48 protein-coding genes and 2 pseudogenes (1 of these 50 running past the window's edge) are annotated in these 57,671 nt (G+C 60.6%); 6 read left to right on the top strand and 44 right to left on the bottom strand.

Annotated features, from left to right (window positions below; all coding sequences use genetic code 11):
• From C1719_RS04345 to C1719_RS04205, 26 genes and pseudogenes are all read right to left on the bottom strand, one after another.
• Nucleotides 1–514 carry the 5' portion of a VirB6/TrbL-like conjugal transfer protein, CD1112 family gene (locus C1719_RS04345; protein WP_013978961.1) on the bottom strand. 473 nt of this gene lie to the left of the window's left edge, so 514 of the gene's 987 nt are visible here — the first part of the coding sequence; its start codon is at nt 512–514; its stop codon lies off the left edge, out of view.
• 14 nt (nt 515–528) lie between these two features.
• The gene (locus tag C1719_RS04340) at nt 529–1,236 is read right to left on the bottom strand and encodes a hypothetical protein (protein WP_013978962.1); all 708 of its coding nucleotides are present in this window, start codon (nt 1,234–1,236) and stop codon (nt 529–531) included.
• Between the two features lie 15 nt (nt 1,237–1,251).
• The gene (locus tag C1719_RS15990; RefSeq protein ID WP_245874354.1) at nt 1,252–2,745 is read right to left on the bottom strand and encodes a C40 family peptidase; all 1,494 of its coding nucleotides are present in this window, start codon (nt 2,743–2,745) and stop codon (nt 1,252–1,254) included.
• A gap of 658 nt (nt 2,746–3,403) precedes the next feature.
• Nucleotides 3,404–5,215 (bottom strand): annotated as a pseudogene (locus tag C1719_RS04315) (VirB4-like conjugal transfer ATPase, CD1110 family); the annotation flags it as partial.
• Nucleotides 5,212–5,328, bottom strand: a pseudogene (locus tag C1719_RS04310) (PrgI family protein); the annotation flags it as partial. The pseudogenes C1719_RS04315 and C1719_RS04310, both read right to left, overlap by 4 nt.
• An 18-nt stretch (nt 5,329–5,346) precedes the next feature.
• Nucleotides 5,347–5,562 carry a hypothetical protein gene (locus C1719_RS04305; RefSeq protein WP_013978966.1) on the bottom strand — a complete coding sequence of 72 codons (216 nt, stop codon included), beginning with the start codon at nt 5,560–5,562 and terminating at the stop codon, nt 5,347–5,349.
• 192 nt (nt 5,563–5,754) lie between these two features.
• Nucleotides 5,755–7,284 (bottom strand): VirD4-like conjugal transfer protein, CD1115 family, encoded by a 1,530-nt coding sequence (locus C1719_RS04300; protein ID WP_245874352.1) that lies wholly within the window; start codon nt 7,282–7,284, stop codon nt 5,755–5,757.
• 63 nt (nt 7,285–7,347) lie between these two features.
• A complete protein-coding gene (locus tag C1719_RS04295; RefSeq protein ID WP_013978968.1) occupies nt 7,348–7,896 on the bottom strand; it encodes a hypothetical protein in 549 nt (182 codons plus the stop codon).
• Nucleotides 7,897–7,987: 91 nt separating this feature from the next.
• The gene (locus tag C1719_RS04290) at nt 7,988–8,506 is read right to left on the bottom strand and encodes a hypothetical protein (RefSeq protein WP_013978969.1); all 519 of its coding nucleotides are present in this window, start codon (nt 8,504–8,506) and stop codon (nt 7,988–7,990) included.
• Between the two features lie 133 nt (nt 8,507–8,639).
• Nucleotides 8,640–9,224, bottom strand: coding sequence for an ATP-binding protein (locus tag C1719_RS04285; RefSeq protein WP_239443028.1), 585 nt, complete (start codon nt 9,222–9,224; stop codon nt 8,640–8,642).
• Nucleotides 9,225–9,391: 167 nt separating this feature from the next.
• A complete protein-coding gene (locus C1719_RS04280; RefSeq protein ID WP_013978971.1) occupies nt 9,392–9,853 on the bottom strand; it encodes a transcriptional regulator in 462 nt (153 codons plus the stop codon).
• 20 nt (nt 9,854–9,873) lie between these two features.
• Nucleotides 9,874–10,107 carry a helix-turn-helix domain-containing protein gene (locus tag C1719_RS04275; protein WP_013978972.1) on the bottom strand — a complete coding sequence of 78 codons (234 nt, stop codon included), beginning with the start codon at nt 10,105–10,107 and terminating at the stop codon, nt 9,874–9,876.
• Between the two features lie 63 nt (nt 10,108–10,170).
• Entirely contained in the window at nt 10,171–10,395 is a 225-nt protein-coding gene (locus C1719_RS04270) for a helix-turn-helix domain-containing protein (RefSeq protein WP_013978973.1), read from the bottom strand.
• Between the two features lie 446 nt (nt 10,396–10,841).
• Nucleotides 10,842–11,258 carry a metal-dependent transcriptional regulator gene (locus C1719_RS04265; RefSeq protein WP_013978974.1) on the bottom strand — a complete coding sequence of 139 codons (417 nt, stop codon included), beginning with the start codon at nt 11,256–11,258 and terminating at the stop codon, nt 10,842–10,844.
• A 266-nt stretch (nt 11,259–11,524) separates the two neighbouring features.
• Entirely contained in the window at nt 11,525–12,973 is a 1,449-nt protein-coding gene (locus tag C1719_RS04260; RefSeq protein WP_013978975.1) for an ABC transporter ATP-binding protein, read from the bottom strand.
• Nucleotides 12,964–13,659 carry an energy-coupling factor transporter transmembrane component T family protein gene (locus C1719_RS04255; RefSeq protein WP_013978976.1) on the bottom strand — a complete coding sequence of 232 codons (696 nt, stop codon included), beginning with the start codon at nt 13,657–13,659 and terminating at the stop codon, nt 12,964–12,966. The genes C1719_RS04260 and C1719_RS04255 overlap by 10 nt, the downstream gene beginning before the upstream one ends.
• Entirely contained in the window at nt 13,659–14,240 is a 582-nt protein-coding gene (locus tag C1719_RS04250) for an MptD family putative ECF transporter S component (RefSeq protein WP_013978977.1), read from the bottom strand. The genes C1719_RS04255 and C1719_RS04250 overlap by 1 nt, the downstream gene beginning before the upstream one ends.
• Before the next feature lie 24 nt (nt 14,241–14,264).
• Nucleotides 14,265–15,947 (bottom strand): ABC transporter ATP-binding protein, encoded by a 1,683-nt coding sequence (locus C1719_RS04245; RefSeq protein ID WP_245874350.1) that lies wholly within the window; start codon nt 15,945–15,947, stop codon nt 14,265–14,267.
• 64 nt (nt 15,948–16,011) lie between these two features.
• Entirely contained in the window at nt 16,012–17,805 is a 1,794-nt protein-coding gene (locus C1719_RS04240) for an ABC transporter ATP-binding protein (protein ID WP_041690625.1), read from the bottom strand.
• A gap of 73 nt (nt 17,806–17,878) precedes the next feature.
• A complete protein-coding gene (locus C1719_RS04235) occupies nt 17,879–18,526 on the bottom strand; it encodes a TetR/AcrR family transcriptional regulator (protein ID WP_013978980.1) in 648 nt (215 codons plus the stop codon).
• 211 nt (nt 18,527–18,737) lie between these two features.
• Entirely contained in the window at nt 18,738–18,968 is a 231-nt protein-coding gene (locus tag C1719_RS04230) for a hypothetical protein (RefSeq protein ID WP_013978981.1), read from the bottom strand.
• The gene (locus tag C1719_RS15985; protein WP_245874348.1) at nt 18,890–19,396 is read right to left on the bottom strand and encodes a metal-dependent transcriptional regulator; all 507 of its coding nucleotides are present in this window, start codon (nt 19,394–19,396) and stop codon (nt 18,890–18,892) included. The genes C1719_RS04230 and C1719_RS15985 overlap by 79 nt, the downstream gene beginning before the upstream one ends.
• Nucleotides 19,397–19,400: 4 nt before the next feature.
• Nucleotides 19,401–23,090: an ABC transporter ATP-binding protein gene (locus C1719_RS04220; protein ID WP_102374032.1), complete on the bottom strand. Its 3,690-nt coding sequence runs from the start codon at nt 23,088–23,090 to the stop codon at nt 19,401–19,403.
• Nucleotides 23,091–23,129: 39 nt separating this feature from the next.
• The gene (locus C1719_RS04215; protein WP_087190375.1) at nt 23,130–23,744 is read right to left on the bottom strand and encodes an MptD family putative ECF transporter S component; all 615 of its coding nucleotides are present in this window, start codon (nt 23,742–23,744) and stop codon (nt 23,130–23,132) included.
• 50 nt (nt 23,745–23,794) lie between these two features.
• Entirely contained in the window at nt 23,795–25,210 is a 1,416-nt protein-coding gene (locus tag C1719_RS04210; RefSeq protein ID WP_013978985.1) for an ABC transporter ATP-binding protein, read from the bottom strand.
• Nucleotides 25,207–25,944 carry an energy-coupling factor transporter transmembrane component T gene (locus C1719_RS04205; protein ID WP_013978986.1) on the bottom strand — a complete coding sequence of 246 codons (738 nt, stop codon included), beginning with the start codon at nt 25,942–25,944 and terminating at the stop codon, nt 25,207–25,209. The genes C1719_RS04210 and C1719_RS04205 overlap by 4 nt, the downstream gene beginning before the upstream one ends.
• 136 nt (nt 25,945–26,080) lie before the next feature.
• Between C1719_RS04205 and C1719_RS04200 the strand changes: the two genes are divergently transcribed.
• Nucleotides 26,081–27,118 (top strand): helix-turn-helix domain-containing protein, encoded by a 1,038-nt coding sequence (locus C1719_RS04200; protein ID WP_013978987.1) that lies wholly within the window; start codon nt 26,081–26,083, stop codon nt 27,116–27,118.
• 587 nt (nt 27,119–27,705) lie between these two features.
• Here the strand turns inward: C1719_RS04200 and C1719_RS04195 are convergent.
• The 5 genes from C1719_RS04195 to C1719_RS04170 form a co-directional block, all read right to left on the bottom strand.
• Nucleotides 27,706–28,302 carry a TetR/AcrR family transcriptional regulator gene (locus tag C1719_RS04195; protein ID WP_102374031.1) on the bottom strand — a complete coding sequence of 199 codons (597 nt, stop codon included), beginning with the start codon at nt 28,300–28,302 and terminating at the stop codon, nt 27,706–27,708.
• 9 nt (nt 28,303–28,311) lie between these two features.
• Nucleotides 28,312–28,851 (bottom strand): hypothetical protein, encoded by a 540-nt coding sequence (locus C1719_RS04190; protein WP_102374030.1) that lies wholly within the window; start codon nt 28,849–28,851, stop codon nt 28,312–28,314.
• Nucleotides 28,852–29,090: 239 nt separating this feature from the next.
• A complete protein-coding gene (locus C1719_RS15525; protein ID WP_146007836.1) occupies nt 29,091–29,477 on the bottom strand; it encodes a hypothetical protein in 387 nt (128 codons plus the stop codon).
• A 350-nt stretch (nt 29,478–29,827) separates the two neighbouring features.
• Nucleotides 29,828–30,187, bottom strand: coding sequence for a 3-hydroxyisobutyrate dehydrogenase (locus tag C1719_RS04175; RefSeq protein WP_102374028.1), 360 nt, complete (start codon nt 30,185–30,187; stop codon nt 29,828–29,830).
• 474 nt (nt 30,188–30,661) lie between these two features.
• A complete protein-coding gene (locus tag C1719_RS04170; RefSeq protein WP_102374027.1) occupies nt 30,662–32,458 on the bottom strand; it encodes an ABC transporter ATP-binding protein in 1,797 nt (598 codons plus the stop codon).
• A gap of 284 nt (nt 32,459–32,742) precedes the next feature.
• Here C1719_RS04170 and C1719_RS04165 point away from each other — a divergent pair, with 284 nt between their 5' ends.
• Nucleotides 32,743–34,899 (top strand): Tex family protein, encoded by a 2,157-nt coding sequence (locus tag C1719_RS04165; protein ID WP_102374026.1) that lies wholly within the window; start codon nt 32,743–32,745, stop codon nt 34,897–34,899.
• A gap of 116 nt (nt 34,900–35,015) precedes the next feature.
• Nucleotides 35,016–36,230 (top strand): YcjF family protein, encoded by a 1,215-nt coding sequence (locus tag C1719_RS04160; RefSeq protein WP_219717796.1) that lies wholly within the window; start codon nt 35,016–35,018, stop codon nt 36,228–36,230.
• Between the two features lie 100 nt (nt 36,231–36,330).
• Here the strand turns inward: C1719_RS04160 and C1719_RS04155 are convergent, their stop codons facing one another.
• Nucleotides 36,331–37,599: a RidA family protein gene (locus tag C1719_RS04155; protein ID WP_102374024.1), complete on the bottom strand. Its 1,269-nt coding sequence runs from the start codon at nt 37,597–37,599 to the stop codon at nt 36,331–36,333.
• Between the two features lie 445 nt (nt 37,600–38,044).
• Between C1719_RS04155 and C1719_RS04150 the strand changes: the two genes are divergently transcribed.
• Nucleotides 38,045–40,588: an excinuclease ABC subunit UvrA gene (locus C1719_RS04150; protein WP_102374023.1), complete on the top strand. Its 2,544-nt coding sequence runs from the start codon at nt 38,045–38,047 to the stop codon at nt 40,586–40,588.
• Between the two features lie 34 nt (nt 40,589–40,622).
• Here the strand turns inward: C1719_RS04150 and C1719_RS04145 are convergent, their stop codons facing one another.
• The 6 genes from C1719_RS04145 to C1719_RS04120 form a co-directional block, all read right to left on the bottom strand.
• On the bottom strand, nt 40,623–41,825 hold the full coding sequence (locus C1719_RS04145; RefSeq protein WP_102374022.1) for an NADP-dependent isocitrate dehydrogenase: 1,203 nt from the start codon (nt 41,823–41,825) through the stop codon (nt 40,623–40,625).
• 147 nt (nt 41,826–41,972) lie between these two features.
• Nucleotides 41,973–42,836: an ABC transporter ATP-binding protein gene (locus C1719_RS04140; protein WP_102374021.1), complete on the bottom strand. Its 864-nt coding sequence runs from the start codon at nt 42,834–42,836 to the stop codon at nt 41,973–41,975.
• A gap of 37 nt (nt 42,837–42,873) precedes the next feature.
• Nucleotides 42,874–43,647, bottom strand: a complete 774-nt coding sequence (locus C1719_RS04135) for a hypothetical protein (protein ID WP_102374020.1) — start codon at nt 43,645–43,647, stop codon at nt 42,874–42,876.
• The gene (locus C1719_RS04130) at nt 43,644–44,315 is read right to left on the bottom strand and encodes a hypothetical protein (protein WP_102374019.1); all 672 of its coding nucleotides are present in this window, start codon (nt 44,313–44,315) and stop codon (nt 43,644–43,646) included. Before C1719_RS04130 ends, C1719_RS04135 begins: the two co-directional genes overlap by 4 nt.
• A 71-nt stretch (nt 44,316–44,386) precedes the next feature.
• A complete protein-coding gene (locus tag C1719_RS04125) occupies nt 44,387–45,280 on the bottom strand; it encodes a hypothetical protein (protein ID WP_245874347.1) in 894 nt (297 codons plus the stop codon).
• Nucleotides 45,264–45,872 (bottom strand): RNA polymerase sigma factor, encoded by a 609-nt coding sequence (locus C1719_RS04120; RefSeq protein WP_245874346.1) that lies wholly within the window; start codon nt 45,870–45,872, stop codon nt 45,264–45,266. The genes C1719_RS04125 and C1719_RS04120 overlap by 17 nt, the downstream gene beginning before the upstream one ends.
• Before the next feature lie 232 nt (nt 45,873–46,104).
• On the opposite strand from C1719_RS04120, the gene C1719_RS04115 reads away from it, so the two are divergent.
• Nucleotides 46,105–48,246 (top strand): HelD family protein, encoded by a 2,142-nt coding sequence (locus C1719_RS04115; RefSeq protein WP_245874344.1) that lies wholly within the window; start codon nt 46,105–46,107, stop codon nt 48,244–48,246.
• A 55-nt stretch (nt 48,247–48,301) separates the two neighbouring features.
• On the opposite strand, the gene C1719_RS04110 is transcribed toward C1719_RS04115, so the two are convergent.
• A complete protein-coding gene (locus tag C1719_RS04110) occupies nt 48,302–50,911 on the bottom strand; it encodes a DEAD/DEAH box helicase (protein ID WP_102374018.1) in 2,610 nt (869 codons plus the stop codon).
• 354 nt (nt 50,912–51,265) lie between these two features.
• On the opposite strand from C1719_RS04110, the gene C1719_RS16325 reads away from it, so the two are divergent.
• Nucleotides 51,266–52,144: a MerR family transcriptional regulator gene (locus C1719_RS16325; RefSeq protein ID WP_245874342.1), complete on the top strand. Its 879-nt coding sequence runs from the start codon at nt 51,266–51,268 to the stop codon at nt 52,142–52,144.
• A 99-nt stretch (nt 52,145–52,243) separates the two neighbouring features.
• On the opposite strand, the gene acs is transcribed toward C1719_RS16325, so the two are convergent.
• The 5 genes from acs to rplJ all read right to left on the bottom strand — a co-directional run bounded on the left by acs (nt 52,244) and on the right by rplJ (nt 57,451).
• On the bottom strand, nt 52,244–54,235 hold the full coding sequence (gene acs / locus C1719_RS04100) for an acetate--CoA ligase (protein ID WP_102374017.1): 1,992 nt from the start codon (nt 54,233–54,235) through the stop codon (nt 52,244–52,246).
• A 36-nt stretch (nt 54,236–54,271) separates the two neighbouring features.
• On the bottom strand, nt 54,272–54,943 hold the full coding sequence (locus C1719_RS04095; RefSeq protein WP_180963473.1) for a hypothetical protein: 672 nt from the start codon (nt 54,941–54,943) through the stop codon (nt 54,272–54,274).
• A 224-nt stretch (nt 54,944–55,167) separates the two neighbouring features.
• Nucleotides 55,168–56,295 carry a DUF4013 domain-containing protein gene (locus tag C1719_RS04090; RefSeq protein WP_102374016.1) on the bottom strand — a complete coding sequence of 376 codons (1,128 nt, stop codon included), beginning with the start codon at nt 56,293–56,295 and terminating at the stop codon, nt 55,168–55,170.
• Nucleotides 56,296–56,451: 156 nt separating this feature from the next.
• Nucleotides 56,452–56,832 carry a 50S ribosomal protein L7/L12 gene (rplL, locus tag C1719_RS04085; protein WP_102374015.1) on the bottom strand — a complete coding sequence of 127 codons (381 nt, stop codon included), beginning with the start codon at nt 56,830–56,832 and terminating at the stop codon, nt 56,452–56,454.
• Nucleotides 56,833–56,929: 97 nt separating this feature from the next.
• On the bottom strand, nt 56,930–57,451 hold the full coding sequence (gene rplJ, locus C1719_RS04080) for a 50S ribosomal protein L10 (protein WP_102375916.1): 522 nt from the start codon (nt 57,449–57,451) through the stop codon (nt 56,930–56,932).
• Nucleotides 57,452–57,671 lie beyond the last annotated feature (220 nt).

The raw sequence follows: 57,671 nt of genomic DNA, 5'->3' as shown, positions 1-57,671 counted from the left end.
AGCCGAACAGCGACATCGTGCGGTCGATGGCGAGTCCCACGACCGCGTAGATGGCCTCCATGAGCTCGAAGCTGTTCTGTATGAGGAACAGGAACACGGCGAAGAAGACCAGCAGGAAGACGACCTCCTTCACGCCGGGGAAGGAGGCGTTGCCGTCCATGCGCTGGCTTATCTGGATGAGCTTCACCGTGAACACCAGCCCGAGCACCCCGCATCCGATGGGAAGCACCGCGGCGTCCCAGACCCCTCGCGCGATGTCGTACATGGAGACATCTCCTGCGGTCGTGAGCATCTGCGAGAAGTCCGCGCCGATGATGCCCTCGTAGCCGATGCTCGAGAGCACCGCCACCTGGTTGGTGAACATCCAGTTGCACGCGTCCCTCAGAAGCCCGGCGAGCCATGCGTTCACGTCGTCGGCGATGCTCGCGTAGGCGGGAGACGCCGGGACGAGCATGAGCGTCGCGAAGAGCAAGGTGGAGGCGAACGCGAGGAGAAAGCGCCTGTCTGAGATCATCGACGCCGCCCGCCTCATAGCGCGCTCATCTCCCCGGATCCGCGGTCGAGGGAGAGCTGCACGATAGTCGAGGCCGCGTCGTTCAGGTGGAAGGAGGTCGTGAGGACGTCCTCGTTGCAGTCGATGTAGACCTCGCCGTCCCAGGTGGCGAGCGTTGCCGTCGGGGACGCCGAGGATGCCTTCTGCGCTATGGCGGAGGCGATCTCGGCGTCTTCGGCATCGAGGAGCTCGTTGAGCTCCGGCGAGTGGGCGGAGAGCTCGATCCCGGCCTCGGAGCCCTCGGCGATGAGGTAGCTCTTCGACAGCGCGAACGCGTCGCATGAGATGCTCTTTCGGCCTCCCGTGTCGTTTATGGAGAGCAGCGTCTGGGAGGCGGCCTCGCCGGCAGATCGCGTGAAGGAGATCTGCGCCGAGAGGCCATCATCGTCGGGTTCCTCGGAGAGCACCTCGTAGTACATCACCTGGACTCCCGCCTCTCCAGACTCCACGATCGTCGAATCGGAGAGCGTGAGCGTGCACGTACCGTCCTCGCTCTCCCAGGTGGTGCCCGCATAGCCGGCAAGGGATTCGCCCGCCTGCTCTGCCTGTCGGCTTTGCTCCTCCACGGGAACGACGGGATTGGGATCGCTGGGCGCGATCGCACAGCGCGCGAGCCCTGCCCCTATAAGGATCGCCGCAGCGCCTGCGGCGCATATGGCCATCAGTTTCGTCTTCTTGTCCATCTTCTTGCTCCTTGTCTATCGATACGACAGGGCGCAGGTGAAGCTCGAGATCCCGCTTGCGATCTTCACGACCTCGCCCCGATGGGGCGCGTGGATGTAGCGGTCGCCCCCTATGTAGATGCCGACATGCCCCGTTCGGTAGAGGATGTCGCCCGGCTGGACTTCCGACAGGGAGAGCTTCTTGCCCTGGGCGTACTGGCTTTCAGTGTTTCTCGGAATCGAGATCCCCGCCTGGCGGTAGCAGTACTGGGTGAGGCCGCTGCAGTCCAGGCCGACGCCCGGCGTCGTCCCGCCCCACACGTAGGGGACCCCGAGCTGGCTGTAGGCGGCGGAGACGATCGCGTCTGCCGAGACCGCCCCGGACCTGAAGTCCTCCAGGCTCATGCCGTCGAAGCGGTAGAGGCCGTAGGTCTCCATGGCGGATTTCAGGCTCTCGACGTAGCTCGAGCTCGTCGCCCATCCCGCATCCTTGAGCCCTTCGGCCATCTTGTCCGAGTCGTGGTTCGCAATCGCCTCGCGTATGAGCGCGTTTGACGCGTAGCGATCGGCCTGCAGGAAGACGCGGCTGCGGAAGCGGATGCACTCCGCGTCGCCGACGAAGCTGATGAAATCCGCCGTGACGGTGACCTGCTCGCCGCCGTACTCCTCGCCGGTCCTCCACGAGCTCTTCCCCGCGACCTCCTCGCACAGCGCGTAGGCGCTCGACCACTTCATGCCGAACAGGTTGTGGTCCTGCGTGGCGAGCCCCGAGAGGTGGTCGCCCTGCCCCGACTCGACGATGATCTGCGCGATCGTACATCCTGCGGGGTGCCCGTACTCCTCCTGGCACGCGAGCGCCTCCTCGACCATCTCGTAGGTGATGTAGGGCGGCAGCCCCTNGCGCGCCTCGCAGCGGATGCGGGCGAGCGTCTGCATGCAGTCGCCGCGGGCTCGGGCGAGCCTGGGCGCGGCGGCGTCGAGGTCATCTGCCCCCACGAGGAAGGTGAGATAGCGGTGGCGCACGAGGTTGGAGACCCCCTCGCGCATCTTGTCGTTGAGGATGCGGTTGTACTCCTCGACGTACTCGTCGACGCGCGGGTCGCTCTTCTCGAAGAAGCGCTTGCGCCCGATCTCGCGCTCGGGTATGGGAGTGTTGGTTATGGTGAGCTGCACGGAGGTCTCCGAGCCGAAGTAGTCGTAGAGCTCGCTCATCGCCGCGAACACCGACTGCTGGTTCTCCTCGCGCGCGGACTGGTAGCTGATGTCCCCGAACTCGATGGTCTGGCTGAAGAGGCCCTCCTCGACCTGCGCGGTCCCGTCGGCGTACATGGCGTCGTAGCCGATTGCGGAAAGGACGTCTTTGGCCTCGGCTCGCGCGCGCCTCTTGCGGCGCGCCGCCTGCTCGACTTTCTTCTCCTCTTCCTCGAGCCCCGTCGTGCGGGCATGCGCGCCGCGCACGGGCAGCCTGCCCTTGCGTGCCGCCGCCTCCTTTTCCTTGGGTTTCTTATTGGTCTTATCGAACAGCAGCATTCGCCTCCGCCCCCTTCCTCTTCGCCTTGCGCTTGGCCTTTCGCGAAGGGCGTCCCGGCACGGGAGAGGTCTGCGCGCCCTCGAGCACGGGGGTGGAGCGGTAGAGGATCCTCTGGTCCTCGAGCTTGAAGTCGAGCCAGAGCGGNCAGATGCCTGGCCGACGGCCGCATGCCGGGCCTTCGCGGCAGCGCCTTGACCGAAGGCCCCCGCCTTGGCATGCTTTGCGGTCCCTTTCAGCGGGCCTTTAGGCTTCGAGGCGGCAGTGGCCTTCTTGGAGGCGGAATGCCGTGCGATGACGGAGCGTGCGCCGCGGAAGGTGCTGCTCGCCTGTCCGATGCCGGAGAGCTCCTCGGAGTCGTCTGCCTCGGACGCGGCGGCATCGGCGATCGCGCGCTTGAGGTTCCCCTTGGCCTGGGCGGCGAGGCGGGATTTCACCTTCGGCCTGCCCGCACCGACAGGGGAGGGTTCGGCGAAGTCCGCCCTGCCCCGCCCCGGAGATTTGCCCCTCGATGAGAGCGCCTCGCCCGCGCGCTCAGTCGATCCTTTCACGATCCCTGCCGAGATGGCGTCTGGCCGGTCGTCCATCCCGAGCGCACGCGCCTGCTCGCGGCTTGTCGCCTCGAGGCGTTCGGAGTCGGTCGAGTATTTCGCAACGCTCTCAGGCATCGCCGCCCTCCCGGGCCCGCGCGAACGCCTGGGCGCGCTTTATCTGGGCGATCTCCTCGGGCTTGGTGTTGAACAGGTCGTAGAGCGCGCCCTTCGGGAAGTCGTCCTTGAGGGGCACGCGCACGCCTCCCGCCACCAGAAGCCCCTCGCCTGCCTTGATGGAGTCGTCGATGTATCCCTCCTCCTGCGCCGAGAGGGCCAGCAGGTCCACCCAGCTTTTCCGATCCAGATGGCTTTGCTTGTGGAGCAGCACGAAGTCCGAGTTGAGCACCATGTTGCGGGCGTCCTCGTGCTCGAGCATGTAGGTCGAGTTCTGCGTGATGCCCGTGCAGATGAGGTTGAACTTGCGGCCCTCCGCCCAGAACTTAGAGAAGTAGCTGATGATCGCAGGGTGCCCGAAGAGGCTCTGCACCTCGTCGATGTAGAGCCAGGTGGTCACGCCGCGCTCGAAGTTCGCGTACATGCGGTTACGCACCGCCTCCAGCGCCGTGAGCATGCCGAAGACCCTCATGTTCTGCGAGAGGTCCTTGAAGTCGACGTTGGTGATGCGGTTCTCGAAGCCGACGTTGCTCTGGTGGTTGAAGAACGACAGCGCGCCCTTCACGTAGCGCTCGTAGCGCAGCGCGATGTCGCGCGCCTCGGGCTCTTCCTGGTCGAGCAGCAGCTCGTAGAAATCGCCCAGCACGGGCAGGCGGCCCTTGTCCTCGCAGCGCATGTAGGCAAGCTCCACGCAGCGGCTGATGATCGACTTGTCTGCCTCGGGCAGCCCCTCGCGCCCCTCTGCCATGGTCGCGCTCGAGAGTGCCAGTATCGCGTCGATCTTGAAGGCGAGCTGCGCCTGGTTGGCCTTGTCGGCGACGTCGGAGAGGTCGAAGGGGTTCATGAACGTGTCGGTGTCCGGCGAGAAGCGTATGCAGGTGCCGCCCGCGGGCTCCACGACCGGCGCGTACTCGCCCGCCGGGTCGAAGACGATTACCTCGTCGTCGGGATAGGCCAGGATAGTGTTCATGATCTCGCGCTTGACGCTGAAGCTCTTGCCCGAGCCCGGCTTGCCGCAGACGAACCCCATGGGGCTCGCGAGCTTCTTGCGGTTGCAGATGACGAGGTTGCCCGACTGCTTGGACTGGCCGTAGTAGCCGCCGCCTTCCTGGTTGAGCTCCTGGGAGGCGAAGGGCATCTGTATGGCGATCTGCGCGGTCGTCATGTAGCGCGAAACCTCCACGTGGTTAAGCCCCAAAGGCAGGATCGAGTTCATGCCCTGGCGCTGGCGGTACGAAAGCGGCTCCACCTCGATGGAGCGCTGGCGCGCCGCCGCCATGATCTGGCGGGTCTGGTGGTCGAGGGCCTCTGCCGTGTCCGCGTAGGTGAACACGAGCCCCGTGTAGGTGAACAGTCGCTGGTTCTTGTTCTGGAGCTGGTCGAGGAGCTCTTCGGCCTCCTCCTTGGAGTGCGAGAGCTCGGGAGGCAGGATGGAGAAGTCGTAGCCCTTCTTGACCGCGCTCATCTGCTCGTCGATGACCTCCTTGTCCATCCAGGCGATGCGCTTCTTCACGTAGGCCACCGCGGCGGCCTTGCCCATGGGATGGATGTGGAGCGTGACGTTGAGCGGCATCGGCAGGTCTACGACGTTGGCGATGCAGTCGTCCTCGAGATCGCTGCCAAATCCGCGGAAGACCAGCACGCGGCACCAGGCGCCGTCCGCCCGGTAGCAGTCGGCGCGCCCGTCCGGCTTGAAGTCGAGCACCGAGGGCGCGATGAGGTCCTTGGTGCGAAGCCCGCTTAGCTGGGACAGTTTGTCNCGGCTCCGACGGCGGAGGCGAGTCCGCCTGCGAGGCACGCGAGCGTGCGCGCGGAGAGCTTGCCCACGATCTTCTCGGTGTACTCGCCGATGTCCTTCTGGACCCTTACGGATAGCATTTGCACATCCTCCTTCCCTTAGGCGGGGAGCCAGGACGTGTCGAGCTGGCCGAAGTAGATGGCGGCGGCGATGATGATCGCCCCGCCAGCGATGGTCGAGATCGCGCTGGCGATCTGGGCGCCTCCCTGCTGCTCTCGGATGGCGAGCCCGAGAGAGACCGCGCCCCAGACGACCAGGAAGCCGCCGAGGAACGTGACGCAGCCGGAGACGAGTCCGATGATGTTTGAGAGCATCTTGGCTCCTTTGCATGTCTTGCTTGTGGGCGGCCGCAACGGTTGGGTTTGAGGCGGCCGCCCCGGTTGGTACAATTGGTCGTGGAGCGCATCTCGCGCCCCTTTGCATCCGGGACGGCGCACGGCGGGCTTGTGTGGAAGCTGGCCGCGCCGCGCTTGTCAAGGGAGTGTCGGCTCCCGCCGTCCCATCTCTCATCTCATGGGCGCATCACCGCCTCTCCTTTCCCGGTACTCCTTGAAGTCGAAACGCTCCTCGTGCCTCGCGCCCGCATGCCCGGGGTCCACCTCGGGATAGGAGGGATGCTCCTCGATGCGGTACTTCGCGCCCTTCAGGGGGTAGGTCCCGCTGATGAGCACGATCGACTCGTCGCGCGGGAGCCTTCCCACCTCGTCGGGCGTCATGAGGTCGCGTTCGATCACGTTGTAGTTCTGGGTGGTGGAGCGGTTCGCGCCCCTCGAGTCGCTTTCCGTGAGCACCTTCACGGTCTGCTTGCCGACCATCTTGGAGATCATCTCGTTGGTCTCGGTCGACTTGCCGCCGAGAAACACCACGGTGTCGCAGCAGTCCAGGATGGTCTTCGCGCCCTCCTTCTTGTAGGCGCGCTCGAGCTGGCTGGCCGACTGCAGGATGATGCTGAAGCTCACGTTGCGCGAGCGGGCCGTGGCGATGACGCGCTCGAAGTCGGGCACCGTGCCGATGTTGCCGAACTCGTCGAGCAGGAAGTGCACGGGGCGCTTGAGCGAGCCCCCGAAGCGAGCGAGAGCCGTCTTGTAGAGCACGCTCGTGGCCTGCCACATGAGCAGCGCGAAGAGGAAGTCGAAAGTCGAGTCCGAGTCCGACATGCTCGCGAAGATGGCGTGGCTGCCCTCTCCCGAGCCGAGAGAGTCGAGCGCCATCTCGTCGTATGCGACGAGATCGGAGACCGCATCGACCGAAAGGGGCTTCAAGCGCACGTTGCAGCTAATGATGATCGACTTCAGGGTCTTCCCGGCCGCCACCTTGAAGGCGCGGTAGTTCGACAGCGCGAAGTCCTCCTCCGGGTCGCGGGGCTCGGCGATGCGGACCCAGCCCCAGTCGCCCCCGTCGTCGAAGGGGCGCTCTTCCCGCGCCTCGCGCCCGCGCCCGCGCTCCATGAAGCGCATGCCCGTCTCGAGCTCCTCGAATATGAGGTCGAGCGGGCTCATGTAGGACTCGTCCTCCTCGCGCGCCTCCGCGAGGCTCAGTAGCAGCATGAGGGAGTTGAGGTCCCTCTCCTCGGGTCGCGCGTGGTAGACGAGGTAGGCCACCAGCGCCGTGTAGAGCAGGCGCTCGGAGTTCTCCCAGAAGGGGTCCGACCCCTTGCGGTCGTCGGGCGTGGTGTTCTTGATCAGGCACTCCACGAAGACGAGGATGTCGGCCTGGTCCTTCACGTATGAAAGCGGGTTGTAGTGCATCGAGCGGGAGAAGTCGGTCGTGTCGAAGGTGCGTATGTCGTATCCGGCGTCCTCGAGCATCCAGCCGACATCGCCGAGGAGGGTTCCCTTGGGATCGGTGACGAGGAAGTCGGCGTTTGCCTGCATGAGGTTGGGCTTGACGTAGTAGCGCGTCTTGCCCGATCCGGGGCCGCCGAGCACGCAGACGTTGCGGTTACGGTCGTGCTTGAGGTCGAAGCGCTTCGGCTTGAGCGCGAGCGCGAAGTCCCTCGAGAGCAGGATGTTGTTCGCCTTGTCTTTCCTGTCCATGAACGCTCGTCCCTCCTTGAGGGTTCCCCAGCGGNCCCGCCGCGAGCGCCTGCGCAAGCGGCCTCATTTCGCCCTCGTCTCGACGCCGCGCGACATCTCGCGCGACTTTCCCTTGGCGGCCTCCAGTCGGGATGACGCCTCCCTGGCGCGCGCCGCCTTCTCCGCGATGGGTTCGCCCTTGATACGCTCGCGCATCTGCGAGAGTTCCTTTCCCGCGCGCTGGGCGGATGCGCGCGTGGTCTTCTCGAGGTCCTTGAAAGCCTCGTTCACTGCGGGCGCATCCTCGACCATGAAGACGAGATGCTCGCCCTCCGGCATGGGCGCGAACTCGTGTCGGATGCCCTCGCGCGAGAGTTTCTCGTCGATGACCTGGCGGATGGTCTCGTACTCGGGAAGCGCTGTGAATTCGGACAGGTCGAGCTTTGCCCACTCGGCCACGCTGCGGCCAGGTTCGGCCCCGCCTTCGATTGCGTCTTCGCCGCGGGCGCGCCTGAACGCCGATGCGAGCCGCTCGCCGCTGGCCATCATGGCCGCCTCGCCGGCATCCTGGCCTATGCGGATCATCCAGTCGACGAGTTTCTCTCCGGAGTCGTCGCCGAAGTCGTTTGTCATGCTTCTTGTCCCTTCCTCTTGGTGGGACAGACTGTCCCAGTCGCTTTCCGAAAACAGAGAAGGCGGGGTGAACCCGCCTTCGTAAGTGTGTTCAGCGAAGCTCCGCCCGCGCGCCGCGCGTGGGCGTCATCGCCGTTTTGTTCAGTTGCTGGATGGAATCGCGTGCGCGTCTGGCGGCATCCTCGATGCTCGGAACCGCCTCCATGTACTCGAGGCGCTTGCACTGCTCTGGAGTTGCGCGATGCATGCACTCTATCGCATGTGAGAACCTCTCGGGCTCCTGCACGATGCGGCCGAAGGACCAACTCTCGAAGGCGAGCCAGCCGGAGTCGGTGCGCTTCAGCGTCCACCACTCGTCGCCGCCGTCGACCTGCTGCACGAAGGCGAGATCCTCGTACACGATCCCCTGGCGCAGCGCCCAGTTTCCGTGCGCGAAGAAGCCGCGCAGCTCTTCCACGCTGCCGGCCTTCGCGAACTCGTAGGGGTATTCCTCGAGGTAGGGGTCGTCTTGCCAGGGGTATCCGCCCCGCCTGAGCCAGCCGTTCTCCTGGCATTTGTCGGTGAGCTCCCGCTTGGTTCTCTCGTCGGCTTCCTTCAACCTGCCCGTCATCGTTCCTCCATCGCCTTCCGGAGTCGGCTGCCATCCGCACGCCGACTGCCCTCGATTCTTGTCGCGATTTACTCACAGACTCGCCGATGGCGTCGGCGGGAGAAGGCGCCGTCGTCCCGGCAAGTCCCGTCGGTCACATCCTTGACGCAATCCTCATATCCGGCCCCGTGAGGTGGATGGGGATGGTGGTCTCCGAGAGCCGGCTCGCGATAGCCTCGGCGGTCTCCGTCTCTCCCTTCCTTCCAAGCCTTTTCGATAGCGCCTGGGGCGAGTAGTTCGAGGTGAAGATGGTCGGCCTCATGTTTTCGTATCGGGCGTTTATCACAAGGAACATCATGTTCGAGGACCACTCCTTGGCATCCTCTTTGCCGAGGTCGTCGAGGACGAGGACGTCGCATGCAGCGTATCTGGAAATGACCGAATCAGTCTCCCCGTTCCCCGAGAAGCTCGCCTTGATCCTCTCGAGCATCGCCGATGCCGTTGTGAACACCGTGCGGTAGCCGGCGTCCACGAAGGCGTTCGCCAAGGCTGCGGCTGAATAGCTTTTTCCCCTTCCGACCGAGCCGTATATGTAGAGGCCTCGCCCTGCGCTGCCTTCGAACGACTCGAGGTAGTCGATGAGGTCCTGGTGCTGGACGGTCGCGCCGAGGAACCGCTTCGGGATCCCCGCGCGCTTGCGGCGCTCGGCCAGGCGCGCTTCCCTCTTCGCGGCTTCCATCCTCTCGGCTCGCGCCCTTTGCCCGCGTGCGCCCTCGCAGTCGCATTCGCGGAACCCCGCGACGATCCGCCTGGCGCCGAACTCGACCACGCATGGAGCGAGGGGGCGACCGCAGTATTCGCAGCAAGCCTCCGAATGCGTCGGCTTCGATTCGCCCATGGCACGTCCTATCTGTAATCTTTGTTTTCCGTCTTTGTTATTAGCTGGCAAGGCGTCAGGGGTCGGCATGGCGTCTGGTCATGCAGAAGGCGGCACGGGCGCGGCCCGCGGTCATCCGATGGCATTTCGCCATGCGTCGACTGGCCGGCCCCCTCGATTGCCCCCTTCGCCCTTCGGGCCGCCTCGAAGTCTATGCGGTAGACCTTCGTCTCCCTCCCTTTGGAAAGCTCTTGGCGGCCTACCTCGAACACAAGGCCCGCCTCCTCGAGCTTCCTCACCGCTCGGACAACGCTTCGCGTGTCGACTCCGAGAATCTTGCCCAGATGCGCCTTGCTCTCGAAGTAGGGGGATCCGCTTTCGCAGAAGCCGTAGATCCGGGCGTACACAAGGAGGGGGAGGCCTGTGAGGCCGAGCCCCCTCGTCATGAACTCCCTTACGATGATGAAAGCCTCGTCGCTACGCTCCGCCATGCCGGTCGTTCCCCGCGTCCCTAGACCGCATTGCGCTTGCTCCACTCGAGGAGCTCGTCGCGATAGGCGAAGAACCCGCGCTTCTTGCCGTTCATGCGCCTCAAAGGCAGGGGGTCGTCCTCGCGCTTGTGCCACTCGTAGACGCTGTTTCGGCTTACGCGGAACAGAATTGCAATCTCCTCGACCGAATACGTGTCCTGGACAAGGACGGGCGTCTTGACGAAGACGCCAGATGCTTTTCTATCAGAAATCATGTCGAGTGCTCCTTCCGAAGGCGGCGGAACGCGGCAGCGCGCGCAAGAGCGCCGTCAGCATGCCTACCGCCTTCCAAGGGCCCGGTCGACAGCTTCGATATCGAAGCGAATGGTCTTCGCGCTGAGCCTCACGCAGGGAATCGAGCCCTTGCGGGCCATCGACAGCACCCTTCTGGGCGTTATTCCGAGATGCCGGGACACTTCCTCCGCATCAACGAGGTCGGACAGCGATCGGCTCGATCCTCCGAATCGCCGAAGGCCTCTGATGCCGTCTTCCGATACGTCCATGGGTTTCCTTTCGTCTCCACAAGGCGCTCTTAAAGCGTTTCGAGCACCGATAGCTCCAATAAAGTCCTTTCGGTCATGTTCGAGCCGGAGTCGAGTGGGGTCAAAACGGTAAAAGCGGGCTTGTCCCGCTAAGTCCCTGCATGTCATTCGTTGACGAAATCTGCGCAATCCGCCGCAAGCGCCACCCAGGTAGTAGTTTTGCTTTATGTGCCTTGATTTTCGGGATGCGTCCTGCAACTTGAAGGCCTTGGCCGCAGATAATCGAGATGATGAGGTGGGGACCTGACAAGGAAGAAGAGAACGGCATAGCAAAGCGGCCCCGTCCAATTCGGAGGGCCGCTTTGCTGGTAGGGGAACTCGCCAGACGAATCGTGGCTATTTTGGAATATGAGCCGGCACAGCATTGTCAAAGGCGATGAGGCCGGTCGCTTGGTGATGCTGATCCCTTATCGAAGGGAATCCTGAATCCGCCCTAGGTGGGAGGAGAGCTTCTCGAAAGAATCCGTGGAGATGCAGTGCTCCATGCGGCATGCCTCTTTGGAGGCAACTTCCGCATTCACCCCGGCGTTGGCGAGCAGACGCTCGAAGAAGCGGTGTTTAGATAGCGTCTCCTCGGCAAGGTGCTTTCCAGCTGCGGTCAAGCGAACGTCGTGATCGACCACCTCGACAAGGCCCTTACGAGCCAGGTTGCCGAGCGCCTTGGTGACGCTCGCCTTCGAGAAGCCCAGGCGCTCGGCGATGTCCACGTTGCGGCACGACCCGCGCAGGCGGCGGATCACGAGGATGGCCTCGAGGTAGTCTTCGGACGACTTGGTTGTCGCCCTGCTCCGTGAGCCGCAGCTCGCATCGGCTTCATCCCTCATTCAAATCATCCTCTCGTTCGCCTAGTCCCTGCAGGCGACACGGCTTCGCGAACAGTCCGCCGCACGAGCCGACCCCGCATCGGCAAAGACGATGGGGCCGGCCGATTGGCGATGCCGATCCCTCATCGAAGAGAATCCTCGATCCGCTCCAGGCAGGAGGAGGGGTTCTCGAAAGAATCCGTAGATGCACTGCTCCATGCGGCACGCCTCTTCTGCCATCCGGGAAGGGACGTGGAATCGGCTTCCGCTACGTCGAGTGAAGACAACTAACGAACGCACCCCATGAACCTAAGGACGCTTTTGCTGGATCCGGGCGCCCGCAGGTCGACCTTCTCGCAGCCGTCTCGCCCCACCATCAGAGCCGAAGTACAGACCTTGAACAAGAACTCAAGGTCATGGGTGATAACAGCTACGGGACGGCCTTCGGCAAGCTCCTCGATGAGCCCGGCAATCCTCGCCATGTGCATGAAGTCGAGGCCCGATGTCGGCTCATCCAGAACGACGATCTCCTTGCTGCTCAGAAAGGCGCAAGCCAGCGCCAAACGCTGCTTCTGGCCCCCTGATAGGTTTTGCGGATGCTCGGTCCTCTTGTCCCATAGGTCGATGGCCCTGACGATACGCGCCACCTCATCGAGACGGCCGTTGTCGATGTTCTTCTGGTCGGTCAGGATTTCGTTTTCCACCGTGTCGAAGAACAACTGGTAATCGACGTCTTGCATCATGTAGTACGAGCGGCGAAGCCTCTGCCGAGGCCGAACTCCCCACGAGAAGGCCTGTCGACCGCCGGCAAGGCCGCACATCGCCCGGGCGAGCGTACTCTTTCCGACTCCGTTTGCCCCAAGGACGCCCATAACCTCGCCCTCTCGCAAAGAGAGCGTCAAGGGCCCGATCAGGGCTCGCCCGCCTGCGGAGACCGAAACGCCCTTCATTGAGGCAGTCTCTGCCCCAAGCTGACGGTGGTTTTCCGGATTCAAGCCGTGCAAATCAAGTGCACGAAGCCCATAGCGCGCGCAATCCTCAGCACGAAGCCGACCCGCTGCGAACGAATCGACGATTTGGCCGCCCGCCATGACGTGGAGCCTGTCGTAGAGATCCGCCAGAAAGTAAAGCCTGTGCTCGGCGATGACGACGGTCTTGCCGAGAGCCTTCAAATCGGCGAGGATTCGGCGAAAGTCCTCTATCCCTTCGTGGTCGAGGCTAGCGGACGGCTCGTCGAAGAAAATCACCTGGGTGTCGTAGACGAGCGTCGAGGCTATGGCGACGCGCTGCTTCTCTCCTCCCGAGAGGCCTATGAGGTCCTTGCCCGCCAGATGCGCGATTTTCATGCTCTCGAAAGCCGACTCGACCCTTTCGATCAGCTCCTCGCGTGGCATGCCCAGATTCTCGCCGACGAGGGCCACCTCGTCGGCCGCCTTGCGGGTGAAGAACTGATCGGTCGGATTCTGGAACACGTTGCCGATCGTGCGGGCGAGCTCGCCGGAGGAGAACTCTCCCAGGCTTTTCCCGAGAAGCTCGATTCTCCCATCGAGCTCGCCTTCGTACTGATCGGGAATCAAGCCGTTCATGGCGCGCATGAGAGTGGTCTTCCCGCACCCGGAGTTGCCGGTGAGTACGACGAGCTCGCCGCGCTCCACCGAAAACCGCACGTTCTTCAACGCCGCGAGATCTTCTCCCTTGTACGAGAAAGACCGAATGTCGACGTCAATCACATCCATACCGCGACCCCCAAAAGAACGACTCCGACGCCCAAGGCGGCTCCGTCAAGCAGACCGAAGGAGAGACTTCGGTAGCTCGTCTTTTCGCAGTCCGCTTCGATTCCTTTCGAAATCACGGAGGAGACGAGCGTCTCGCTCACGTGCAGGCACTTGTACACAAGGGGAACGAAGTAGAGCTCGAAGGCGTGCACGGGACGAAGCGGGCTCGGGCGCAGCCCGCGAACCCGCATCCCGCGCTTTATCTCCTTCACGCGGCCGCCCATCTCGTCGAGGAAGCGCAACCCTATGACTGCGCCGACTGCGGCTCTGTTCGGAACGTGCAGCTTGCGCATGCTCGCCAGAAGCTTAGAGGAGCTCGTCATCATGAGGGCGCAACCGATGTTGACGACGGGGAAGACCCTCACCACCAAAACCGCCACGCCCAGGAAGATGCTCGTGACATAGCCGATGTCGACATGCAGGATCAGCTGCACGACCCCGCATGCCACCGCAAAGAGCGCGAGCTGCCTCAAGAAGGACGCCGGCGAGACGTCCAAAAGGACGAGAAACGACAGCGCCAGAACGAGGGCATATACCAGCTGATTGGCGAGAAACGCTTGGATGAGCGCCAGAAGCGTCAGCGCGAAGAGCGTCAGCGGGTGCAGATGCCCCTCGCGCCCGCCGTCGAGCAGACCCGTTCGCCCCATCAACCCAGCCTGCTTTCCTTCGCGCCCTTTTCGAAGAACTTGTCGTTAATGAACATTCCGAAACGCCCGGCCAGAAGCTCGGTCACAATATTGATCAGCACGCAGATGACCATCATATCGACCGTGTACATCGCCACCATCTGCTGCGCCTGTTCAAGCGAGATGCTCTCGACGAAAGTCGCCAGCCCATCGGATCCCAGAACGAGCACGAACACTATCATGTGCATCGAGTAGATGAACATCGATGCCGAAAACGACAGCCACACCCTCTTCTTGTTTCCGTAGTCGCCGGCGATGATCTCTGCGACGATGCCCGCGATCAGGCACAGGGGCGTCGCGACGGCAAAGCCCATGATCGCGTAGAGCACGCCGTAGATCAACCAGAAGCAGAAGGCCGTCCCCCGTTTTTGCACCTTGCGCGCCATGATGGTGTAAACGGGACCGACGAAGAAGGCCGCAAATCCCGCCGAGACGTACATGGAAAGCGCGCCGAACATGCCTGTTATCATGCCGACGCCCATCCCGAGGGCAAATCCGATCACTCCCAGTACCGCTATTGTCGCGATGTCCTTCAGTTTCATGTGAGCCTCCTTTTGCTCTGTTTGCTAGACCAATTGCCACTGGGAGCTTGCGTTGCGCTTGTCCCAGAAGTCTTTGTATTCTCCTTCGAGGGCGATCAGCTCGTTGTGCGTCCCTGTCTCCGCAACCTTGCCCGAGCTATCCATGACCACGATCTTGTCCGCCATGCGCACGGTTTCGAGCTTGTGCGCGACCACGATAAGCGTGGAGCGCCGTTTGAGCGTCTCTATTGAGCGAACGACGTTCTTCTCGTTTTCCGCATCGAGAGCCGACGTCGCCTCGTCCAGGAGCACGATGGGGGCTTGCTTGAGAAGCGCTCGAGCAATGGAAACGCGCTGCCGCTCGCCGCCGGAAAGCGAGCGACCTCCTTCGCCGCACAGCGTCTCCCAGCCCCCAGGAAGGCGCTCGACGACCTCCGTCACCCCGGCAAGGTCAGCGACCGCGCGAAGCTGCTCCTCCGAAGCATCTGGGTTCGCCATAAGGACGTTGTTTCTCAGCGTGTCGTTAAAGAGATAGACGTCTTGGAAAACGAAAGACACCCGAGCGAAAAGATCCTCTGTCGTCATATCGCGGACGTCTACGCCGCCGATCCTGACCGCTCCATCGTCGACGTCGTAAAAACGCGCGATTAGCTTGAGCATAGTTGTCTTGCCGCAACCAGACGGGCCTACAATGGCGACCATACTGCCTTCCGGAACGTCGAGGTCGACTCCACGAAGGATTGGCTTCTCCTTCATGTAAGAAAAGCGAACCTCTCCCATTCGGACGCTTGCATCGGTCGGGCGGGCTCTCGACTCGCCTACAACCGGCAGCTCGGCTGCTTCGACGACCTCGTCCATGCCGTCGAGCATTGCCCGGCGGTCCTCCATACCGAATAGGGCTGAGGCAATCTCGTTGAGGAGCGTGGTGAACCTTAATGCGACGCCGATCATGACCACCGTCTCAAGTGCCCCGATGCTTCCGCTTGCACCCAAGTAGCTCACCGCAATGATCATGCTCACAACGAGCATCTGCACGCTTGTTCCGGAAAGAATTTCGCCGAGGGCACTCCACCACAGGCCGCGGATCGACCGCTTTCTACCTTCTACGAAACTGCTCTCGAGCTCCTCATAGTCGGCGCCCGCACGGCAGGCGCGCAGGGCTCCCTGGCATCGTGCGAACTCGACTATCCTCGCGGCGATGTCCCGCTCGGCGGAATCCTCTAACCCGTTTCCTTTTCCGACGCATGCCTGTGAAACGCGCAGAAGAAGGAAAAGGATTGGGATGGAAAGCGTCAGCATGATTCCAATTTGCCAGCTCCAAAGCCACACGGCAGCACAGAACACGATTGCGGCGGCAGCGTTTTTTATAAGCTGGCCAACATAAAGAGCAGCGGCCTGTCCGGTCGAGATCATTTCCTGCGTAACCATGCGCGAAAGCCTTCCGGCACTATCCGCCTTAAACCAGCCAAGTGGCAAACGCGACACCTTGTTCCCGATGACCACCTGCATATTGCGCATGAAGCCTAACCCCGCTGCATAGCTGAGCTTGGTACCGAAGAACGAGGCTGTTGAGCCGACGACTGTCACCGCCGCAAGCGCGACTGCCCAGCCCCAAAACGTCAAGCCCCATTGGGGGTCGCCGGACTGGAGAGCCATGGTCGCCGGCATCATGATGGCGAGACCGATGCCGCACATCACGCCGGAAAGGGCGTAGAGCAAAGTTCCCAAACGGTGCTGGCGCCTATCACCCTCGTCCATATAACGACGAAGTCTCGGTAAGAAGCGTTTGGAATTACTCATCTGCATCGCCCTCTTCTTCACTGCCGCAGAGGCCTCCTTGCTTGAGAAGCGCCTGATAATGCTCGTTGTCTTGAATCTCCGCATGCGTTCCAAGGGCGACGATCTTACCTTCTTCCAACACGGCTATTTGATCGGCACCTAGAACAGCGTTGAGCCGGTGGGCGATGGCCAGAACGGTTCGGCCCTCGACCAAGGCGCTTAGTGCTTTCTGGATTTCGAGCTCTGAATCCGGGTCAGCAAAAGCGGTGGCCTCATCCATGATGAGGATCGGCGTATCAGCTAAAAGGGCACGCGCTATACTCACGCGCTGGCTCTCACCGCCTGAGAGCGAGCAGTCGGTTCCCAAAACGCTGTCGTATCCCTTGGGCAGCGACATGATGAAATCGTCGATCTGCGCCGTACGGGCAGCCTCCCGAATCTCCTCCAGGGAAGCCTCCGGCTTAGCTAAAGAAATGTTTCTTCCGATGGAGGCGTTGATTAGCATCGGGTCCTGGAGCACGAACGAAACCATGTTGTAGAGATCACGGGAGGAGATGTCTCTCAGATCGACGCCGCCGAGACGGATGGAGCCGCTTTCCGGGTCGTCGAAGCGTGCAATGAGTGTGGCGAGTGTCGATTTACCCGAGCCTGACGGGCCGATGAGCGCCGTCGTGGTGCCGGGATTAAGGACAAGACTGACACCGCGCAAGGCCTGGGTATCGCCGTAGGAGTACGATACGTCGTTCACCTCAACGACGACCCCGTCGGGCTTCTTTGAGGTTTTCGACTCGGGAATCGACGGCGTGTCCAGAATCTCGCACAGCCTGACTGCGGCAGCGCCGGCCATCTGGTACGACCACGTGCTGTTGGCGACAGCGCTGATGGCGGTCGGAAGCACGATGGCTATCAGCGCGCACGCGAGAACCTGGGGGAGAGTGGCCAACCCTGCCCCCATGACAAGCGCGCCGCCGCCGAGATTAATCAGCAGAAGTAAGGGAGAGGAGATGAGCTCGCCGGCAATCGAGCAAAGCCCAATGAGCGGGGCGCACCAGTCCCAGTACGACTGGGAGAATGCCGATGCGGCGTCCGCGTAATTACGATGCGCCTCTCCTGTTTTTCCGAATGCTTTGACCACCTTGATGCCGGACACGAGCTCGACCATCGTCGAAGACACTTGTGCAAGGTGCCCGTTCATCTCGGCGGTTTTCGGTCCCATATCCTTCATAGAGAGCGCCTGCAGCAGGAAATAGAAGGGGATTGTGGCGATACCGATGAGCGCCAAGCGCCAATTGATCCAGAACATGAAAGCCAGAAGAACCATCGGCTGTAAAACGCCGTTAAGACGGTCGACCGGTCCGTGTGCGATGACGGTGTGGACCGTCTTCGTGTCATCCTGCACAGCGCTTCTGACCTTGCCGGATTCCGTAGCGCTAAACCAAGCAAGAGGCGCGCGGCTCAACCGCTCAACGATACCCTTGCGAATAACGTAGCGCAGTTTCATATCGGCAAAATGCGTGATGATGAGCGCAAGAGCGCGAAAGAACAGCTGCGAGAGAAATGCCATAACGAGAAGGAGCGCAATTTCGTGCACTTTGGACGCATCGACCTGCGCGAGCGGGCCTTCCCCTGCAAGGAATAGGTCTCCCAGCCATACCAAGGCCAAATACGGCGCAAAGGACAGAAGCGCCGAGAGCACGGTGAACGCCTGCGCCAGCATGACGCGTCCTTTGACGGGTCTGGACAGGCGCCTGATGGCTTCCCGCCCCGCCTCGTCCCTTTGCCGGTCTTGCTCGCTTGTCTCTGTCATGGCACCACCTCAATCTATTGTCTCGGATAATAATGACTTAGTTATCTTTGACGGCAAAAAAAAGAAAGGGTCGTCAAAGCATGCGATATTTCTCCCAGCCCGCATTGAAGAACGTTGAAATGACCTCGGTCGTCGCGTTGAGCTCCTCGACGCTCTTCGCGTGGATGATATTCTCGGAAAGGGCGCTGTAGAACGCGTGGTTGACGATGTGGAGAGACTCTTTCGAGATGACGGTTCGAGCCTTCTCTGCGCCGTGGATCAGCTCGAGAACGCGGAGGGTGGTCCTGTCCTCCTCGTCGACGAGCCAGTCAAGGAAGTGCTCGTAGGGGGTGCCGTAGGAGCGGAACACAAGGAGCTCGTAGATGTCGCGATGGGAGTACAGCATCGCCGTGGTCGCGAGCGTCCCCGCCGCCTTGGCCTCGAGCGCGGCGCGCACCTGCTCCGGGGTCACGGGCTTCCCTTCGTCGTACCCAGCGAAACCTCGCTCCTCGCCCTGGGCGTAAGCTTTGCGAATCATGCTCGCCAGCGGCTCGACCAGCTCCGAGAAGAGCGCCTCCTTGTCTTTGAAATGCTTGTAGAACGCCCCGGTGGTCACGCCGGCAGCCTTGCAGATCCTGCGCAGGTTCGCCTTCTCGAACCCCTCTTCCAGAAACGCCGCAAGACCGCTCTTCAAGATGCGCTCGTGCGTCTCCTGGTAGTTGCCGTTGCTCACTGCGGTCACCTCCCTCCAAAAATAACTTAGCTATCTTTCGTGTTGGGGATTTTGCCATCAAAGTTAGTCAATGTCAACTCTTACGCTCATGATATCTCGGTAGAAGCGGCCTTGGCTTGATAGGCGGAGGAGCCTCGATGAACCGCCTAGTTAATTTGGACGGGAACTATCTCTACTCGAATCGGAGCGGGGCGTCCTGAAAGGTTCTGTCTGACTACAATCACGTCGCGTGCCGCTTGCTCCACTCGAGGAGCTCGTCCCTGAACGCGAAGCGCCCCCTCTTTCTGCCCATCATCCTCCTCAGTGGCAGGGGGTCGTCCTCGAGGAGGCTCCATTCGTAGACCGCGTTCCTGCTCACACGTAAGAGTATCGCTATCTCCGCCACCGAGTACGTGTCCTGTATCGGCACGGGGATCTTGACGTACGGGCATCCTGCTGATTCGACTGCCATGCGTCTGCTCCTTCCGGAGCGGCAGACGCTGCACCTCGGCGTCGCGGGGCTTGGCGGCGATGGCGCGATGCTCGTTGCCATCGCCGCCGCTCGATATCGTCCCCTCGCTCAGCGAGGAGTTGCCTAGTGGGCGGTATCCGAAACTGAGCCAGTCGCCCAGTCTGGCCTGCAAGCCGCCCTCCGTTTACCCGCCATCGCCCTCGTCTCGTCGGCTCCCGAGATAGGCCGCGAAACGTCTGTAGGAGTCCTCTGACNCGGCCGACCCCCTCGGCGAGGCCCCTGCGCGCCAGGTTGCCGAGCGCCTTGGTGACGCTCGGCTTGGCGACGCCCATGCGCTCGGCGATGTCCACGTTGCGGCACGACCCGCGCAGGCGGCGGATCACGAGGATGGCCTCGAGGTAGTCCTCGGAGGATTCTCGCCCGCCCATCCGCTCATCTGCCCGTCGGGACATCGGCGGCATCGCCCCTGTCGGCGGGAACGGTCCACGACGAGCTTTCCTGCTGGAGCCTCCACAGCCTCGCGTACAGCCCGTCTTCGGCGAGCAGCGTCTTGTGGTTCCCCTCCTCCGCCACGCGCCCGCTGTCTAGGACGACGATCTTGTCCGCATTGGCGACGGTCCTCAGTCGATGGGCGATGACGATTACCGTTTTGCCTGCGCACAGGGTTCCGACCGCTCTCTGGATAAGCGTCTCGTTCTCGGGGTCGAGCGAGGCGGTCGCCTCGTCGAGGAGCACCACGGGCGCGTCTTTCAGGAGAGCCCTCGCAATGGAGAGGCGCTGGCGCTCCCCGCCCGAGAGGGAGGCGCCGTTCTCGCCCAGCACCGTGTCGAACCCCTGGGGAAGCCTCTCGATGAACTCCAGGCAGTGCGCCGCCCTTGCAGCCTCGGCCACCTCTTCGTCGGAGGCGCCTTCGCGGCCGATGCGAATATTGTTCGCAACCGTGTCGTCGAAAAGGATCACGTCCTGGAAGACTATGGAGACGTGCGCGAGCCACGATTCCTCGGAGAACCCGGCGATGTCCTTGCCCGAGCAGAGGATCCTGCCGCTGTCCGGCTCCCAGAATTTCGCCGCCAGCTGGGCGCAGGTCGACTTGCCCGAGCCGCTCGGCCCGACGAGCGCGGTGACTCTTCCTTCCTGCGCGTCGAAGCTGACGCCGTGAAGGACCTCCTCGTCGCCGTACCCGAACCGGACGCCCTGGAAGGACAGGTCGTGGCCGGGCACATCCGCCGAGGCGGACCCCCTCGCTTCGGGCTCGTCCATGACCGCCTTGATCCGGGCCGTCTTGGTCGAGAGGTTGAGAAGGTTGGGCAGCTGCGAGACGAGGGCGAGGATGGGCCCGTAGACGCGGGAGACGATGAGCAAGAACATGAGCAGAACCATGAAGTCGACGCCGCCGGAGGCGAGAAGCACCGCCCCGACGCAGGCGGTCAAACCGACTCCCGAGCGGAGGATGGCGCTTGCAAGGGAGACGGAGACGTCGACGGCGAGCTCGACCCGCATCGTCACCCTCTTGAGCTCGAGCATCGCCTGCTCCATGGCGGCGGAGTCCTTGCCCACCGCCCTGCAGGCCCTTATGTCCTTGATGCCTTCGAGGTAGTCCTGCACGCGCGCCAGCGCATCCAGGCGGACGCGGTTCTGCCTTTCGAAAAGGCGCGACTGATGGCGTCGGCTCAAGGCGATGACCCCCGCCGAAAGCGGAAGCGTGACCATAACGCAGCAGGCGAGCCTCCAGTCGAAGAAGGCGAGCATCACGCAGATGACCACAGTCGACACGATTCCGGCGATGAGCTGCGGGAGCGTCGAGGAGAGCATGGACTCCTGCGCCGTCACGTCCCCCATGATGCGGTCGGCAACGTCGGTCGTGTCCCGGCGGTTGAAGAAGCTCATGGGCAGCTTCCTCAGGTGGTCGGCGAGGCGCAGGCGGATGCCCTCGGACTCGGTGTAGGCGGCCACGTAGGTTTTCTTGTAGTCGTTCCTCGAGGCGAAAAAGACCACGACCGCCCCCGCGATCCCAACGGCAAAGATCGCCCAGAGCGCGCTCGCGTCGAAGGGCTCGCCCGCAAGGGTCCCCACAAGGGCCGCGAACGCGGCGACCGTGCAGACGAAGGGAATCATGAGGGCCAGGTCGCTCAGGGTGCATGCAAGGGCGGAGCGCTTGAGGCCAGAATAACCCTGCTTGGAGAGATTGAACGCCCTCTGAAGCCAAGGGGCTTTGCCGGCCGACGGCTCACTGAACGCCTCCGCGGAGCCGTGCTCCTCAACAGAGCCATCCCGAGCCGCATGAACGGCTGACGTTTCGGGAACTTCGCCTTTGCTGTCAGTCGATGCGGATTCGATCCCCCATTCGACCGCCTCCGTGTACTGGCCCCACATCTTCGCATACGTCCCCGATGCGGCGAGGAGCTCTTCATGGGTGCCCTCCTCGACTTTGCGCCCGCCGTCAAGCACGACTATCTTGTCGGCGCCGACGACGGTGGAGAGCCTGTGGGCGATCATGATCACGGTCTTGCCGGCCATGAGCCTCTCGAACGCCATCTGGATCAAATGCTCGTTCTCGGGGTCGGAGAACGCGGTCGCCTCGTCCAGCACCACGATGGGCGCGTCCGAGATGATCGAGCGCGCGATGGCTATCCGCTGCTGCTCGCCGCCGGACAGGTGCACGCCCTCGGAGCCTATTACCGTGGCGTAGCCGTGGGGAAGGCTGCTGATGAATGCGTCCGCCTGGGCGGCCTTCGCCGCCTCGACCACCTCGTCATCGGTCGCCCCCGGCCTGCCGCGCCTGATGTTGTCCGCGATGCTCTCGCGGAACAGGTGGGAATCCTGGAACACCAGGCTGAGGCTGCCCATCAATTCGTCCTGGCTCATCTCGCGGACGTCGACGCCGCCGACGAGAACCTGGCCCGAATCGACGTCCCAGAAGCGGGCGACGAGGTTCGCCAGCGTCGATTTGCCCGAGCCGCTCGGCCCCACGACCGCGCATACCGTGCCGGCAGGGATTTCCAGCGAGACGTCGCGCAACGCCGGCTCCGCGTCGTCCTCGTAGGAGAAAGTCACGTCCCGAAGGAACACCGAGGCGTCCTTCGGGGTTTTCGGCGCCTCGGGACAAGAGAGCTCCTCGATGCCGAGCACCGAGTCGATGCGGTCGATGTTTGCCTGGGCGAGCATCCCGTCCTCGCTCACGTAGAGGATCTTCGCGAACACGCTCGATATCGAATGCACGAACAGGAGGTAGAAGACGAGCGAGAGCACGAACGTCGGCCAGTCCTGCGCGCCCGGGGCGAGGAGTATGCCGACGGGCAGGACGAACAGGTACGCGTTGTTGATGATCGCCGTGAAGCCTGGCATGGAGTTCCGGAAGAAGAGCGTGACGTCGAGGGAAAGCCCCGTGTAGTCCTTGATCGCGTCGGAGAGGCGCTTGAACGAGCGCGCCGTCTGGCCGAAAGCCTTCACGACGCGCATTCCGCGAACGTACTCAACGGCGGCGTTGCCCATCTGCTCTTTCACTTCCTGGTAGCGCCCCATGCTCGCCATGACGCGCTTATCGGCGTAGCCGGAGAACTGCACGACGCATGCGACGGCGACCGCCGCCAGCGTGGCGACGCCGAAGCGCCAGTCGAAGACGAAGAGCAGCGCCGCCAAGACGACGGGCGCGGCGGCGGTGGCCGCCAGGTCCGGGATGGAGTGGCCGATGAACTGCTCGATCCCGCCGACGCTCTCGTCCATGACCTTCGAGATCCTGCCCGTGCCGAGCCTGGCGACGTGCCCGAGGGGGATTCGCCCGAGGTGGGCGGCGATGTCGAGCTTCGTGCGGTACTGCGCGTCGAATGCCGCGGCGTGGGAGCACAGAAGCGCGGCAAGATAGCACCCCACGTCAACGACTATGCCTGCCACCGCCAAGCCCGCGTAGCCCGCCATCGCCGAAACGTCGACGGCGGCCAGGTTCGGATAGACCCCGACCGCATCCCTGATCATGAGGTAGATCGCCACGTATGGGACGAAGGACGCCGCCGCGGATAGGACCGCCAGCGCCATGGAGGCGAACACGAGGGGCTTTCTTCTCCCCGCGAACCGCAGGCAGCGGGAAAGGGCCCCCGGCTTCCTTCCTTTGCTTTCCTTGCTCATTGAATACCTCTTCTCTCATGTTGCTTTCAAAAAAGGGCGCTAGGCGATTCCCGCGCGCTCGAGGTGCTTCTTGAACACCGCCCGTCCGACCAGCGAGCCGATGATGCCGCCCGCGAAGGTCACGGCTGCGATGATCGCGAACGTCTCGGGAGTCACCGTGGACAGAAGGGCTTCCATGTAGGCCGGGTCGATGCTGTTGGACCCCATCAGCTCGCGGTAGTAGTCCTGGGAGGCGAACATGGGGACGAAAAGGCCCGCCGCCCAGCAGGTCTCGAAAAGCGCGTACCCCACGGCGACGCCTGCGAACCTCCCGTACCCGAGCGCTTTCCGCGCCAGCTCGGAGACGACGCCGCCGACGGCGAGGCCGAGCGCCACGGGCCATCCCGACCCGATGACGAAGACGATCACGGCGAAGACGAGGGCCATGATCAGCGAGGTTCCCGCGCGCGGCACGCGCGCATGCATGTAGACCCAGACGATCCCGGCGGGTATCGCGGCGATGGCGCAGCAGCCGCAGTACGCCACGACGCTCATGGAGGTGATTCCCACGACGAGCATGCTCACCACCATGAACAGAAGGGAGAAGACGCCGAGGGCTATGAGGTCCCTGGAGCTGAGGCTGCCGCTTTCCTTCCGTTTTGCTTTTGCTACCATTTCCAAATCCTTTCTTCCATAGGAATCCTTTTCAGTCTTTGCAGGCCGGCTCACTCGATGAGCACGATCTGGTCGCAGGCCTTAGACAGGAACTCCGTGTCGTGGCTGACGACCGCCACGGTTTTTCCGCGAGAGGTCTCCTCGCGAAGGATGAGCGCGAGGCGTTCCATGTTCCGGAAGTCCAGGCCGCTCGTGGGCTCGTCGAGGAGAAGCGCCTGCGCCCCCGATTCCGACGCGATGGCGCAGACGCACCGCTGCTTCTGCCCTCCCGAGAGCGATGCGGGATGGCGGTCGGCGACATCTCCCAGGCCAAACTCCTCCAGGACCGCTTCGAGACGAAGTTCGTCGACGTCGGAAGGAGACGGGGCCGCGGATGCCAACTCGTCGCGCACGCTCGGGCGAAAGAGCTGGTAGTCGGGGTCTTGCATGACCAGAAACGCATGATTGGGTCTTCTCTTGGGAGGGATCACCGATCCTTGGAACCGAACATGCCCGAGCTCTTCTTTCTTGATCCCCGCCAGGCACTTGAGCAGGGTGGACTTGCCCACTCCGTTACGCCCGACCACGCCGACGACCCTCCCGGGGTCGAACGCGACGGTAATCCCCTCGAGGACCGGCATGCCCCTCTCGTACCCCGCATAGATTCCCCTCGCCTCGACGGCGGGAAAGGCGGAGGCGGGACGGGAAAGGCGCTGCATCAGGTCGGCGAGCTTCGGCGGCTCGGAGGACCTGAGCCCGCAGGACTCTCGCTCCGCGTCGGACAGCCCCAGGAATCGCTGCGCGTCCCATTCGGCGGCGACGGAACCGCCTTCGAAGAGCAAGTACCGGTCGGCGACGCTCGCGAGGTAGGAGAGCCTGTGCTCGGCGATGATCACGGCAGACCCGCTCGACTTGGCTTTCGAGATGAAGGAGGCGAGCTTCTCCATGGAGGGAGGGTCCAGATTGCTCGAAGGCTCGTCGAGGACGTAGACGCTCGGCTTGCAAGCCCATGCGCTCGCGAAGGCCACCGATTGCATCTGGCCCCCGGAGAGCTCGAAGATGCCTCTGCCCATCAGGCACTCTATGCCGAGCTCGCGCACGACGTCGCGCACTCGCCTGTGCATCTCCTCCCTGGGAACGCCGAGGTTCTCCATGCCGAACGCAATCTCGCCGGTCGTGTCGAGGTTGAAGAACTGAGTGCGAGGGTTCTGGAAAACGCTGCCCGTCAAAGACGAGAGCTCCCAATCCTCCAGGTCGTCGACATCCCTGCCCGCTATGAGGACCTTTCCCGTCCGACTGCCCTCATAGAACCCGCCCGCCAGCCCGTTGACGATCCGGGTCGCGGTGGTCTTTCCGCAGCCAGATTCCCCGCAAAGAACGATGCATTCGCCCGGCGCGACGGCAAAGCTCACGTCGTCGACCGCCGGGGCATCGAACCCCGCATAGGTGAAGGAGACGCTTCTGAGCTCGACGGCGTTTTTCGTCACAGCAGCCCTCCGATCCCCTGGTTGGCCTTAGCAACCACAAGAAGCAAGCAGCAGGCGGCAAGGATCGAGAGAGGCAGGAAATCGACCCATCCGAACCGGGGCGCGTTGTAGGAGGTCTTCCTTCCAGGCCGGTCGATGCCGCGCGCAACCGCCGCAGCAGCGAGCTCGTCTGCGATCTTGGCGCAGCGCAGCATCACGGGCACGACCGCGGATTCGAACATCAGCGCCGGCTTCGAAACGAGATTCTTAAGCGAAAGGGCGAGCCCCCTCACCCTCATCGCGTCCGCTACGGCAGAAGACTCCTCCTTGAGCGTCGGAAAGAACCGCACCGCTATCACCAGCGGAACGACAACCGCCTTCGGCAGCCTCATCCCGTAGAGGGCGGCCGTGAGGTCGCCAATCTTGGTAGTGGTCGCGAAGACCGCCGCGAACAAGCAGATGGGCATGCAGGTGCGGCAGGCCAGGGCGAACGAGCCGAGGGCTCCGGCGGCGTTCGGCGGAAGCATCGTCGTGACCCAGAAGATGCCCATGAGAAAGAGGTAGGCGAAAGAGAAAGACGCCGCCATCCTTCCGCGCCCGATTGCGAAGGAGAGGAGGACGACGACGGCAAAGAGAACCGAGCCCAGAACGTAATCCTTCACGATAGCCCCGGTCGCTATGAGCACGACGAGCATGGCCACCTTCGTTCTGACATCGATGTCCTCCGCGAGTGTTTTCCGTGTTCTTCTTCGCAAAACCAGAGAGCCTTTCTTTTATCGCTATAATTGACAAAGAAATGTTAGCCTTGGTTAATCTGAATCAGGTTGCACCTGGAGGGAAAAGTCCGAGCGCGCAAGAATTGCGTCCGAACGCGAATAAAAGGATCGGAAGATGGACGACAAGGAAACGATGTTCTCCCACGCCGCCCAAGCCGCGGCGGAGACCTTTGCGGCCTCGCTTGAGCCAATCGGCCTCGTCTTGGCAGATGGATGGAACGGAGAGGGGTCCCTCTTCGAAGGCGACGGGCGCAGATGCGAGGGGTGGTACTGGGCGTGGGAGGCGCGGCGGTTCTTCTCCGTCGTCTGCTGCGATTTCACTTTGAAAGAACCCCTGCCCTTCTGTTTCGATTCTGGCGGGTACTTTGCCGTCCGCCGCGAAAGGCATGGCCTTTTGCCGCAAGCGAGCGTCTCCGCCTTCTTGGAGACGACGCCCAAGACGAGTTCGGTCCTTCTGCCAAAAGGAGCGAGATTCTCCTACACAGAGATCGAGTATTACGACGAATACTGCCGAAGCGTCTTCGGAGAAAGAATCGACAAGGCGCTGAAACCGCTGGCGACCAGTCTGAAGGGCCTTAGGAACCAGGCTTCCTGGGATCCGGAAATAGCAGAGATGCTCGGCAAGATAACTCCAAGGGAGATCCCGGGACCGGAAGCGGGCCTCCTGTATTCCGGAATCGCGAACCTGGTGATGGCGAGGCTGCTTAAGATGAGAGAGAGCCTGTGCGAGGGAGTGGCCGAGCAGGACCGCCTTTCGATCGCGAGAGCCATATCGTACATCGAGAACAACCTAGGCGGTGCAATCAGGCAGAAGGATCTGCTCGAGGCCGCGAACATGGGGTCAACCAAGTTCAAGAAGACATTCAAGCAGGTGACGGGATTGACGGTGACCGAGTTCGTCTCCTCGGAAAGAATCGAGCTGGCGAAAAGACTGCTCACCGACCATGATATGAGCATAGACGAGGTAGCGCATCGTTGCGGGTATGCACGAGCAACAAGCTTCTCCGCCCTCTTCGCGAAATCGGTCGGCATGCCCCCACGCAAGTGGAGATCGATCGCGAAGGTCACCTTCGATGACGACCCGGAATCGAAATTGCTGGATGTCCTCGCAAGCAGGCGCTCCTACGTTAGCGAGGTGGAATCTCATTCTTAGCTATCTTCGGAGATGTCGTGAGTTTGTTCTGGAATGACAGCGAAATCCTTCTGAAGAGCGAACTTGCCCCCTTTGAGTTTCGATCAGAATGATGCTTGGCAAGCCGACTCGAAATGAAGGGTATCAAGAACCCTTGTCGTAGTCGCGTTCTCGATGGGGGTTTCATTCGAAAGAAAAGGATTCAATCGAACGGGGATAGCGGGTTTTCACAGGTCACGCAGCAAATCCATCCTTCGTCTAAACTCAGGCGTAAAACTCACGAAATGGTAAAGTGAAAAGAGCTGAGTTTGGGATGAGTTTTCTCTGAGAGAGGCCAACCGAATACAGCTGACAACGAGAAGAAACTGCGGATAAAACAAGGACGAAATCGTAAAAATGGAACACTATTGTTTTATCGAGTGGGAGTAAAGCAAGAAGCTGAGGTTTTGCTCTTGCTGCAACTGAACGAACAAAAAGACGGATTGCTTGTTTTGGCAATCCGTCTTTTTTATCGCGCTAGCTCGAATTCTATCGCCACTTGAACCGGACGAACAAATTTGAACACCCCGGTCTTCTTGCGCGATAACCCCTAAAGGCCCTCTTCGCAATCAAGCGATCATCCGATCAAAGTAACTTCTCAGCGCCTCATCGACTTTTTCCTCCGTAACCACCTCGGGCCTCAAAAGACAGTGAAGCGTTAGCCCGTCGAGAAAGGCATGCAATGCGCCTGCCTCCTTGTTAAGGTCGATGTCCTCGGCAAGAACTTCTTGCTCTACAAGATACTGCAACACTGAGACCATATATCCGCGCGTACGATCAAACATGGAATCGTTGAGGGATCGTAGCGCCACGCTATGCTGCGCTTCCGCGCTGAAAGACAGCCATACACGCATCTCGGTGGCCTGTTCATCCCCTAAAGGAAGGAAGTTCTTCAGCAAGATAACAACTTGCTCCAAGGGAGCTACCTGCGCAATCCCCTTCCCATCGCCAAGCCGACCCTCAAGTCGCTCGATTATCAACGCCATAGCGTATTCGTACAGGCTTGCCTGGGTCGGGAAAGACCTTCTGAGCGACCCCACCGAAAGCCCGGCTTCCTCGGCCACACGCCTCACCGTTGCCTGGTGCAGACCCTCGGTCTCGGCAATACGCCAAACGGCCTGGCCTATTGCTTGTTGTCTGGCGGTTTCATCTACAATCTTTGGCATGTCTGGCTCCTATGCCCGCTTTTCCTTTCGCGGGAAAAGGGTATAGCTAAAACTTATTGCAAAATCGACAAGAAGGATAATTCCCCAGGTGCCCATAGTTCCAAAGAATACCTCTGAGGCCTGTTGGCTTGAGGAAATCACCATGAGAACTCCCATTATGACACAGCCGATTGTATACGCCGCAAGGTGGCGCAGCCACCCTAATCGCTCTAGTGCTGCATGCGCTTTTCCTGCTTTCGGCTTTTTGGGAGGACGCGGGCCGTCCGCAAAACGATAGGAAAACCAAGCGTCGGCCCACGCCACCATCTTCTTACCGAAAACAAGCGAAACTCCTAGGTAAATTGCTGCAAGCGCATGGGCAAAAGCTGCTTCTCCCCCGCCATGCAAATCGACTGCGGTAGCCCCTAGCAACACCACATCCACCACCGGCGAGAGAGCAAGCAGCACCATGCCAAGCTTTTTCTTCTTCAAAACATATCGCGCAAAGAGTCCAGATACGATAAACACCCAAAACATGACCTCGCAAAATACAATCAAGCCAATCAGCATTTCATCACTTCCCTTATTTAATACAGTTGTATTAAATAAAATAATACACCCTTTCAAAAGAAAGCACAAGCTGCGAGACCAGAATAAGAACCCTATCGAAAGCGATCGCGATGCTTGATCGTCGCCGCCATTACCTGCAAGGCGAAGCCCAGGTTCCCTATCAACCTACCCCTTGCAGGCATTCTTGGCCTGAATGATGACTGCTGTTTTTCTGCGCACTGGCACTCGCGATCAGCTATTTAGGCAATAAGCTTACCTCCCGCTTTCCCAGACAATGCTGAGCGCAATTGCGTACCATTAGATTGCCCTCTTAAAGCAGCGACACAGTTGTTCCGACAAACATTACAATCATGGACGCGTTCGTCGACATGCGGCGTTTTAATGCCAACAGTGCCAGACTCCTGCAACGAATAGACGTGATGGAAGATAGCCAGATTGAGTATCGGCATCGTACCGACGAACGCTTCGAGCAAGTGTTCGGATATCCGAAAGCCCATGATGCCAAAAGGGCCCCGCAGACCATTTTCTTTAACGGCCAGATCTACGGCGCCCTTAAAATCCTGACTGAGTTGGTCGAGAAGGCGAAGAGACGAGTAGCTCTTGTTGACGGCCACGTTGACGTTCATACCCTAAACATACGAAGCCATTCTCGATAAATTAGAGTCGTAACAAGACATGCTATCCAAAGAGATGTTCGATGCCTTGAAGAAGCGACGCACGAATACGTAATCGGAATCATGGAGTCCAGCGAATACCCGCTGCCCAATGGTTTCTTATACGAGGCGATTTTTGCACCAGAAGATTTCGATGGTGAAATACCGCGCAACATTACCAGAGCGCGATACTCGCAACGAACGTCGCAGCCATTCCCGCTTGGGCGATCCAGGAGGCAAGATGAACGGAGCAACCGAATGCTCAACCGTATCGAATGAAGAACGGCAAACGCTGCCCTCGGACTCCCGCCCAAGAGCTCGGTCTAGATCCGCCCGAACTTGGAAAGAAGCTCCACCGCGGCCGTACATGCATCGCAGTCGCAGTACTTCTCGCCCCGCTCCTTGCGCTCAAGCTGTTGGGCGAGAATCTGATCGGCGGCTTCCTTGCCGAACATCTCGACGGCAGGACCTTGCGCGAAAGCGATAACCCCGTCCACGGTGTTCGGTCGCCCCTCGAGAAAGTCGATAAACTCAGCGGTGGCGGCCTCGAGCGCCTCGTCGTCTGCACCTTCGGCGACGCTCTTCCACGCAAGCGCGGCTTCCTTGGTCTCTTGCTTGCTGGCTCCAGAAACAGAGAGGACCTCAGCGCGCTCAGCTACGAATTCGAGTAGTTCTTTCTCCATTGCAACTCCCTTGCACTCGATACCGACGTGCACATCGTATCACTGACCGCCCTCGGCACCAACCGGGGATTTCCACCAAAGACTCCACCGGCACGATCACAAGCGAATCTGCGCAAGAGCGCTTCTGCTCATGCATGATGCCGCAAGCCGCGCCATTAGAGAGAGCGCGCCACGTCGTACGCCTCCCGTATTGCGTCTATGGCTCGCCGGGCGCGCTTCGCGTCACCTATCGAAACGCAATCAATACCCGCTTTTTCGCAGTATCCCTCGATGGCTCGAGCATCACGCGGCCTTGACCCGATAGCCGCCACAACGTAATCGGCGGAAACAAGCCGCTCGCCATCGATGTCTCGATACCCACAAGGCCGCCGCCAATCGCGACATCCCCCGACGACTCGCCAGCTCCGCTAAGGCAGCAAAGGGCATCCGCCTTATCCGTCTGCCCCAGACGCCGGCATGGCGGAAATGCAGAGTTTAGCCCTCTTCCTCCAAATACGCGCCGGTCTGCCTGCCCCACAGATGGGCGTACTCGCCTTCGGCCGCGATCAGCTCGGCGTGAGGGCCGTCTTCGACCACCTTGCCCCCTTCAAGCACGACGATCCGGTCAAGGCTCGCCACGGTCGAGAGACGATGCGCCACGACGATCGAAGTGCGCCCGCGCATGAGGGTCGCGAGCGCATCTTGCACGAGCTGCTCGCTTTCCGAATCGAGCGCGCTTGTGGCCTCGTCGAGCACCAGCACAGGACAGTCCGCCAGAAGCGCCCGAGCGATCGCGATGCGCTGGCGCTGACCGCCCGAAAGCTTCACGCCGCGCTCGCCCGTGACGGTCTCAAATCCCTGCGGAAGCCGCTCGATGAACTCGAGCGCGTTGGCCTGACGCGCCGCCTCGCGAATCTCGTCCATAGTGGACTCGGGCCGCCCGTAGGCGATGTTCTCGGCGATGGAGCGGTGAAACAGAAGCGCCTCCTGCGGCACGTAGGCGATCTGGCGGCGCAACGACTGCTGCGTGGTGTCGGCAACGTTCTGACCGTCCACGAGAATGCGGCCCTCCTGGATGTCGGAAAGGCGCAGCAAAAGCTTCGTGAGCGTGGTCTTCCCCGCTCCGCTCATCCCGACGAGCCCCACGCGCTGGCCGGCAGGAATGTGCAGCTCGAACTTGTCGAAGACCTGCGTGCGCGCATCTCCGTCGGTGTACCAGAAATCGATGCCCTCGAAGTCGATGGCCCCTTCGCTCACCACGAGTTCCGGCGCCCCCGGCTTGTCATCCACAAGCCGCGGCTCGTCAAGGATCACGGTCATGCCGCTCGCATCGCCGAAGGCGCGGTTGAAGCGCTGCAGGCCGTTGTTGATGAAGTTGAACTGGTTCGTCACCGTGTAGGTGTAGGTGAACATCACCACAAGCGTACCCGGCGTGATGCCGTACCAGGCGTTGCCGCCCGCGATGAACACCGCCACCACGCTCATGATGGCGATGGTGATGGCCGCCGTCACGATGCCGCGCGTAAGCGAAGCCCACATGCGCTTGGAGTCGCGCGCCACCACTTCGCGGTTCGCCTCGTCGAAAAGCCCCTTCTCGTAGTCTTCCCGTCCGTAGGTCTTCACCGCGAGGATGTTGGCCACCGAATCGGAAAGCTCGCCCGAGAGCTGGTTCTGGGCGCTCGCGGCCTGTTCGTTCAGGCGCAGGATGCGCTTGTACATGTAGTAGGACACGCCCGCGTAGATCGCGAGCAGCACCATGAGAATGGCCACGTATACCGGAACCCGCGGCGCGAGGATGGCGCATGTGAACACAACCGAGCAGATGACCGGCAGAAAAGGAAACGTCACGGTCTCCAAGAGCATCTGGTAGGAGCTCATGAATTTGGTGGTCTGGCTTACGAGCGTACCGCCGAAGCGGTTGGAATGAAACGACATGGATTGGTTGCACAGCGCATCGAACGACATGGTTGCCAAATCGTAGGAGGCTGCGATCTCGAGCCGGTACATGGTGTAATCCTGCAGCTTGCTCGCCGCCTGGCCGGCTACGTTGATGCCGATGAGCGCGGCAATGTAAGGGCCGAACACCGAGAACACCTCGTCGGCCCCAACCGGGCCCGCACTCACGCGATCAACCACCAGGCTCATCACGTAGGGATTGCCGTAGGAAAGCAACGCCACGAACAGAAACGTCGACGCCATGAGCGCGGCGAACAGCCCCCAATGCCTGCGAGTGACCAACCAGAAATAATGAAGCGTGCGGCGCGTCGTAGACGGTGCGCTTTTCCGTGACATGCTGAGTTCCTTCCACTTTCTTCGTTCAGCATGATTATGCCACAAGCACACTGCCAAGCCTGCGGCGAACGTCGGCTAGGCTTCTTTACGCGCCAGTGTAGGCATCTTCCTTTCCGTTGGCAAAGCTCTGAGCGGAAAGGCCCGCCCAAGCACGGCGTTGCCTCAATCGCCCCCATACTGCTTTCGGCGCCCGTCACGTATAATGACGTGTCGGCCGACGCGCTCGGCCGCACGAGAGTCCATCGAGAATCAACATCGAAGAAGCCGAAAGCGGGAAAGAAGCAGTGCCGAACATCCAAAGCCTCATCGCGCAAGAGCTCAACCTGAGCGTTGCGCAAGTCAAGGCCGTCATCGATCTGGTCGACGACGGCAACACGATACCTTTCATAGCGCGATACCGCAAGGAGGCGACGGGCGGTATCGACGACGCGACGCTCCGCGATTTCGACGAGCGCCTAACCTACCTCAGAAACCTTGAAGCTCGCAAAGTCGAGGTTCTAAGCTCGATCGAAGAGCAGGGGAAGCTCACGCCCGAGCTCCGTTCGAAAATCGAGGCGACCACAGTATTGCAGCGAGTGGAAGACCTGTACAAGCCCTACAAGAAGAAGCGCGCGACCCGTGCCTCGAAAGCCCGCGATGCGGGACTCGAACCACTCGCCGCGCTCATTCTCGCGCAGGATCCGCAGCGCTGCGACCCCTTGGCGATAGCGGCGCAATACGTGAACGCCGATGGCGGGTACGGCTCACCCGAAGCCGCCCTGCAAGGAGCTCAGGACATCGTCGCTGAAACCATCGCAGACGATGCCGAACACACCGCATCGCTGCGCGACCTCACAAAAAAACAGGGTGCCATCGCCGTCGAGGGCATCAACGAAGACGAGAAAACCGTCTACGACGCATACTACGGTTTTTCCGAACCGATCACGAAGATCCCCAACCATCGAATCCTTGCCATCGATCGCGGAGAGAAAGAGCGAAAGCTCAAGGTGAAGGTGCAGGCGGATGCAAGCGCTGCCATCGCACGGCTCGAACAGCGCATGGTCAAGCAGAACGGCTCGCCTTTCACCCAAGCCCTGAAGGAGGCTATTGCGGACGGTTACAAGCGACTGATCGCCCCCTCGCTCGAACGCGAGATTCGCTCCGAGCTCACCGATCGCGCCCAAACCGATGCCATTCGGGTGTTCGCCAAGAACACGGAAGCGCTTCTGCAGCAGCGCCCCGTCCGTGGAGCGCGGGTCATCGCGCTCGATCCGGGATACAGGACGGGATGCAAACTCGCCGTCTTGGACGAGTACGGGAAACTTTTAGACTACACGACCGTCTACCCCACGCCCCCTCGTTCGGAAATCAAGGAGACGCAACGCAAGCTTGCGCATTACGTGCAGAAGCATCGGGTCAACGTCATCGTCATCGGAAACGGAACGGGCAGTCGCGAAACCGAAGAAGTCGTAGCCGATTTCATCGCGCAATCGAACGAGCCCATCCAATACACCATCGTCAACGAAGCGGGCGCCTCCGTTTATTCGGCGTCAAAATTGGCAAGCGAAGAGTACCCTGACCTCGACGTAACCACCCGCGGGGCCATGAGCCTCGGCCGTCGACTGCAAGACCCGCTTGCGGAGCTCGTGAAAATCCCGCCTCAGTCAATCGGCGTCGGACAATATCAGCACGACCTCAACCAAGCTGCGCTCGAGCGCGCCTTGACGGGCGTCGTCGAAAACGTCGTCAACCGCGTAGGCGTCGATCTCAACACGGCAAGCGTGAGCCTGCTCGGCTACGTTTCCGGCATCAACGCCGCCGTAGCGAAGAACATCGTCGCCTATCGCGAAGAGCACGGAGCGTTTTCCGATCGCAGAGAACTCAAGAAGGTTCCCAAGCTGGGTGCCAAAGCCTTCCAGAACTGCGCGGGATTCCTGCGCATCGAAGGCGGCAAGAATCCCCTTGATGCGACGAGCGTCCACCCCGAAAGCTATCCTGTCGCACGCGAGGTTCTCAAACGGGGCAACCTGAAACCCGAAGCGCTGACCCGCGGGGGCATACCCGATATCGCAGAGCGCGTCGGCGATGCATCCGCGCTGGCGACAGAGCTCGGCGTGGGGCTGCCGACCCTCCAAGACATCATCGCCGAGCTGGAAAAACCAGGGCGCGACCCTCGCGACGACGCCCCCGCGATCGTATTCAGCAGAAGCGTTCGCGAGTTCGACGACCTCTCCGTGGGCATGGAGCTTATGGGCACCGTGCGCAACGTCGTCGATTTCGGCGCGTTCGTGGATATCGGCGTGAAACAAGATGGGCTCGTCCACATCTCCAAAATGGCGGATCGCTTCGTCAGGCACCCGAGCGAAGCGGCATCGGTGGGAGACACCGTCACCGTCTGGGTGACCGGCATAGACAAGGAGCGGGGAAAAATCTCGCTCACCATGGTGAAAGAAAAGATGTAGCGCCATGGAACAAGAATACCAGGGGCTTTTCCCTTTTAAAGAAAGACTGCCCTCGCGGATTTTACATACCCTGATATAGAATGCAGGTTACACATCATAGGTGCAGGAGGACTGCCATGGAAAACGCAAAGTCATTCGAGTCGGTAGGCCGGGGAAACGTTCTCGTCATCGGAAACTCAGGAGTCGGAAAGTCGACCTTGATCAATGCGGTGCTTGGAGAAGACGTAGCGGTAACGGGCTGGGGCACATCGGGAACAACGGATAAGCTCGATATATACGAAAGCGAGTCGATTCCGTTCAGGATCATCGATTCCGTAGGCTTCGAACCCTCGTTCGTGAAGGAACGCAAAGCCATCAACGCTGTTAAGAAATGGTCCAGGAACAGCGCCAAAGAAGGATGTGAAGACAACAAGATCAACGTGATCTGGTTCTGCGTCGAAGGGACAACGAGCAAGCTGTTCCCAAAAGCGATCAAAGACCTTTCGAGGGCTACGGCAATGTGGGAAAGCATCCCCGTCATCGTCGTTATCACCAAGTCGTACTCGGCACCCGAGCGAAGTCGCAATATCGAGATGGTGAACAACGCCTTCGCCAATCAGAAGAGATACGCAAAGAACCTGCGCAAAGTAATTCCGGTTGTCGCCGCAACATACAGGCTGAACGACACGGCGTTTGCCGCTCCCGAAGGGATCACCGAACTGATTGACGCAACGAACGAAGTGATGCCCGAAGGTCTAAAGGCCGGAGAGAAGGATCTGTTTGCGTTCAAGCTCAAAAGGAAGAGGGCTCTCGCACAGAGCATCGTGGGGGCGTCCACGACGGCGGCCGTAGCGGTAGGAGCCGCCCCAATCCCATTCGCAGACGCAGCGATTCTCGCACCCATTGAAATTCTTGAAATCAACTCGCTTGCCCAACTGTACGGCATAAAGAAAGACGAGGACTCCAAGCGGTTCCTTAGCTCGATCGTTGAAGTCGGAACCGCAAGCATAGCTGCAAAAACAGCCATCAGCGCCCTGAAAGCAATACCAGGAATCAACATTGCCGCAAGCGTGCTCAATGCGGTCATTGCGGGAAGCATCGTTGCCGCTATCGGAGAAGGCTCGATATATGCATTCGAAAAGGTATACACCGGCGAGAAGAGCATCGCAGACATTGACTGGCTGAAAAACGTTATCGAGTCGAGCCTTTCAAGCCAATTCGTAGACAAAGTGGCGCAGGTCGTCAAGGAGGTATCCGAAAACGGCGTAGCAAAGGATACCAGTAAGCTCATTGCGGATCTGCTTGCCGCAGCGTTCGGCGCTTCAGGCAAAAGCGGAGCGGCAAACCAATAGTCTAACGCATCCGAAAAACGCGCCCGAAACTGCACCAGCAGCTTCGGGCGCGACGCATCGCAACGGATCGGTCAGGCGCCAGCAGCGCAAAACCGCCCGATTACGCCGTCGGAGGCGTGCCCTCGGCATTTCCGAAGATCGCATCGATTTGCACGAGAGCCCCCATCGGCAAATTCCCGACCCCGATCACCCTTCGCGCAGGCTTTCCCTCGGGAAAGAACGCAGCGTAAGCTTCGTTTGCGGCATCGAGGTCTTCGATGTTCCTAAGGCAAATGTTCACCTTGACCGCATCCCCCATCGCATGACCGACGCTCTCGATGATCGCCTTGATGTTCTTCAAGCACTGAGCGGTCTGTTCGGCAACGCCTCCGGAAACCAGCGTACCGGTTTCTGGATCGATCGGCAGCTGGGCCGAGATGTTGTTGTAGTGGGAGAAGGCGACCGTCTGGGTCGACAGCGCATCGATCGGCGCATTCGCCGTGTTGGCGGCCTCCACGATAAGCCCGTGCCTGTCTTCGACAGCCTGAGGCGGCGTGCCGTCGCCATGCGAAACGACGGCTTCGATCTGCACCAGGGCATGCAAAGGCAACGCCGATGCCTCGATAACCGTTCGCGCGGGGACATACCCCACGGCACGGGCGATGCCGGAATCGGGAAAGAACCTCGCATACGCCTCGTCAACCGCCTCGATGTCCGAAAGGCTTTTGAGAAAAACGGTCGTCTTCACGATATCGTCGAAAGGCACATCGATGCTTTCGAGGATCGCCTTGATATTTTTCAAGCACTGCGCAGCTTGCTCCCTCGCGCCGCCAACCACGATCTGACCGGACTTCGGATCAACGGGAAGCTGCGCCGAGATGTTGTTGTAGTGGGAGAAGGCGACCGTCTGGGTCGACAGCGCATCGATCGGCGCATTCGCCGTGTTGTTCGTCAGCTTGACCAGATCCCCCGCCTGAGGAGCGTTCGGGATCGTGCCCTCCCCATTCGAAAGAAGCGCCTCGACGAACACCGAAGCGTCCATCGGCAAAGCGGCAACGGCCACCGTCGTGCGGGCGGGAAGATACGTCGGGAAATACGATCGGTACACGCCGTCGATTGCGTCAACGTCTTCAATGTTCGTGACGAACACCGTAATCCTGATAACGTCGTTCATGCTGTGGCCAATGCTTTCCGCAATGGCCCTGATGTTCCTAAAACACTGCTCCGCTTGCTTTTCGACGCCGCCCGACACCAGCTCTCCTGTCTTCGGGTCAATCGGAAGCTGGGCTGAAAAATTATTGTAGTGGGAAAAAGCAACCGTTTGCGAATAGTAGGGGCTTCGGGGTGCCTGATCCGTGTTTCTTGCCAATACCACGTTATCGCCGCTCATGATAGTGCCCTCCTTTAGGATGTTTCGCCTGTCTGCCTGCGAACCGAGCCTTACAGGCCCATCTCCCGACGAAGGGGCGTACCGTTCGGCCGCCGACCCTCGGTCTTTCGGGAAGGCTGCATTATACAGTTTTGTGCAGGTGCACAATTCGTGTTTCGCCATATTTTCGATATGCCGGAACACGCCTCCCAGCCGCTTGCCGTCAAAAAATGGAAGCTCCCGCACAGGCCATGCAGAAATCTCGTCACCCGCCATGGTTTCATGCAGGTTTACCGCACCTACCGCTCACCGAATAGATTTCGAAGCACCGGCCGTCTCCATCGTCTAACCAAAACTTCTTCTACCCGAAAACAGCCATCTGCCCGTAACGGTTGCGAGCGCGATCTTCCTCCCCGTTACGCGGTACAATAACGGGCAGCATCCGTTCGCAACCCGTGAGGCAAAAATGACCAACCTAGACGCAAGCGCACCCGTCCCCCACTCGTCCAGTCAGGTGCCCGACCGTATCGAGGTACGCGGCGCACGGGTGCACAACCTGAAAAACATCGATGTCGACGTTCCCCTCAATCAGCTTGTCGGCATTGCCGGAGTATCGGGGTCGGGCAAATCGTCGCTCGCCCTCGGCGTTCTCTATGCAGAAGGCTCGCGCCGCTATCTTGAGGCGCTTTCCACCTACACGCGCAGACGCATAGCGCAAGCAGGTCGCGCCGACGTCGACGAAGTCCTCCACGTACCTGCCGCGCTTGCCCTGCACCAACGCCCGAGCATCGCTGGGGTGCGCAGCACATTCGGCACATCAACGGAGCTGCTGAACAGTCTCCGACTCCTGTTCTCGCGTGTCGGCAGCCATGTATGCCCCAACGGGCATCGGGTGCCCCCAACGCTTGCCGTCGCAGCCGAGCAACCTATAACATGCCCTGAATGCGGCGTCGAGTTTTTCGGCCCGGGAGCCGAGTCGCTGGCATTCAACAGCGATGGAGCCTGCCCCGAATGCGAGGGCACCGGCATTGTGCGCACGGTCGATAAAGCGTCGCTCGTGCCCGACGAGTCGCTCTCCATCGACGAGGGGGCGGTGTTGCCCTGGAACACTTTGATGTGGGATCTCATGAAGCAGGTTGCCGGGGAAATGGGCGTGCGCACCGACGTTCCGTTCAATCAACTTACCTCCGAAGAGCGCGACATCGTTTTCAACGGACCCGCCGAAAAGAAGCACATTCTGTACAAGGCGAAGAAAACCGATACCTTCGCCGAACTTGACTTCACGTACTACAACGCCGTAAAAACCGTCGAGAATGCGCTCTCGAAAGTGAAGGATGAAAAGGGCCTCAAACGGGTATCGCGGTTCCTTAAGGAAGGCCCCTGCCCCACCTGCAAGGGAACGCGTCTCTCCCAGCATGCCCTCGAACCGCACGTAGCGGGCATCGATCTGGCGCAGGCCACCGAAAAAACCCTGGGCGATCTGACGCAGTGGGTCTCCAGCGTACCCGAAACCCTGCCCGAAGAAATGAGACCGCTGGCGCAAAGCATCTGCGAATCCTTCTCCCATACAGCCCGGAGGCTCACCGATCTGGGGCTCGATTACCTCTCCCTCGACCGCGCAAGCTCCACGCTGTCGACAGGAGAACGCCAGCGCGTCCAGCTGGCCCGCGCCGTCCGAAATCGCACGACCGGCGTGCTCTACGTTCTCGACGAGCCGTCCATCGGTCTTCACCCCTCGAACATAGACGGGCTCCTCGCAGTCATGCGCGATCTGCTAGAGGACGGAAACACAATCGTCATGGTCGATCACGATACCCATATCCTAGCGCAAGCCGATCATCTGATCGAAATAGGGCCCTCGGCGGGCAGCGATGGAGGCCGCGTGATCGCCCAAGGCTCCCTGAGCGATATCGAGCAGAATCCCGCCTCGCGCATCGGCGGATTCCTCTCGGGCGCGGAGTCGGTACGCGTGCGCGAGCGGGCGCGTTCGCACAGCGTGTTCGACATCGGCGGCATCCATCTTGAAACCGAAGCGCTGCACACCGTAGGGCCCCTCGAGGTCGACTTTCCCCGGGGACGCCTTACCGTCGTAACGGGAGTATCGGGGTCGGGCAAAACAACCCTCGTGCTGGAAAGCCTCGTTCCCGCGCTCGTATCAATAGCGTCGCCTGCGAACACGCCCTCTCATATAAAGCGCATCGACGCCGACGGGATCACGCGCGCAAACCTCATCGACGCTACGCCGATCGGAATCAACGTGCGATCGACCGTTGCAACCTATTCGGGGGCGCACGATGAACTCAGGCGCGCTTTCGCCCGCACCGAAGAAGCTCGGGCGATGGGACTCAAAGCGGGCGATTTCTCCTACAACACCGGATCGCTGCGCTGCCCCGTGTGCGATGGCACGGGCTCCATCGGCTTGGATGTGCAGTTTTTGCCGGATGTGGACATCACCTGTCCCGCATGCGGCGGATCCCGCTACGGCGAAGAGGCCGCGCGCATTCACCGGCCGGAAAAAGACGGCGCAGCCAGAGGGCTTTCGCTTCCGCAGCTTATGAGCATGAGCGTTGACGAAGCGCGCGTACATACCGCCGACCTGAAGAGGGCGAACGGAAAGCTGCAAACCCTGTGCGATCTCGGTTTGGGCTACCTCGCGCTCGGGGAGGCAACTCCCTTGCTCTCGGGCGGCGAAGCGCAACGGCTCAAGCTCGCAAGCGAAATGGGGCGCATGCAAGGCGATGCGGTGTTCGTTTTCGACGAACCGACCATCGGCCTTCATCCCCTCGATGTTCGCGTTTTGCTCGAAGTCTTCCAAAGCCTCGTTGAGCGCGGCGCAACGGTTATAGTGATCGAACACGATCTCGACGTCATCGCAAACGCCGATTACGTCATCGACATGGGACCGGGCGGCGGCGAAGCAGGCGGTCGCATCGTCGCCGCCGGCACACCCGAAGAAATAGCCGCCAACCCGGCAAGCGTTACGGGGCGATACCTATCGTTGCACGGCTGACCCCGCGGGACGCATCGCGGGGCCCTCGTGCGCCTTACGCCCTCAGGCGCTCGGCAATAGCGAGGATGAACCCATGCGTGCTAAGCGCAGTCGGGTTCTCCAAAGATGTGATGCGAGCCAAATCACCCGTCATCTCCCCTGCCTCGATCGTATCGAGCGTGGCTTTCTCCAGGCGATCGGCAAAAGCAACCAGATCGGAAAGCCCGTCGAGTTCGCCGCGCTTGCGCAGGGCGCCCGTCCACGCAAAGATGGTTGCAACGGAATTCGTCGAGGTCTCCTCGCCTTTCAGATGCTTGTAGTAATGGCGCTGCACCGTACCGTGGGCCGCTTCGTATTCGTAAACGCCTTGGGGAGAAACCAGCACGGAAGTCATCATCGCAAGCGAGCCGAATGCGGAAGACACCATATCGCTCATCACGTCGCCATCGTAGTTCTTGCACGCCCAGATGAAGCCGCCGTCTGCTTTCATGACGCGTGCAACGGCATCGTCGATGAGCGTGTAGAAATATTCGATGCCCTCCGCCTCGAACCGCTCGGCGTACTCGGCATCGTAGATTTCCTGGAACAGATCCTTGAAGCGATGGTCATACTTCTTCGAAATCGTATCCTTCGTGGCAAACCAGACATCTTGCTTGGTATCGAGCGCATACTCGAAGCAGCTCCGCGCAAAGCTCCCGATCGACGAATCGAGGTTGTGCATGCCCTGGGCGATGCCGGGGCCGTCGAATTCGTGCACGAGCTCGCGCGTCTCGGTGCCGTCGGCCGCGGTGTAGACCAGCTCCACCGTACCGGGACCGGGAACGACCATCTCGGCGTTCTTGTACACGTCACCGTATGCATGACGGGCTATCGTGATGGGACGCGTCCAGTTGCGCACGCACGGCTCGATGCCCTTGACCACGATGGGCGTGCGAAACACGGTGCCATCGAGCATGGCGCGGATGGTGCCGTTGGGGCTCTTCCACATTTTCTTGAGGTCGTATTCATCCATGCGTGCAGCGTTCGGTGTAATGGTGGCGCACTTCACGGCAACTCCCAGACGCTTTGTCGCCTCAGCCGAATCAACCGTCACCTGGTCGTCGGTGGCATTGCGATGCTCGAGGCCCAGATCGTAGTATTCGGTCTTCAGATCAACATGGGGAGAAATGAGCTCGTCTTTGATCATCTGCCAGATGATGCGCGTCATCTCGTCGCCGTCCATCTCGACAAGCGGCGTGGTCATTTCGATTTTTGCCATGGTAAGCCCTTCCGTATTCGCATAGGCGCCGCATCTGCAGCACGCGGCGCTCTGACATGCATGTTTCACGTATACGGCAATGATACCGCAGCATCGCAGAGTTTGGTTTGATGCAACCCGAATCAGCCCAAATCCGACGCAACCGCCTTATCTCGTACCCGTGGCAAGCGCCATGTAGCCGTCCTCGAGCGTCGGCTCAACGGGCACTGCGCCCTCGGGCGCGCCATCGGATACGATGCGATAGCACGTCCCCTGCGGCGAAGCCGCAGCGTTCACGATGACCGCATCTGCGGGCGGCACCGCAAGCGGAGGCGTCAGCCAGGTGCGGCCTCGGGCTTCTTCGATGAGTCCCGCAGTCGCACCTTCGAAGCGAAGCCGCCCGGCGCGCAACACGCACACGTACGGACAGGTTTGAGCCACATCGTCGAGAATATGGGTGGATAGAATCACCGTGCGATCACTGCCAAGCGTGGCGATGAGCGTCCTGAAGCGCATGCGCTCTTCGGGATCGAGGCCCGCCGTCGGTTCATCGACGATCAGCAGTCGGGGATCGCCCATGAGCGCCTGGGCGATCCCCACGCGGCGCTTCATTCCCCCCGAGAAACCGCCGATCCTCCGCCGTCGCACATCTCCCAAACCCACGCGCTCGATAAGCTCGTCGGCCTGACGGCGGCGGACTCGCCCGTCATCCATCCCCTTGAGAATGCCAACGTAATCGAGAAACTCTAGAGGCGTGAGGTTCGGGTAGGGCTCGATGTCTTGAGGCAGGTACCCGAGGGTCTTTTTGAGAGCCCGCCGCGTGCGGGATTCGGCCATATCGCACCCATCCACCAAAACGCGCCCGCGCGTCGGACTCACGACGCCGCAAAGAATGCGCATGAGCGTCGTCTTGCCGGCGCCGTTGGGACCGATGAGTCCGATCATGCCCGAAGGAAGATCGAGCGTCAGGTCCTCAAGGGCGCCCGGCTTCTTCCGAAAATCTTTTCCGAGGTGATCCACCGTAATGAACATGCTGATCCTTCCGATTCGATTCCATGCAGTAAAAGCGCTATCCGCGTCGATACGCCCGGCTTCGCGATAGAGCGCCCGCAAGCAAAAGGAGCGCTATCGCAATCGCCAGCTTCGCCGCCAACGCAACGACCGCCTCGATCGGCGCGCTTGCCGCAACGTTGGCCGATGCTTGGTCCATCAGGGGGCTGCAGCCGAAAAACGCCTGGCACACGGCATCGGAAGCCAGATGGATCTTGAACCCTCCCCCAGGCTCGGGCGTCGGAACAAACGTAGTAAGCCCTATCGCCACGCACCAGGCGGCGACCGCCGCTATGCGCGCGATCGCCCTCGGCAAAACCGTGCCCGCAAGCGAAGAGAGGGACATCGCCAGCAAGGCTCCGGGCGCCGTGACGAAGGCAAACAAGGACACCGCCTGCAGCACCGCCCACTGATTGCCGTGAGCCGTCTGAGCAAACCCGCAGAACAGCAGCACGAGGGCAGAAGGAAGGGCAACCACGAGCAGCGAACCGATAACCCGTGCAACCGCGAGCATAGCGGGAGACGTCGGCGAAGACGCCTCGACCTCCGCAATGCCGAGGCGCGCGGGCGCTGAAACCAGATCGGTGAACGCGGCTGCGTACGCAATGGGCGGCAGCAAGGCAAGAAGCTGCGCCAGAAACGCAAGATCGGCAACATCGTCCGTCTCGAAGGCGAGCCCCGTATTCACATTGAGCGTCGCCGCGAGAACCGTCAAAAGGATCGACACAACCCAGAGCGCGCGCTGGCGCCCCGCAATGCGCGCGTGAATCAGCGCAAGGCCGAGAAAGCTCATTGCGCATCCCTCGCTTTCAGCAACGCCCGCTCCACGTTGCCCAAAGATCGCCACGCGAACGAGCACGCAGCACAGGCGGCAAGCAGAGGGATGCCGCGCTGCGAAGCGAGCGACACCATGTTCGGATCCCAGATGAGCGCGAGAAACAACCAGGCGGCGGCAACGGCGAGGCTCGCCGTTGCCGCTGCTCCGGAAAGCGATACCGCCGAATACGCGAGAAAGGCCATAACCGCCGCGCCGCCAGCGGGGAAAAGAAAGCTTGCCCAGCCGGTATCGCGAGGATAGATGCCGAGCAGATGAAGCGGGGCGAACATCGCAATGGCCCCGAGAAATCCTCCGATCAGCACAACGACAAGGCGTACCGTCTGAACCGAGCGAAAGCCAACCGGCGTCGATCCCTGCACCTCGACAAGAGAGTCCCCCGCAAGAACCGACACCGCGCACATGCCGACCGCAACCGGATACAGCTCAGTAAACGCCATCATAGCCAACAGGGCGGGCGTCCTCCCCGCACCGTACAGCCACGCAGCTCCGATCCCGGCCAGGATCGCACCGGCGGCTACGGGAACAAGCACCGCCACCGCGCCGAAGCGGCGTATCTGCGTGCCGAAAAGCGCCAATGACAGCCGAAAAGACAAGCAACCCGCCGACGCGGCAATCGAGTCCATACCATCCTCCTGAAATATCAAAACCAATTCCGATCTTCTCTGCGGTTAGTAGCGCGCTCTCAACGATCGGTTCACGAAAGCTGCAATCGAGCGAGCTGCGCCCGCCGAGCCGAACAGACGACCGCGGCAAGAACGGCCACGCCGATCGCAGCGATGCCTCCGGGGCCAAGCGCTCCTTGCATGGAGCCGATCAGAGCCACGACACCAGCCGCGTCGGCGCCGTGGGCAACCGGCGCAAACGCCGGAACAAGAGCCGCAGCCACGATCGCCCCGGCCCAAGAAGCTCCCGTCCATACGGTAACGAACGAAGCGATACCCGCAACGGCGGCGAGGGGTGCAAGCCACGACACGACGACGCCCCCGAAATCGACAGACGCCCCCCAGAACGCAAACGCCGCCGACGCCGCGATTCCCGCAACGGCATCGACGAAAAGCACGGCTGCCAAGCGGGCGAGCATAACGGCTTGCGGCCCCAACGGCGTAGCCAGCAAAAGGACATCGGCCCGATCGGCGGAGAGGGCAAGCGTCACGGTTATCGCAACCCCGAACAACAGCAGCGCGGAAAACAGCCATGACGGATCTACGGCATCCGGCAAAAGAGGCGCGAAGCAAGCAAGCCAGACGGCGACGCAGGCCACGGCGACGGCCGAGGGGATAACAACGCGCGGAATAACCCCGAGCTGGGATACGGCGAGAGAGCCTGCGATTCGCAGGCTTTTGCCGGCGGGCCAACGCGGCGCGTTCAGCGCAGAGGGCTGCGCGTCGATGCGGGCCGCAACGCTTGAGAAGGCAGGCAGACCGGATGCGCACTCGATTTCCTGCTGCAAGAGCGCCGCGCGCAACGATGATCGATCGGAAGGAAATTCACCCACCGACGGCCCGGTCTCGCCCGCGCCCAACCGAGCCTCGCCGAAACCGGCATCCGGAATCAACGGGAAACGCCTTTCGTCATCGTCTTTTTTCATGGCCACCTCCAAGGATCTCTTTCAGTAAACGGCGCGCACGGGATATGCGCGATTTCACCGTACCCGTCGGCACTTCGGTCACCGCGGCGATTTCCGAATAGGGAAGCTCATGCAGCCAGGCAAGCCGCGCCGTTTCGGAAAGCTCTGCCGGCAGAGCATCGAGGGCGGCAAGCATTTCCGCCACGCTCGTCTCGCCCGCAATGCGGTCGAGGGCGTCTTCCTCGTCGCCGGGAATCTCGCAAACCGAATCGTCAAGCGGAACCTCGACCAAGCGCTTGCGGCGCGTATGCGCGTAAACCTGACGCTTCGCGATGCCGAGAAGCCAGGTGAGGACCCTGCTGTCTCCGCGAAACGACCGAGCCGAACGCCAACAGCCAAGCCATGCATCGGCGGCAACCTCTTCCGCAATCTCCCGGTTCGGCGCGCGAGAAAGCGAGAACGCGAACACAGCGGGGGCATAGGCTCGATACAGCTCTTCAAGTGCCGTCTCGTCACCACGTGAAACGCGCGCAAGAGCCGCCCGCATCCGATCTTCCTCTGTATCGATTTCGCTCACGTTCACCATCTTCGACATCGCTTCGCAATCCGCCACGTACATACCTTAGTAGCATCCGCCCGGCGCATGGTTCGCGATTTTTCGATTTTTCTTTTGCGCCAAAATCCAAAGCCAACGAGCCCCTGCCGCCAAAAACCCGCCGGACTGCGTCCTTGATTCGAAATCTCCGCCACAAAACAGCTACAGAAAGCCTTTGAGAACGCTAATCCTGTACAATGCACACCATACTTTTTTCAGCCAAACGCAAAGCATACGCATAGGAGAATTCGTGCACCCCGATTCTGACAACAAAAGCACAGACCCTGTATTCGAGCAGGAACAACAGCGCCTCACCGAAACATATGCAACACTCGAAGCCATGTGCGGCCATCTGGTTTCGCAAATGAAAAAGACCGACGAGGAGGCAGCTTCGGCCAAAAGCTCCATGTCCGAAGAACTCTCGCCGAACTTCGCAACCTACGCCGACGCGATGGAAACCTATGCGGACTTCGCTGCGATGAACCGTGTGATCGACAGCTACAACCTGGCTCAAGATGCCGACGCGGAAAAGCTCGCCAAGATTCGGCTTTTGCTGAGGCAGCCGTACTTCGCGAAAGTGGTTCTGCAATTCAAGCCCGATGAAGAGCCCAAAGAGCTCTACATCGGCAACGCGGGCATATCGGACGAATCGTATCGTCGCCTCATCGTCGATTGGCGTTCGCCCGTGGCAGAGGTCTACTACAACCAAGACAACGGGCGCACCTCGTATCGCGCCGACGGACGCACGATCGAAACCGATCTCAAGCTGCGCCGCCAATTCGACATCGACAAAAGCGTACTCAACGCCTACTTCGACACAACCGTAGCCATCCAGGATTCGCTTCTGCTCGCCTCCCTCTCGAAACAGCGAACCTCCCAGATGCAGGCGATAACCGCGACGATACAGAAGGAGCAGAACCTCGTCATCCGACACGACGACGTACCGGCCCTTTTGGTAAGCGGAATCGCCGGAAGCGGGAAAACCTCGGTCCTTCTGCAGCGCATCGCCTACCTGTTCTACCGACAGCGCGGCAGCCTCGATCCAAGCGAGGTGTTTCTCATCACGCCGAATCCCGTCTTCCGTCACTACATCGACAACGTCCTGCCCGACCTCGGCGAGAGCAACCCCGAAACTCTCACCTGGGAGGAATTCGCCCGTACCTTGCTGCCGGGCGATCGGGGAAGCGGCAGCGGAGACGTCCCGCTCGACGCATTGAAACGCATCGATGATGCCATCGGCTCATTCGAATTCGACCACGCCGATTTCCGAGACGTCCAATGCGCGGGAACCCGTCTTGTCTCAGCCGACCAAATTCGCAAGATCGCAGCGAAATATCGGCATATACCCGCGGGTCCGCACCTTGTTGCACTCATACGGGAAGACCTCGACGAACGGTTGCGAAGTCGCCTTGCGCAGATGGCCGGAACCGAAGCCGTCCAAGACGAAATGTCGATCCTCTCAACCGAAGAGCAGCTGCGCATATTCCATGAGACGATCGATCCCCAGGATGATCAGGAGGCTCGCGAGTTGGCCCTTCGCTACCTGAACGATCGCCATGCATCGGCATTCGAGTCCGTCGAACGCGATGCATGGCTCGACATCGACCGCATCGGCGCGAGGATTCTCGGCTCGCAGGGCCTTTCGTCGGTCGAATGGCTTTATCTCAAGATGGCGCTTACCGGTCTCGGCAACCCGCAAGCGAAATACGTGATGATCGATGAAGTTCAGGATTACACCGCCGCGCAGCTCGCCGTGCTCGCCCGCTATTTCAGGAGGGCTAATTTCCTTCTTCTCGGCGACCCGAACCAAGCCATCGAAGCGGGCACCGCGTCGTTTGGCGAAGTCCGCTCGGTCTTCGCCGCAGCCGGCAAAGCGGTAAGCGAATGCCAGCTGCTCACAAGCTACCGTTCAACGCCCGAAATCACCGAGCTGTTCGCAAGCCTGCTTTCCGACAAGGAGCGCCTGCGCATCTCATCGGTTCAACGGACAGACGAGAAACCCATGATCATCGAATGTTTTGATGAGGGGAGCTACGAAACCGAGCTGCGCCGCGTTATCGAAGAAGCGCAGCAGACTGGTGGCCTGACAGCCGTGATCGTGCCCTGGAGAAACGAGGCGAAGCGAATTCAGGCCATGCTCGGCACCGAAGCTCCCCCGCTTGTCAGCCGCGACGCGACGCTACCGGCAAGCGGCGTGACGCTCATCACCCTCGAACTCGCAAAAGGCCTCGAGTTCGACCAGGTCATCATACCGAACGCAACAGCCAGGATATTTCCCGACGATGCGCTTTCGCGGCGGCGTTTATACACCGCCATCTCGCGCGCAACGAGCAAGCTTACCATCCTTTCGAACGGAAAGCTCACGCCGCTGCTGCAGACGAATCGGGAGTGACATCGCAAATGCTTTGCGGGAGCCGGTATGAAAATGCAGATCAAGGCCAATCTCCTCACAGTTCCTCGGCGAACCCCACGCGGTAGTTCTTGAACACCGCTTCGCTCTCCTCCTGCGTGGCGTCCAGGTCGACATCGGCTGCGATCGCGAAATCGCGATCGCCATCCGAATCGCTGAATATCTGGCGCACATGCCATACATGCTCGCTCTTCTCGTCCGACTCGTCGATGACGAGATATGCCGAAGAACGCGCGTCGGCGTCGAGCAAGATCTCTTCATGCGCCTCGTGAAATGCATCGAGCGCGCTTTGCCAACGCGGCTCGCCGCACCCCCAAAGCTGGTCGAGCCTTCCGAGCTCTCCCGCACGGCCCTGCGCGGCAAGGCGCACGCGCAGAAACAACGCGTTGCGTACCAGCACGGTGAGGCCCCTGCGATCCTGCACCACCTGATCGGTCGGCACGGGCGGAGCGGCATCGAGCGCCGTGCCTGCGCTCTCCCATTCGTCAACCAGGCTCGAATCAACCGAGCGAACGACGAAAGCGAGCCATGCGATGACATCTTGCAGTTGCTCGTCGCGCTTGTCGGCGGGAACCGTCCGGTCGAGCACGCGATAAGCATCGGATAGATAGCGCAGAAGCGTGCCTTCGGAGCGGGCGATGTTGTAGCGGCCAACGTAGCCCTTGAAATCGGATGCGGTCTCCAGCATGTCGCGCAGCACCGATTTCGGTGCCAGCTCGAAATCGCGCGCCCACGGCACATCGGTGCAGTACCGATCGAACGCAGCCGCAAGCATGTCTTCAAGCGGCTTGGGATACGTGATGTCGGCGAGCTTCTCCAACCTCTCCTCGTACTCGACGCCGTCGGCCTTCATCTCCGCCATGGCCTTGTCTCTCGCCTGCCGCTCCTGGGCGCGCAGCACCTGTCGCGGGTCCTCGAGCGTCGCCTCCGCCATGGATATGACATCGAATGCATAGGTGTCGCTCTCAGGATCGAGCAGCTCCAAAGCCGCAAGCAAAAACGGCGAAAGGGGCTGGTCGAGCGCAAAATCCTCAGGAAGATCAACCGTGGTGAAATACTCGACGCTCCCGTCTTCCCCCTCTTCGCGCACCACAACGTCGGCCGAGATCAGCGTATCGAATATCTCGTCGGCACGCGCCGAGAGCGCCGCCTTCTCCTCGTCGGTTTGAGCCGAATCCCCGATGAGGCGATGGACGCGGCTCCACGCATCGCCTCCTTGCGCAACGAGGGAAAGAACCATCGAATGGGTTATCCGCATACGCGGCTTAAGCGTCTCGGGCACCGATTCGATGAGGCGCTCGAACGTCTGCTTGTTCCACGACACGAATCCCTCGGGCGGCTTCTTGCGTTTGATTTTCCGAAGCTTCTTCGGGTCTCCCCCGGCTTTCGTGACCGCACGGGCGTTTTCGATATCGTGCTCGGGCGCTTCGGCCACCACAAGCCCCTCGGTATCGAAACCCGAGCGTCCGGCCCGACCCACTATCTGATGGAACTCACGGGCGCGCAGCCGTCGCATTTTGTGGCCGTCGAACTTGGTTAGCGCCGTCAGCACAACGGTATGGATGGGCACGTTGATGCCCACACCGAGCGTGTCGGTTCCGCAGATAACGGGAAGCAACCCCTGCTGGGCGAGCTTTTCCACCAGCAAGCGATAGCGCGGGAGCATGCCCGCGTGATGCACGCCCACACCGCTCGCCAGCAACCGCTTGAGCGTTTTGCCGAACGCAGTGGAAAAGCGCGTACCCGAGACTGCATCTTTGATGAGCTCGCGCTGCTCCTTGGTGGCCGCACCGAAGCTCGAAAGCGCTTGGGCGGTGGAGAGCGCCGCATCCTGGGAAAAGTGAACAAGATACAAAGGCGCCTCGCCGTTGCGCAACGCAAGCTCGACCGTTCCCTCAAGCGGCATCTCCGAATACTCGTAGGCAAGCGGAACGGGGCGCGCCGCGTCGGCCACAACATCGACATCGGTACCTGTTCGGGCTTCGAGGGATGCGGCGATCTCGGTCACATCCCCGAGCGTTGCGCTCATGAGCAGGAACTGCGCCTTCGGGAGCATGAGCAGCGGCACTTGCCACGCCCACCCACGGTCGTAATCTCCGTAATAGTGGAATTCATCCATCGCCACGCAACCCACATCGGCGCTCTCCCCTTCTCGCAACGCCTGGTTGGCGAGGATCTCGGCTGTGCAGCAGATGACGGGAGCGTCGGTGTTGATATGCGCATCTCCCGTGATCATGCCCACGTTTTCCCGACCGAGGATATCGACCAGGTCGAAGAACTTCTCGCTGACGAGCGCCTTTATGGGAGCCGTATAATAAGCGCGGCGACCTGTCGCCAACGCCATGAAGTGCATGCCGAGCGCTACAAGCGACTTTCCCGAACCCGTCGGCGTGCCGAGGATCACATGGTCGCCCATCATAAGCCCCATGAGCGCCTCTTCCTGATGGGGCCACAGCTCTATGCCACGCGAAGCCGTCCAGTCGAGAAAGCGATCGAGCGCCTCTTCCGAAGAAAGCCAAGGATCTGGCTCTGCGCCGTCCGCAGGCTCCCACCAACCAGGCGCAAGCCGTCCAAGCGATCCGAAAGAGAAGGCGCCCTGGCCACCGTCTGCGAAACCGTCTTGCGTATCCGCCGTATCAACCGCCATGTAAACGAGGCCTCCGAAAGTTCGAGAACGTGCATTGCGCCCCGAAGCCCGCAGATCAGTCTGCATTCCCGGAAACGCCGCTTACATGATAGCGCAACAATCCGGCAGCTCGGAGCGCAAATGCGACGTATCGTTCCGCTTCCAAGTGTCGCTGGCAGGCTGTTTTGCATCGCTTCCCGTTTTATCAGGTAAGACATTGCAATATTGGAGTAGTATCGATGGATGGTGCCACTGCCAAGCGCATCTGCCCGCACGAGCTCGTTTCGTTCCGCCGATATCGCTTCAACCGCAGCGAAACCGACGGCTCCCACGGCAGCTCGACGATCGAGCGCTCGGCTGCGAAAGGGGGTCTGAATGCAGGATTCGCTGCTGCTCTCGTCAGGAGAGTTTGCCCAGATGTGCAATGTCAGCAGAGAGCTGCTCATCCACTACGACAAAATCGGCTTGCTCAAGCCGAAGGAAGTCAGGGATAACGGCTATCGATACTACTCGCTCAAGCAGCTCTACATGTTCGATGTCATCCGCTTCTTCCTCGACACAGGCATGTCCATGAAGGAAATCAAGGAGTACCTCGACAACCGATCGACCGAGCTGTTCCTCGATAATGCGCAGGACAGCATCGAAAAGATGATGCGACAGCGCGATATCATCGATGCGCGCATCGGCATGATGGAGAAGATGCGCTACATCACCCAGCGGGCGCTTCTCTTCCCCAAAGACAAGCCGCGTCTGTCCTATTGGGACGAGATCTGGTTCATCACCACCGAAGTCGAGCGCGAGCGCACGCAGAAGAGCTTCGCGCAGGCCATGAGCGACCATTCCGATTTCTGCCGCACTGCGGCGGGCGTATCCAAGTTCCCCCTCGGCCGCATCATCGACATCCCCGACCAGAGCAAACCCGAAGAGTACTACTACACCAAGCTGGTCACCTGGGTTTCTCCCCCCCGAGAACAAAATCAACCTCGGCAACCGAATCGAACGCAAGCCGCGCGGAAACTACGCCGTCGTTCTGCATCAGGGAGGCACGAGCACCGTCGCCCGATCGTACGAGAAGCTCTTTCGCTATATAAAGAAGGAGGGCTTCGAAATGCTCGGCCCTATTTACGAACTCGACATGAACTCCTATCTCATGTCGGAAAACTCGGAAGACTACCTCATCCATATCTCGGTACTCGTAAACGCATAGCGTCGGGCACCGTCCGCGTTTCCAACGCAAACGGCTACCGCCCGTGACAGCGTTTCGCATGCCACGGGCGGTATCGGCAGATTTGCGCTTTTCGCTGCGCCAAGCGGCCGCGAGGCACCGGGCCGAAGCCCGATGCCGTCTGGCGGTTAAGCGCTCATGCGCTTGGTTTCCTGAATGAGGTCGTTGACGACGGAAGGTTCGGACAAAGTCGAGATGTCGCACAGGTTTTCGGTATCCTGCGCGGCGATCTTGCGCAGGATACGGCGCATGATCTTCCCGCTTCGGGTCTTGGGAAGGGCGCTTGCGAAATGAATTACATCGGGCGTTGCGATCGGGCCGATATTCGAACGGACGTGGTTGCAGAGCTCCGCTCGCAGATCGTCGTTGATAACCGTTCCCTCCTTCACCGTGACGTAGGCGTAGATGCCTTCGCCCTTGACCGGGTGCGGATACCCGACAACCGCCGCCTCGGCAACCTGGAGCACCGACACAAGAGCGCTCTCCACTTCGGCCGTGCCGATGCGGTGGCCCGAAACGTTCATGACGTCGTCGATGCGACCCGTAATCCAGAAGTACCCGTCCTCATCGCGGAAGGCGCCGTCACCGGTCAGGTAGAAACCGGGCATCGGGAAGTACACGTTCTTGAACGCCTCGGGATTGTTGTACACGCCGAGCATCATGCCGGGCCACGGTCTTGAGATAACCAGGCTTCCGCCCTCGTTGGGCTTCGTATCGTTGCCGTCCGAGCCGATGACCCTCGGGGATATTCCGAAAAACGGCAGCGCCGCCGAGCCGGGCTTCATATCGACCGCGCCGGGAATCGTCGTGATCATGACACCGCCGGTCTCGGTCTGCCACCACGTGTCGGCGATAGGGCATCGGCCCTGGCCGATCGCCGAGTAGTACCACAGCCACGCTTTCGAGGTGATGGGCTCGCCCACCGATCCGAGCAAGCGCAGCGTGCTGATATCATGGTCGTTGATCCACTGCTCTCCGTCTTTCATCATCGAGCGAACAGCGGTCGGCGCCGTATACAGGATGTTCACGCCGAACTTCTCAACAACATCCCAATAGCGATCGGGCTTCGGATAGTTCGGAACGCCTTCGAACATGAGCGATGTCGCGCCGTTGGAAAGCGGCCCGTATACCAAGTACGAATGGCCCGTAATCCATCCCGCATCGGCCGTGCACCAATAGATGTCGGTTTCCTTGAGATCGAACACGTACTTCATCGTCAGCGTCGCGTACAGAAGATATCCGCCTGTACCATGGAGGATTCCCTTGGGCTTCGCCGTGCTGCCGCTCGTATAGAGGATGAACAGCGGTTCGTTCGCCTCGACGTTCTCGGGATCGCAGTGCGGAGACTCCGCGGCCATCTGGTCATCCCACCACACATCGCGGTCCACTTTCATGTCGGTCCGCTTCTCGATGCGCCGAACAACGACGCATGCCTTGACCTGCGGGCACATGTCGAGCGCTTTGTCGCAGATGTCTTTGAGGTGCAGGATCTTTCCGGAGCGGTATCCGTAATTCGACGTAATGACGACTTTCGCGCCCGAATCCTCGATGCGGTCCTTCAAGGCTTCGGCGGAAAGGCCGCTGAACACCACGCAGTGAATGGCGCCGATGCGCGCGCAGGCAAGCATGCTGATGGCCAGCTGGGGAACCATGGGGAGGTACAGCACCACGCGATCGCCCTTCTTCACGCCCAAGCGCTTCAGCATGTTGGCGGCTTTGCACACCTCGCGATGAAGCCGCTGATAGGTGTAGACGTCCACTTCCTCATTCGGCTCGCCTTGCCAGACGAGCGCCGCCTTGTTGCGGCGAGGTCCGTCCAGATGCCGGTCCAGACAGTTGTACGACACGTTGAGCTCCGCTCCCCGGAAATAGCGGACGTAGGGGTTTTCCGATTCGAAATCGTATTCCTCGACGGCATCCCAGGGCTTGAACCAGTCGATATGCTCCTCGGCCATCTGAGCCCAAAACGTCTCGGGGTCGTCGATGGATCGCTGGTACATGCCGTCGTAATCCTGGCGGCTCTTGATCAGCGCTTTGTAGCTGAATTCCGGAGAAGGCTCGATGGATCGCTCGTTTTCGAGCATATGCCTGATAAAGGCGGTACGCGTGTTCTTCTTCATGAGGGGTTCCCTTCTACTCTTCGTCTTGGAGATCGGCTATGCAACGTTGTCTACGGGATAACGGTCGAGATACATCACGGTCGGGGCAAGCGGAGCGTACGTGTCTCCGGTGAGGAATTTTTCAGGACTGCACGCGCGCAGGCTCTTGTTCAAATCCGAGCGCATGTGGCTCAGGTGGGCGAACGCGTCTTCGAGAAGCACCGATTCGTGCATGCTCTGGCACCCGTACATTGCGGCGCAAAGCGCGTTCACAACGCGCTCGTCGCAGCGCGAGCACCAGTCGTAGTCGGCCATATCCATGAGGACGACCGTGTAGGCGATCAAATCTTTGACGTAGAGACAGGGAATGAGACGGTCGATGTCGCGCCCCGAAAGGGGCTCTCCGTCGCACAGCTCGTCGATGCGCAGAAGGGCATCGCGTCGAGCGAACACCGGAACATCGGCTGCGGCGATGGCGATGAGAAGATCGGTGTCGTTGAGTTTCGCAATGGTCGAAATCTTCGCCGCGCGGCGGACTTCGGAATCTGCAATGAAGGCAATCATTTCGGGTTCGCGGAGCTTTTTCACAACCGACCAGAGCATCTCGCCATGGAGATCGCTGATGGGAGCCGTCGCCATTGCGCGGTTGGCGTTGAGGGCGGCTACATCGAGCTTCTCCGGTGAGTTCTGGGGTTTCCGCAGTTCCATCTCTTGCTTCGTCGCTTTCATGACATGCCTCCTTTGCTTTCTTACATCCGGTTTTCCTTTGCGTGATCAGAAGGGTTGCAGCGGATAAGGTGTGAGGCAATCATGGGGGTTGCAACGATTACAAGGTCAACGAACACGGCGGTTTTTTGTCCACGACTGGCAAATAATCATCCGCGAACGGAAAAAAGCGGCTCCGAAATTCGGAGCCGCTTCTCATTGCACAGAGGATTATGCGATCGGATACCCTATCGCGGAATGCCCGATTCGCCGCCCGTATCGGACATGCCGCCCGTCGGCTCCGAGGGAGCGGCGGTTTCGTTTGCCGACGGATTCGCGCCATGCGGGTATGCGCCCGCATGAACATGGCTCGCCTGCGGCGGTGCGGATTGCGGTGGCGTTTGCTGATAGATCGGCTGGCCGTACTGGCTGCCGGGCTGCGGACCCCCATATCCCTGCGAACCTGCAGCCTGGTAAGGCTGCTGCGCCTGTCGGGCTGCCGCCGCTTGAAGCTCGAACGGCATCGGATCGTCTTGTCCGCGCCAGGCGGGAACATCGAACTGGCGCGTCCAGTAGCCGAGGGAGCGCGTAACGAGCGTCCCCACGAACAGGCACGCGACAACGGATACGTAACTCGCAAGGAGCATGCCGACGATGGCGATTCCGCCGAAAGCGATGATCCACCCGATAACAGTACCGTCCAGATGATCCGCTCTCATATTCCCGCCCGTCGCGGCGATTCCGATGAATACGGTGATGGCTACGACGAAGAAGAACACGATCGAGATAATGACCGAGATGATGGCTGAAAGAAGAATGCACATGCCGAAGATGCGCATCAGCCCGCCGAAGTCATGCCGGATCATCGCCCACATCTTGTTGAACTGAAAGCCCGCCGAAAGCCTTCCGTAAATGCTCATGCGCATCGAGCCGACCCACTGGAACAGCAGGGCGACGAATGTTGCCGCTATGGTCAGAGCCGTGAAGATAAGGGTCATGAACCCGCCGAAAACGAACGTACCGCCATTAAGGTAGCCGTAGCTGTACCCATGGCCGAACGTCAACGAGCTGAAGCCCATGACGAGGCCCCAGACCAATTCAATGGCCCACGGAAGCAATGCAAAGACGAAGCCTATTACCAAAACGAAGAAGCCTCGGCTGTACAGCTTGCCGTCCTCGTTGCCGAACAGGCGTTTCGGCATCGGCCCATGAATGCCCCAGGCGATATCGCGTGCCCACCCGTACAGATATCCGGCAACCGCAATGGCCCCGAACACGGGAATCAGCGCAACAAGGGAAAGCAGCAGGATCTTCCCGAACCACCCCTTGGAATTTTTGACATCGCTCCATGCGGTTTTAAAATAACCAACTTGCATGAGATTCCTTTCTACCTTGAAATTGCCCCCACTATACACAAAGGAGGGAAGCTCTCGCTTCCCTCCCGCGTTTCGTTTCCAAGGTGTTAGGTTCATGAAGAACCGGTTACACCGAGGCGGCGGCGCAGCTGAAACGCTGCGTCGAACCGGAGACTGTTACTTGAGGGTAACAGCAGCGCCGGCATCCTCGAGCTGCTTCTTGAGCTCTTCGGCCTTATCCTTGGCAACGCCCTCCTGGACAGCCTTCGGAGCGCTCTCGACGAGCTCCTTGGCTTCCTTGAGGCCGAGACCGGTGATCTCGCGGACGACCTTGATGACGGCGATCTTGTTGTCGCCAAAGCCCTCGAGGACGACATCGAAGTCGGTCTTTTCCTCAGCAGCGCCGGCACCGTCGCCAGCAGCAGGAGCAGCAGCCACGGCAACCGGGGCGGCAGCGGAAACGCCGAAGACCTCTTCGAGTTCCTTAACGAGTTCGGACAGTTCCAGGGCGGGCATTTCTTTCAATGCCTCGACGATCTCTTCACGGGTCACAGCCATGATAGTTCTCCTTTTTTCTTTCATCCACAGCATAAGCGGATGTACATTACGTTTTCAAACGCCGGCATCGCATTACGCAGCCGGCTTCATGCAGCGCTTACGCTGCGGGTTTTTGCTCTGCAATTTGGTTGACGCAACGAGCGAACGCCTCCATGGGAGCGTTGAGCACGCGAACCGTCTGCACGAGCGGGTTGCTGATCGTGCCGAGCAGCATTGCGATGAGGCCTTCGCGGGAAGGCAGCGAAGCGATGGCTTCCACCTGCGCAGCATCGACGAACTTGCCGTCCATCATGCCGCCCTTGATCTCGAGGACCTTGTTGGCTTTCGCAAAATCCTTCAGGGCCTTTGCGGATGCAACGGGATCTTCGCCTGCGAACACGAAAGCCGACGGACCCTCGAGAACCGCATCCAAGTTGGGAAGCTCGAGCTCATCGAGCGCAAGATGCATGAGCGTGTTCTTGTACACTTTCATGCTCGCGCCCGCCTCGCGGATGCTGTTGCGCAGCTCCTGGATCTGCTTCACCGTCAGGCCGCGATAATCGACGACCCACATGGCGTTGATCTCCTGAAGCTCGTCCTTGATCTTAGCAAGCGTTTCAACGTTATGTGCATTGGGCATGTAGTACACCTCCTTTTCCATAAAACTCGCGTTCCGTCCCTCATCGTGGGTGAATCTTGAGCTTCATGCAAAAGAAACGACCCCTGGTGCACAATGACAGCAGGGGTCGCAAAACTCAATTTACAGACCACCTCGGCGGGCCGCTCGCGCGATTAAACCTCTCGGTACCAGCTGTCTTGGGCAGCGGAACAATCTTTCATTCCATGCGTAAAAACGCACC

Source organism: Raoultibacter massiliensis (genome assembly GCF_900199545.1).
Classification (GTDB): domain Bacteria; phylum Actinomycetota; class Coriobacteriia; order Coriobacteriales; family Eggerthellaceae; genus Raoultibacter; species Raoultibacter massiliensis.
Note: the sequence above shows the minus strand (reverse complement) of the source record. Positions and strands in the feature narration are given on the sequence as shown.

Coding starts and splice junctions, on each gene's coding strand:
- C1719_RS04155 (WP_102374024.1), bottom strand. CDS start 37,599: ATGAGCGGCGATAACGTGGTATTGGCAAGAAACACGGATCAGGCACCC.
- C1719_RS04295 (WP_013978968.1), bottom strand. CDS start 7,896: ATGACAAACGACTTCGGCGACGACTCCGGAGAGAAACTCGTCGACTGG.
- C1719_RS04150 (WP_102374023.1), top strand. CDS start 38,045: ATGACCAACCTAGACGCAAGCGCACCCGTCCCCCACTCGTCCAGTCAG.
- C1719_RS04255 (WP_013978976.1), bottom strand. CDS start 13,659: ATGGGGCGAACGGGTCTGCTCGACGGCGGGCGCGAGGGGCATCTGCAC.
- C1719_RS04305 (WP_013978966.1), bottom strand. CDS start 5,562: ATGCTCTCAAACATCATCGGACTCGTCTCCGGCTGCGTCACGTTCCTC.
- C1719_RS04240 (WP_041690625.1), bottom strand. CDS start 17,805: ATGACAGAGACAAGCGAGCAAGACCGGCAAAGGGACGAGGCGGGGCGG.
- rplL (WP_102374015.1), bottom strand. CDS start 56,832: ATGGCTGTGACCCGTGAAGAGATCGTCGAGGCATTGAAAGAAATGCCC.
- C1719_RS04125 (WP_245874347.1), bottom strand. CDS start 45,280: ATGAAAAAAGACGATGACGAAAGGCGTTTCCCGTTGATTCCGGATGCC.
- rplJ (WP_102375916.1), bottom strand. CDS start 57,451: ATGCCCAATGCACATAACGTTGAAACGCTTGCTAAGATCAAGGACGAG.
- C1719_RS04230 (WP_013978981.1), bottom strand. CDS start 18,968: ATGGCAGTCGAATCAGCAGGATGCCCGTACGTCAAGATCCCCGTGCCG.
- C1719_RS04200 (WP_013978987.1), top strand. CDS start 26,081: ATGGACGACAAGGAAACGATGTTCTCCCACGCCGCCCAAGCCGCGGCG.
- C1719_RS04275 (WP_013978972.1), bottom strand. CDS start 10,107: ATGATTTCTGATAGAAAAGCATCTGGCGTCTTCGTCAAGACGCCCGTC.
- C1719_RS04195 (WP_102374031.1), bottom strand. CDS start 28,302: ATGCCAAAGATTGTAGATGAAACCGCCAGACAACAAGCAATAGGCCAG.
- C1719_RS04300 (WP_245874352.1), bottom strand. CDS start 7,284: ATGGACAGGAAAGACAAGGCGAACAACATCCTGCTCTCGAGGGACTTC.
- C1719_RS04135 (WP_102374020.1), bottom strand. CDS start 43,647: ATGAGCTTTCTCGGCCTTGCGCTGATTCACGCGCGCATTGCGGGGCGC.
- C1719_RS04220 (WP_102374032.1), bottom strand. CDS start 23,090: ATGAGCAAGGAAAGCAAAGGAAGGAAGCCGGGGGCCCTTTCCCGCTGC.
- C1719_RS16325 (WP_245874342.1), top strand. CDS start 51,266: ATGCAGGATTCGCTGCTGCTCTCGTCAGGAGAGTTTGCCCAGATGTGC.
- C1719_RS04140 (WP_102374021.1), bottom strand. CDS start 42,836: ATGTTCATTACGGTGGATCACCTCGGAAAAGATTTTCGGAAGAAGCCG.
- C1719_RS04110 (WP_102374018.1), bottom strand. CDS start 50,911: ATGGCGGTTGATACGGCGGATACGCAAGACGGTTTCGCAGACGGTGGC.
- acs (WP_102374017.1), bottom strand. CDS start 54,235: ATGAAGAAGAACACGCGTACCGCCTTTATCAGGCATATGCTCGAAAAC.
- C1719_RS04250 (WP_013978977.1), bottom strand. CDS start 14,240: ATGAAACTGAAGGACATCGCGACAATAGCGGTACTGGGAGTGATCGGA.
- C1719_RS04160 (WP_219717796.1), top strand. CDS start 35,016: ATGGAAAACGCAAAGTCATTCGAGTCGGTAGGCCGGGGAAACGTTCTC.
- C1719_RS04090 (WP_102374016.1), bottom strand. CDS start 56,295: ATGCAAGTTGGTTATTTTAAAACCGCATGGAGCGATGTCAAAAATTCC.
- C1719_RS04215 (WP_087190375.1), bottom strand. CDS start 23,744: ATGGTAGCAAAAGCAAAACGGAAGGAAAGCGGCAGCCTCAGCTCCAGG.
- C1719_RS04285 (WP_239443028.1), bottom strand. CDS start 9,224: ATGGAAGCCGCGAAGAGGGAAGCGCGCCTGGCCGAGCGCCGCAAGCGC.
- C1719_RS04265 (WP_013978974.1), bottom strand. CDS start 11,258: ATGAGGGATGAAGCCGATGCGAGCTGCGGCTCACGGAGCAGGGCGACA.
- C1719_RS15525 (WP_146007836.1), bottom strand. CDS start 29,477: ATGAACGTCAACGTGGCCGTCAACAAGAGCTACTCGTCTCTTCGCCTT.
- C1719_RS04130 (WP_102374019.1), bottom strand. CDS start 44,315: ATGGACTCGATTGCCGCGTCGGCGGGTTGCTTGTCTTTTCGGCTGTCA.
- C1719_RS04270 (WP_013978973.1), bottom strand. CDS start 10,395: ATGGACGTATCGGAAGACGGCATCAGAGGCCTTCGGCGATTCGGAGGA.
- C1719_RS04095 (WP_180963473.1), bottom strand. CDS start 54,943: ATGAAAGCGACGAAGCAAGAGATGGAACTGCGGAAACCCCAGAACTCA.
- C1719_RS04190 (WP_102374030.1), bottom strand. CDS start 28,851: ATGCTGATTGGCTTGATTGTATTTTGCGAGGTCATGTTTTGGGTGTTT.
- C1719_RS04290 (WP_013978969.1), bottom strand. CDS start 8,506: ATGACGGGCAGGTTGAAGGAAGCCGACGAGAGAACCAAGCGGGAGCTC.
- C1719_RS04260 (WP_013978975.1), bottom strand. CDS start 12,973: ATGGATGTGATTGACGTCGACATTCGGTCTTTCTCGTACAAGGGAGAA.
- C1719_RS04170 (WP_102374027.1), bottom strand. CDS start 32,458: ATGTCACGGAAAAGCGCACCGTCTACGACGCGCCGCACGCTTCATTAT.
- C1719_RS04340 (WP_013978962.1), bottom strand. CDS start 1,236: ATGGACAAGAAGACGAAACTGATGGCCATATGCGCCGCAGGCGCTGCG.
- C1719_RS04280 (WP_013978971.1), bottom strand. CDS start 9,853: ATGGCGGAGCGTAGCGACGAGGCTTTCATCATCGTAAGGGAGTTCATG.
- C1719_RS04175 (WP_102374028.1), bottom strand. CDS start 30,187: ATGGAGAAAGAACTACTCGAATTCGTAGCTGAGCGCGCTGAGGTCCTC.
- C1719_RS04145 (WP_102374022.1), bottom strand. CDS start 41,825: ATGGCAAAAATCGAAATGACCACGCCGCTTGTCGAGATGGACGGCGAC.